General features: G+C 62.7%; 51 protein-coding genes, 1 tRNA gene, 1 other RNA gene and 1 riboswitch (1 of these 54 running past the window's edge). Of the genes, 28 read left to right on the top strand and 25 right to left on the bottom strand.

From position 1 onward, the window contains the following. The 8 genes from I5R65_RS08795 to pstS form a co-directional block, all read right to left on the bottom strand. Positions 1–134 carry the 5' portion of a methyl-accepting chemotaxis protein gene (locus I5R65_RS08795; protein WP_180670058.1) on the bottom strand. Its footprint begins 1,492 nt before the window's first position, so the window shows 134 of its 1,626 coding nt (coding positions 1–134); the start codon lies at positions 132–134; its stop codon lies beyond the left edge, outside the window. A gap of 345 nt (positions 135–479) precedes the next feature. Continuing rightward, a complete protein-coding gene (gene phoR, locus I5R65_RS08790) occupies positions 480–1,790 on the bottom strand; it encodes a phosphate regulon sensor histidine kinase PhoR (protein ID WP_180670056.1) in 1,311 nt (436 codons plus the stop codon). A 76-nt stretch (positions 1,791–1,866) separates the two neighbouring features. After that, positions 1,867–2,544 carry a response regulator gene (locus tag I5R65_RS08785; protein ID WP_180670054.1) on the bottom strand — a complete coding sequence of 226 codons (678 nt, stop codon included), beginning with the start codon at positions 2,542–2,544 and terminating at the stop codon, positions 1,867–1,869. A gap of 87 nt (positions 2,545–2,631) precedes the next feature. Then, on the bottom strand, positions 2,632–3,342 hold the full coding sequence (gene phoU / locus I5R65_RS08780; protein ID WP_180670052.1) for a phosphate signaling complex protein PhoU: 711 nt from the start codon (positions 3,340–3,342) through the stop codon (positions 2,632–2,634). A gap of 184 nt (positions 3,343–3,526) precedes the next feature. Beyond that, a complete protein-coding gene (gene pstB / locus I5R65_RS08775; protein ID WP_180670050.1) occupies positions 3,527–4,327 on the bottom strand; it encodes a phosphate ABC transporter ATP-binding protein PstB in 801 nt (266 codons plus the stop codon). A 35-nt stretch (positions 4,328–4,362) separates the two neighbouring features. Continuing rightward, positions 4,363–5,259 (bottom strand): phosphate ABC transporter permease PstA, encoded by an 897-nt coding sequence (gene pstA, locus I5R65_RS08770; protein WP_180670048.1) that lies wholly within the window; start codon positions 5,257–5,259, stop codon positions 4,363–4,365. Beyond that, a complete protein-coding gene (pstC, locus tag I5R65_RS08765) occupies positions 5,259–6,269 on the bottom strand; it encodes a phosphate ABC transporter permease subunit PstC (RefSeq protein WP_180670250.1) in 1,011 nt (336 codons plus the stop codon). Before pstC ends, pstA begins: the two co-directional genes overlap by 1 nt. Before the next feature lie 172 nt (positions 6,270–6,441). Beyond that, positions 6,442–7,491, bottom strand: a complete 1,050-nt coding sequence (gene pstS / locus I5R65_RS08760) for a phosphate ABC transporter substrate-binding protein PstS (protein WP_180670046.1) — start codon at positions 7,489–7,491, stop codon at positions 6,442–6,444. Positions 7,492–7,886: 395 nt separating this feature from the next. Between pstS and ppk1 the strand changes: the two genes are divergently transcribed. Next, positions 7,887–10,001, top strand: coding sequence for a polyphosphate kinase 1 (gene ppk1 / locus I5R65_RS08755; protein ID WP_180670044.1), 2,115 nt, complete (start codon positions 7,887–7,889; stop codon positions 9,999–10,001). A 58-nt stretch (positions 10,002–10,059) separates the two neighbouring features. Next, positions 10,060–10,539, top strand: a complete 480-nt coding sequence (locus tag I5R65_RS08750; RefSeq protein WP_180670042.1) for a histidine phosphatase family protein — start codon at positions 10,060–10,062, stop codon at positions 10,537–10,539. 157 nt (positions 10,540–10,696) lie between these two features. Here the strand turns inward: I5R65_RS08750 and I5R65_RS08745 are convergent, their stop codons facing one another. From I5R65_RS08745 to I5R65_RS08720, 6 genes are all read right to left on the bottom strand, one after another. Then, complete coding sequence (locus tag I5R65_RS08745) at positions 10,697–12,457, bottom strand: methyl-accepting chemotaxis protein (protein WP_180670040.1); 1,761 nt, start codon at positions 12,455–12,457, stop codon at positions 10,697–10,699. Between the two features lie 348 nt (positions 12,458–12,805). Then, entirely contained in the window at positions 12,806–14,545 is a 1,740-nt protein-coding gene (locus I5R65_RS08740; protein WP_180670038.1) for a methyl-accepting chemotaxis protein, read from the bottom strand. Between the two features lie 382 nt (positions 14,546–14,927). Next, positions 14,928–16,946 (bottom strand): methyl-accepting chemotaxis protein, encoded by a 2,019-nt coding sequence (locus I5R65_RS08735; protein ID WP_231395121.1) that lies wholly within the window; start codon positions 16,944–16,946, stop codon positions 14,928–14,930. A 255-nt stretch (positions 16,947–17,201) separates the two neighbouring features. Next, positions 17,202–18,251 carry a glycosyltransferase family 1 protein gene (locus I5R65_RS08730; RefSeq protein ID WP_180670036.1) on the bottom strand — a complete coding sequence of 350 codons (1,050 nt, stop codon included), beginning with the start codon at positions 18,249–18,251 and terminating at the stop codon, positions 17,202–17,204. Between the two features lie 44 nt (positions 18,252–18,295). Further along, on the bottom strand, positions 18,296–19,186 hold the full coding sequence (locus I5R65_RS08725) for a UDP-2,3-diacylglucosamine diphosphatase (RefSeq protein ID WP_180670034.1): 891 nt from the start codon (positions 19,184–19,186) through the stop codon (positions 18,296–18,298). Then, positions 19,183–19,950 (bottom strand): GNAT family N-acetyltransferase, encoded by a 768-nt coding sequence (locus I5R65_RS08720; protein WP_180670032.1) that lies wholly within the window; start codon positions 19,948–19,950, stop codon positions 19,183–19,185. Before I5R65_RS08720 ends, I5R65_RS08725 begins: the two co-directional genes overlap by 4 nt. Before the next feature lie 497 nt (positions 19,951–20,447). Between I5R65_RS08720 and I5R65_RS08715 the strand changes: the two genes are divergently transcribed. Next, positions 20,448–21,230, top strand: a complete 783-nt coding sequence (locus I5R65_RS08715) for a 3-hydroxybutyrate dehydrogenase (RefSeq protein WP_180670030.1) — start codon at positions 20,448–20,450, stop codon at positions 21,228–21,230. Between the two features lie 63 nt (positions 21,231–21,293). Then, a complete protein-coding gene (locus I5R65_RS08710) occupies positions 21,294–22,025 on the top strand; it encodes an AraC family transcriptional regulator (protein ID WP_231395120.1) in 732 nt (243 codons plus the stop codon). Here the strand turns inward: I5R65_RS08710 and I5R65_RS08705 are convergent. Both I5R65_RS08705 and katG read right to left on the bottom strand, forming a co-directional pair. Next, positions 22,013–22,591, bottom strand: a complete 579-nt coding sequence (locus I5R65_RS08705) for a phosphonate degradation HD-domain oxygenase (RefSeq protein ID WP_180670026.1) — start codon at positions 22,589–22,591, stop codon at positions 22,013–22,015. The two genes, I5R65_RS08710 and I5R65_RS08705, sit on opposite strands and share 13 nt — an antisense overlap. Positions 22,592–22,763: 172 nt before the next feature. After that, positions 22,764–25,013: a catalase/peroxidase HPI gene (katG, locus tag I5R65_RS08700; protein ID WP_180670024.1), complete on the bottom strand. Its 2,250-nt coding sequence runs from the start codon at positions 25,011–25,013 to the stop codon at positions 22,764–22,766. 580 nt (positions 25,014–25,593) lie between these two features. Here katG and I5R65_RS08695 point away from each other — a divergent pair. Next, positions 25,594–26,154 carry a DUF4337 domain-containing protein gene (locus I5R65_RS08695; RefSeq protein WP_180670022.1) on the top strand — a complete coding sequence of 187 codons (561 nt, stop codon included), beginning with the start codon at positions 25,594–25,596 and terminating at the stop codon, positions 26,152–26,154. 237 nt (positions 26,155–26,391) lie between these two features. Further along, entirely contained in the window at positions 26,392–27,342 is a 951-nt protein-coding gene (locus I5R65_RS08690; RefSeq protein ID WP_180670020.1) for a DMT family transporter, read from the top strand. An 18-nt stretch (positions 27,343–27,360) separates the two neighbouring features. Here the strand turns inward: I5R65_RS08690 and tcdA are convergent, their stop codons facing one another. From tcdA to I5R65_RS08665, 5 genes are all read right to left on the bottom strand, one after another. Then, entirely contained in the window at positions 27,361–28,227 is an 867-nt protein-coding gene (gene tcdA / locus I5R65_RS08685) for a tRNA cyclic N6-threonylcarbamoyladenosine(37) synthase TcdA (RefSeq protein ID WP_180670017.1), read from the bottom strand. 124 nt (positions 28,228–28,351) lie between these two features. Continuing rightward, positions 28,352–29,296, bottom strand: a complete 945-nt coding sequence (gene secF, locus I5R65_RS08680) for a protein translocase subunit SecF (RefSeq protein WP_180670015.1) — start codon at positions 29,294–29,296, stop codon at positions 28,352–28,354. A gap of 84 nt (positions 29,297–29,380) precedes the next feature. Continuing rightward, a complete protein-coding gene (gene secD / locus I5R65_RS08675; RefSeq protein WP_180670013.1) occupies positions 29,381–31,285 on the bottom strand; it encodes a protein translocase subunit SecD in 1,905 nt (634 codons plus the stop codon). Positions 31,286–31,440: 155 nt separating this feature from the next. After that, a complete protein-coding gene (gene yajC / locus I5R65_RS08670; RefSeq protein ID WP_180670011.1) occupies positions 31,441–31,773 on the bottom strand; it encodes a preprotein translocase subunit YajC in 333 nt (110 codons plus the stop codon). Positions 31,774–32,001: 228 nt separating this feature from the next. After that, complete coding sequence (locus I5R65_RS08665; RefSeq protein WP_180670010.1) at positions 32,002–32,298, bottom strand: hypothetical protein; 297 nt, start codon at positions 32,296–32,298, stop codon at positions 32,002–32,004. 386 nt (positions 32,299–32,684) lie between these two features. Between I5R65_RS08665 and I5R65_RS08660 the strand changes: the two genes are divergently transcribed. The 4 genes from I5R65_RS08660 to I5R65_RS08645 are packed head-to-tail and all read left to right on the top strand — an operon-like array spanning position 32,685 to position 38,329. Then, complete coding sequence (locus I5R65_RS08660; RefSeq protein WP_370460991.1) at positions 32,685–34,853, top strand: ATP-binding protein; 2,169 nt, start codon at positions 32,685–32,687, stop codon at positions 34,851–34,853. Further along, positions 34,850–35,887: an HD domain-containing phosphohydrolase gene (locus I5R65_RS08655; RefSeq protein ID WP_180670008.1), complete on the top strand. Its 1,038-nt coding sequence runs from the start codon at positions 34,850–34,852 to the stop codon at positions 35,885–35,887. The genes I5R65_RS08660 and I5R65_RS08655 overlap by 4 nt, the downstream gene beginning before the upstream one ends. Then, a complete protein-coding gene (locus I5R65_RS08650; protein WP_180670006.1) occupies positions 35,884–36,852 on the top strand; it encodes an HDOD domain-containing protein in 969 nt (322 codons plus the stop codon). The genes I5R65_RS08655 and I5R65_RS08650 overlap by 4 nt, the downstream gene beginning before the upstream one ends. Further along, positions 36,839–38,329: a PAS domain-containing sensor histidine kinase gene (locus I5R65_RS08645; RefSeq protein WP_180670004.1), complete on the top strand. Its 1,491-nt coding sequence runs from the start codon at positions 36,839–36,841 to the stop codon at positions 38,327–38,329. The genes I5R65_RS08650 and I5R65_RS08645 overlap by 14 nt, the downstream gene beginning before the upstream one ends. A 107-nt stretch (positions 38,330–38,436) precedes the next feature. Here the strand turns inward: I5R65_RS08645 and tgt are convergent, their stop codons facing one another. Both tgt and queA read right to left on the bottom strand, forming a co-directional pair. Further along, entirely contained in the window at positions 38,437–39,567 is a 1,131-nt protein-coding gene (gene tgt / locus I5R65_RS08640; RefSeq protein ID WP_006464750.1) for a tRNA guanosine(34) transglycosylase Tgt, read from the bottom strand. 25 nt (positions 39,568–39,592) lie between these two features. Further along, complete coding sequence (queA, locus tag I5R65_RS08635; protein WP_180670002.1) at positions 39,593–40,609, bottom strand: tRNA preQ1(34) S-adenosylmethionine ribosyltransferase-isomerase QueA; 1,017 nt, start codon at positions 40,607–40,609, stop codon at positions 39,593–39,595. Between the two features lie 252 nt (positions 40,610–40,861). Between queA and recG the strand changes: the two genes are divergently transcribed. The 5 genes from recG to ssrS all read left to right on the top strand — a co-directional run bounded on the left by recG (position 40,862) and on the right by ssrS (position 45,100). Further along, the gene (gene recG, locus I5R65_RS08630) at positions 40,862–42,970 is read left to right on the top strand and encodes an ATP-dependent DNA helicase RecG (protein WP_180670000.1); all 2,109 of its coding nucleotides are present in this window, start codon (positions 40,862–40,864) and stop codon (positions 42,968–42,970) included. Between the two features lie 281 nt (positions 42,971–43,251). Then, positions 43,252–43,938, top strand: coding sequence for a tRNA-uridine aminocarboxypropyltransferase (locus I5R65_RS08625; RefSeq protein WP_180669998.1), 687 nt, complete (start codon positions 43,252–43,254; stop codon positions 43,936–43,938). A 171-nt stretch (positions 43,939–44,109) separates the two neighbouring features. Then, a complete protein-coding gene (locus I5R65_RS08620) occupies positions 44,110–44,418 on the top strand; it encodes a DUF904 domain-containing protein (RefSeq protein WP_231395119.1) in 309 nt (102 codons plus the stop codon). After that, a complete protein-coding gene (locus tag I5R65_RS08615) occupies positions 44,415–44,732 on the top strand; it encodes a cell division protein ZapA (protein WP_180669996.1) in 318 nt (105 codons plus the stop codon). The genes I5R65_RS08620 and I5R65_RS08615 overlap by 4 nt, the downstream gene beginning before the upstream one ends. A 191-nt stretch (positions 44,733–44,923) precedes the next feature. Continuing rightward, positions 44,924–45,100, top strand: a non-coding RNA gene (ssrS, locus tag I5R65_RS08610) — 6S RNA. Between the two features lie 70 nt (positions 45,101–45,170). Here ssrS and nrdR read toward each other — a convergent pair. Continuing rightward, positions 45,171–45,650, bottom strand: coding sequence for a transcriptional regulator NrdR (gene nrdR / locus I5R65_RS08605; RefSeq protein ID WP_180669994.1), 480 nt, complete (start codon positions 45,648–45,650; stop codon positions 45,171–45,173). A gap of 249 nt (positions 45,651–45,899) precedes the next feature. After that, a complete protein-coding gene (gene glyA, locus I5R65_RS08600; RefSeq protein ID WP_180669992.1) occupies positions 45,900–47,144 on the bottom strand; it encodes a serine hydroxymethyltransferase in 1,245 nt (414 codons plus the stop codon). A gap of 145 nt (positions 47,145–47,289) precedes the next feature. Continuing rightward, a riboswitch (ZMP/ZTP riboswitch) is annotated at positions 47,290–47,389 on the bottom strand. 239 nt (positions 47,390–47,628) lie between these two features. On the opposite strand from glyA, the gene I5R65_RS08595 reads away from it, so the two are divergent. The 13 genes from I5R65_RS08595 to I5R65_RS08535 all read left to right on the top strand — a co-directional run bounded on the left by I5R65_RS08595 (position 47,629) and on the right by I5R65_RS08535 (position 57,652). After that, on the top strand, positions 47,629–48,381 hold the full coding sequence (locus I5R65_RS08595) for an SDR family oxidoreductase (protein WP_180669990.1): 753 nt from the start codon (positions 47,629–47,631) through the stop codon (positions 48,379–48,381). 210 nt (positions 48,382–48,591) lie between these two features. Beyond that, the gene (gene ybgC / locus I5R65_RS08590) at positions 48,592–49,044 is read left to right on the top strand and encodes a tol-pal system-associated acyl-CoA thioesterase (RefSeq protein ID WP_180669988.1); all 453 of its coding nucleotides are present in this window, start codon (positions 48,592–48,594) and stop codon (positions 49,042–49,044) included. Between the two features lie 208 nt (positions 49,045–49,252). Continuing rightward, on the top strand, positions 49,253–49,954 hold the full coding sequence (gene tolQ, locus I5R65_RS08585; protein ID WP_180669986.1) for a protein TolQ: 702 nt from the start codon (positions 49,253–49,255) through the stop codon (positions 49,952–49,954). Then, on the top strand, positions 49,954–50,388 hold the full coding sequence (locus I5R65_RS08580; RefSeq protein ID WP_180669985.1) for a biopolymer transporter ExbD: 435 nt from the start codon (positions 49,954–49,956) through the stop codon (positions 50,386–50,388). Before tolQ ends, I5R65_RS08580 begins: the two co-directional genes overlap by 1 nt. Before the next feature lie 17 nt (positions 50,389–50,405). After that, positions 50,406–51,380, top strand: a complete 975-nt coding sequence (gene tolA, locus I5R65_RS08575; RefSeq protein WP_180669983.1) for a cell envelope integrity protein TolA — start codon at positions 50,406–50,408, stop codon at positions 51,378–51,380. Between the two features lie 3 nt (positions 51,381–51,383). Continuing rightward, positions 51,384–52,670, top strand: a complete 1,287-nt coding sequence (gene tolB / locus I5R65_RS08570) for a Tol-Pal system beta propeller repeat protein TolB (RefSeq protein ID WP_102664745.1) — start codon at positions 51,384–51,386, stop codon at positions 52,668–52,670. A gap of 43 nt (positions 52,671–52,713) precedes the next feature. Next, positions 52,714–53,232, top strand: a complete 519-nt coding sequence (gene pal, locus I5R65_RS08565; RefSeq protein ID WP_180669981.1) for a peptidoglycan-associated lipoprotein Pal — start codon at positions 52,714–52,716, stop codon at positions 53,230–53,232. 5 nt (positions 53,233–53,237) lie between these two features. Further along, complete coding sequence (gene ybgF / locus I5R65_RS08560) at positions 53,238–53,993, top strand: tol-pal system protein YbgF (RefSeq protein WP_180669979.1); 756 nt, start codon at positions 53,238–53,240, stop codon at positions 53,991–53,993. A 109-nt stretch (positions 53,994–54,102) separates the two neighbouring features. Then, a tRNA-Lys gene (locus tag I5R65_RS08555) sits at positions 54,103–54,178 on the top strand. Positions 54,179–54,388: 210 nt separating this feature from the next. Beyond that, a complete protein-coding gene (locus I5R65_RS08550; protein WP_180669977.1) occupies positions 54,389–55,072 on the top strand; it encodes a GntR family transcriptional regulator in 684 nt (227 codons plus the stop codon). A gap of 243 nt (positions 55,073–55,315) precedes the next feature. Beyond that, on the top strand, positions 55,316–56,398 hold the full coding sequence (locus I5R65_RS08545) for a BMP family ABC transporter substrate-binding protein (protein ID WP_180669975.1): 1,083 nt from the start codon (positions 55,316–55,318) through the stop codon (positions 56,396–56,398). Positions 56,399–56,528: 130 nt separating this feature from the next. Then, positions 56,529–57,158, top strand: coding sequence for a flavin reductase family protein (locus tag I5R65_RS08540; RefSeq protein WP_180669973.1), 630 nt, complete (start codon positions 56,529–56,531; stop codon positions 57,156–57,158). Positions 57,159–57,166: 8 nt separating this feature from the next. After that, positions 57,167–57,652 (top strand): nucleoside deaminase, encoded by a 486-nt coding sequence (locus I5R65_RS08535; protein ID WP_180669971.1) that lies wholly within the window; start codon positions 57,167–57,169, stop codon positions 57,650–57,652. Positions 57,653–57,671 lie beyond the last annotated feature (19 nt).

Raw genomic sequence — 57,671 nt, 5'->3', positions numbered from 1 at the left:
ATCTCGTCGGTAGCGGCGGCAATGCCATGCAGACGCCAGATCGACAATGCCACCACCACGCTGGCAGCTGCCAGGATGACAGCAAAACCCAGGGCCAGGCGGCGGCCTATCTTCATGTGGGAAAAATAGCTCATCTGTCTCTCTTCTTGCGCAAGGGTGGAGGGTCAACCGGCGCCAAGGACGGCGCACGGGCCGATGATGCAAGCAAACACGGACAGGCGCGATCAGGGTTTTCCTGAACGCCGGACCACGACAACCGTACGGGCCAGCCCGGCTGGTGGCGGGGCGAGTGCCGCGAGTGGCGCTATTGTTGCCAACAACTCTTGCCGACAGGCATTCGTATTTGTACGTAGAGACGGAGCGCTCATGCTGAGCTATTGCGCACATGGTACGCCCGCCCTGGCGATTCAAACATCAAAAAAGGATGCCGAAGCATCCTTTCCAATTGCCTTTCACGCTTGTTTCCTGCTCGCATCTGCTCAATGCTGTTCGGCGTAGTCCTCGATGGTCTGGGAAGCCGGGAAATGCACGGTGAAGGTGCTGCCGTGATCCGGCACCGACGCGATGTCCAGCGTTGCATGGTGGCGCAGCAGGACATGGCGCACGATGGCCAGGCCCAGGCCGGTGCCCTGGGTCTCGCGGGAGCGGCTCTTGTCCACCCGGTAGAAGCGCTCGGTGAGGCGCGAGATGTGTTCGGGGCTGATGCCGATGCCGGTATCCTGCACCGCAAAATGCGCGCCCTGCTCATCGCTTTGCCAGTGCAAGGTGATGGTGCCGCCCTCCGGCGTATAGCGCACGGCATTGGTGACCAGGTTGGTGAAGGCGCTGCGCAGCTCGTCGGAGTTGCCCTTGAGATCGGGTCCGTCGACCACGAGGCGGATGTCGTGCTTGCCCGCCGACAACGCCCGCCCCTCTTCGGCGATACGTTCCAGCAACGGGCGTACCTTCAGCACTTCCGAGCGCAGCGGGTAGTCGATCGATTCCAGTCGGGTCAGCGTGAGCATGTCGTCGATCAGGTTCTGCATGCGCTGCCCCTGCTCGGTCATCAGCTTCAGATGGGCGGTACGGATCGATTCGTCCAGGTTGGGCTGGGCCAGGGCGATTTCCAGGAAACCGTTGATGACCGTCAAGGGCGTGCGCAGCTCGTGCGAGGCATTGGCCACGAAATCGCGTCGCATCATGTCGATACGCTGCGACTCGGTAACATCGTGGGTGACCAGAATCTGGCGCCGGTTTTCAAAGGGGATGATCTGGATGATCAGCTTGCGCTCGTGCAACGCCATGGTGAGCGGCTGTTCGTAGCGACCCAGGATGATGTAGTCGATGAAGGCCGGATTACGGATCAGGTTGGTCACGCGCATGCCCTTGTCGCGATCCAGCTTCAGCCCCAGGTGCTGTTGCGCGGCCGGGTTGCACCACTCCAGGAACAGCACGTCGTCCATGATGACCACGCCATCGGGCAGCAGGCTCATGGCCTGGCGGAAACGCGCCAGCCACTCGGCCAGCTCGGCCTGGTTCTTTTCGTCATCGCGGCGCATGCGATACAGGCGCGCATAGACATCGGTCCAGGCGCCCCAGCCGTCGGGCAGGCGTGACTGGCCGGAATCATCCAGCCAGGTCGACAGGCGCAGCAGGTAATGCAGGTGGGTGATCATCATCACGCCCACCGCCAGCACCGCCGTGACCAGCCCGACGATGGGACCGAAAAAGAAACCGACGACTCCTGCTCCGGCCAGGCACAACACCAGGCGCAATACAGCAGGAATCCAGAACAGAAGTTGTGGACTCATTGATTTGGCAGATAGATCTTGGAGGCGCCCGCGCGCCCGGATTTGTTATTGTCGCCTGAATAGGGCGGCGGCGGGCTTATTTGGTGGAGAGCATGTAGCCGACGCTGCGCACCGTCTTGATCAGGTACTCGGCATCGCGCAGGGCCTTGCGCAGGCGCAGCACGTGGACATCCACGGTGCGCTCCTCGATCACCACGTGATCGCCCCAGACCCGGTCCAGCAGCTGGCTGCGCGAAAACACGCGGTCGGGATGGGCCAGAAAGAACTTCAGCAACTTGTACTCGGCGTGGCCGATATCGATACGCGCACCGGACAGGCTCACCGTGCAGCTGGCAGGATCGAGCGTGATGGGACCAGCCGACATCACTTCCTGCGCATGCTCCGGGCTCTTGCGACGCAACAGCGCCTTGATGCGCGCAGTGAGCTCGCGCGGCGAGAAAGGCTTGGTGATGTAGTCGTCGGCACCGTTATCGAGGCCGGCGATCTTGTCTTCTTCCATGCTCTTGGCGGTGAGCATGATGACCGACAGCTGCTGCAACTGGCGATCGGCACGGATACGCGAGAGCAGATGCAGGCCGCTGCGGTCCGGCAGCATCCAGTCCAGCAGCACCAGTTGCGGGGCGCGATGCTGGACAAAGTCCCAGGCCGCGGCCGCATTGGAGACGACGAAACTGGACCAGCCTGCCTCCTTGAGGGTGAAGGCAATCAGTTCGGCAATGGAGGGTTCGTCTTCGACGATGAGGATAGTAGTCATGGTATTGGTTGAGCAGTATCGCGGGTCTCCCCTCCGCAACCCGGTGGTGGCCGGCTCTTCCCGACCGTCACCACCGGCGCCGTGCTATCAGTCTTCGTCTGCCTCGATCGATTTGGCCGAACCGAAGTCGGTATGGCGGATATCCTTGCCACCGACGACGTAGACGACGTACTCGGCGATGTTCTTCGCGTGGTCGCCGATACGTTCGATGGCCTTGGCCACCCACAGGGTATCGATGGAGCCGGAGATGGTCCGCGGGTCTTCCATCATGAAGGTGATCAGGCTGCGGGTGATGGAGCGGAAGCCGTGGTCGATGCGTTCATCCTGCTTGATCAGTTCGGCGGCCTGCTTGTCGTCCAGGCGGGCGAACGCATCCAGGGCGCTACGCAGCTGGTCCATCGCCTGCTCGGCGATCAGGCTCACGGTCTCGTAGTGCGACACCAGACCGATCCCGCGCTTGTGCAGGTGGATGGAGGTACGGGCAATCTTGGTCGCCTCATCGCCCACGCGTTCCAGGTCGGTGATGATCTTGATGGTCGCCATGACGGTACGCAGGTCATTGGCGGTCGGCTGGCGACGCACGATGAGGTGGCTGCAGGCATCATCGAGTTCGACTTCCAGCCGATTGACGGCCTCGTCGTCCTTCATCACGCGGTGAGCCACATCCAGGTTACCGTTACGGAAAGCCGCAATAGCATCCTGGAATTGATGCTCCACCATGCCGCCCATGGCAAGCACCTTGGAGCGGATCTGCTCCAGATCCTGGTCATACTGTTTGGAGGAATGATCGCCGGTCATGTGACGTCCTAACAAAAATATTTAAAGAATTTGCGCCTTGAAGTCAAAGCGCTCTGACTACGGTTCGGGGTGCGGCATGGGCGTAGCGAGCAATCCCGAGGTCTGCGGGAGAAGCGCAGCCGTACTGGGGTACGGCGAGCATCGCAGCGCGGAGATCGGGATGCGCAGTAGCCCAGGCCGTGCCCTAGCCGAATCGGCCGGTGATGTAGTCTTGGGTTTCCTTGCGCACCGGATTCATGAATATCTGGTCCGTCTCGCCAAACTCCACCAGCTCACCCAGGTACATATAGGCCGTGTAATCCGAGCAACGGGCCGCCTGTTGCATGTTGTGGGTGACGATGGCGATGGTGTAGTCGTTCTTCAGCTCGCCGATCAGCTCTTCCACCTTGGCGGTCGAAATGGGGTCCAGCGCCGAGGTCGGCTCGTCCAGCAGCAGCACTTCCGGCTTGACCGCCACGCCGCGCGCGATACACAGGCGCTGTTGCTGACCACCGGAGAGCGACAGGCCGCTCTTGTGCAGCTTGTCCTTGACCTCACCCCACAGTGCCGCCTTGTTCAGCGCCCATTCGACACGCTCGTCCATCTCGCCCTTGGGCAGGTTTTCATACAGACGGATGCCGAAGGCGATGTTGTCGTAGACCGACATCGGGAACGGGGTCGGCTTCTGGAACACCATGCCCACCTTGGCGCGCAGCATGTTCAGATCCTGGCCCGGTTCGAGGATGTTGTTGCCGGCATAGATGATCTTGCCCTCGGCGCGCTGGCCGGGGTACAGGTCATACATGCGGTTGAAGGTGCGCAGCAGGGTCGACTTGCCGCAGCCCGAGGGACCGATGAAGGCGGTGACCTTGCCTTCCCAGATGTTCAGATTGATGTTCTTGAGGCCCTGGAATCCGCCGTAGTAGAAATTCAGTTGCGAAACTTCGATTGTGGCCTGCTTGTCCGCAGCAGCGTTGACGGATGCGGAAGGAGCGTGGCTTGCCATTTGATGAGCAGTAGTCATGTCGGTCACTTGGAGAATTAGCCGGGGATTTGTTGCTTGAACAGGGTGCGCGAGAGGATGTTGAGCAGCAGCACGCTGAAGGTGATCAGCAAGGCGCCGCCCCATGCCAGCGAGACCCAGTTGTCATACGGGCTCATGGCGAACTGGTTGATCACTACCGGCAGGTTGGCGATCGGACGGTTCATGTTGGTGCTGAAGAACTGGTTGTTCAGTGCGGTGAACAGCAGCGGCGCGGTCTCGCCCGAGATGCGGGCCACCGCCAGCAGCACGCCGGTCACCACGCCGGCCTTGACGGCACGCAAACGCACGATGATGGCCACCTTCCAGCGCGGGGCACCCAGTGCGAAGGCCGCTTCGCGCAGGCCGCTGGGCACCAGCTTCAACATGTTGTCGGTGGTACGCACCACCACCGGAATGGCGATCAGCGAGATGGCGAAGGTACCGGCCCAGCCCGAGAAGTGGTTCACGTTGGCCACGTAGATGGCGTAGATGAACAGGCCGATCACGATCGACGGTGCCGACAGCATGATGTCGGTCACGAAACGGGTGACCTGGGCCAGCTTGCTCTCCTCGCCATACTCGGCCAGGTAGACGCCGGCCAGGATGCCGATGGGGGTGCTGATCAGGGTGCTGATGCCGACCATCATCAGCGAGCCGACGATGGGGTTCAACAGGCCACCGCCTGCATCGCCCGGGCCGGGGGTGTTTTCGGTCAGCAGGCCCAGGTTGAGCGCAGCCACACCCTTGAAGACCAGGGTCAGCAGGATCCAGGCCAGCACGAACAGGCCCAGGCCCATGGCCAGGAAGGAGAACAGCATGCCCATGCGATGCTGCAGCAGGCGCTTGCGGTAGACGGGATTCATGGATTGCGGCGCATTGCTCACGGCGGCACCGGCGATTGGGGTCTGGCTCATTATTTGGTTCCTTCCTTGCGGGTCATGCCCATCAACATGATCTTGGCGGCGGACAGGACGATGAAGGTGATGACGAACAGGATCAGGCCCAGCGCGAACAGCGAGGACACATGCAGCTTGCTGGAGGCTTCGGCGATTTCATTGGCCAGCGTCGAGGCAATCGAGTTACCGGCCGAGAACAACGACCAGGACAGGCGGTGCGAGTTGCCGATCACGAAGGTGACGGCCATGGTCTCACCCAGTGCACGGCCCAGGCCCAGCATCACGCCGCCGACCACGCCGGTCTTGGTGTAGGGCAGTACCACCTTGCGCACCACTTCCCAGCGGGTGCAGCCGAGGCCGTAGGCCGATTCCTTCAGCACGGCCGGGACCACTTCGAAGACGTCGCGCATCACCGAGGAGATGAAGGGAATGATCATCACCGACAGGATCAGACCGGCGGTGAGGATGCCGATGCCCATGGTCGGGCCGGAGAACAACACGCCGAGACCGGGGATCTGGCCCAGCGTGGCCTTCAGGAAGGGCTGCCCGTATTCCGAGAACAGCGGCGCGAACACGAACAGGCCCCACATGCCATAGATGATGGACGGCACGCCGGCCAGCAGTTCCACGCAGGTGCCCAGCGGGCGGCGCAGCCTGGCGGGGCAGATTTCGGTGAGGAACAGGGCGATGCCGAAGCTGACCGGGAAGGCGATCAGCAAGGCGATGATCGAGGTCGACAGCGTGCCGACGATGGCGATCATGGCGCCGAATTCGTTATTGGTCGGGTCCCATTCGACGCGCGTGATGAAGCCCGGGCCGAAGGCCTGGAAAGCCGGCGCAGCGCCGATGATGAGGGAAATGATGATCCCGCCCAGCATCAACAGCACGGACAGGGCGAAGATCAGGGTGATCTTGTGGAAAAAGAAGTCCTGCAGTCGCTGGCGGCGCATGACGGCCATCAACTTCTCGCGCGCGACCTGCGCACTATCCGTCTCTGTCGGGGATTTTTTGACTTCGGTATTCGACATTGCCGTGGTGGAATAATTAGCGCTCATTTGAATTCACCATTAAAACGGGCCATCGCCGCGAATGCTCTGTGCTCCAGAGTTGCTCGTTCTCGCTGCGATGGCCCGAATACTCCGTAGAGGAGAGGCTTGCTTGGCCGGGCTTGCTCGAAGCCCGGCCGGACTTGACAGTGGCTTACCAGATGGCCTTGCCGCTGCTGTCCTTGACGTTGCTCTTCCAGGAATCTTCCACCAGCTTGGTGACCGAATCCGGCAGCGGCACGTAGTCCAGATCGGCGGCGACCTTGCCACCGTTCTTGTAGGCCCAGTCGAAGAACTTCAGGACTTCCTTACCCTTGGCGCCATCGCCAGCCTGTTCCTTGTGCAGCAGGATGAAGGTGGCGCTGGAGATCGGCCACGATTCCTTGCCGGCAGCGTCGGTGAAGTCGACGGCGAAGCCCGGGGTCTTGGCCCAGTCACCGTGGGCGGTGGCAGCCTTGAAGGAGGAATCATCCGGGGAGACGAAGTTGCCGTCCTTGTTCTTCAGCTGGGTGTAGTTCAGCTTGTTCTTCTTGACGTAGGCGTACTCGACGTAGCCGATCGCGCCCTTGACCTTCTGCACGTTGGCGGCGACGCCTTCGTTACCCTTGCCACCCACGCCAGTGGGCCACTTGACGGCGGTACCGGCACCGATCTTGGCCTTGAAGTCGGCATTGGCCTTGGCCAGGTAGGAGGTGAACACGTAGGAAGTGCCCGATGCGTCCGAACGGTAGACGACGGTGATGTCTTCGGCCGGCAGCTTCACGCCCGGGTTCAGGGCAGTGATTTCAGGTGCATTCCACTTGGTGATCTTGCCAGCGTAGATGTCGCCCAGGACCTGGCCCGACAGCTTGATCTGGCCGGGGGTCACGCCTTCCAGGTTGACCACCGGGACCACACCACCGACCACGGCCGGGAACTGGGTCAGGCCGGCTTCGGCCAGTTCGCTCTGCGGCAGCGGTGCGTCGGAGGCGCCGAAGTCGACGGTCTTGGCCTTGATCTGCTTGATACCACCACCGGAGCCGATGGACTGGTAGTTCAGGCTGTTGCCGGTGGCGGTCTTGTACAGCTCAGCCCACTTGGCGTAGACCGGGTACGGGAAGGAGGCGCCGGCGCCGGTGATTTCTGCTGCATGAGCGGCACCGCTGAAGGCGAAAGCGCCGGCCACTGCGACTGCAACAGATTTGATCAGATGGTTAAACCCCATTTCAACTACTCCTATGATTTTGAGAGAGGAACGTCAGCAAGAAACATCACGATGGGAGGGATGAGTTCCGAGACAGGGCGAACTTTAACCAGCTAATGTGACGAGTTTATGACCCGAACTTGTCATCCAGCCCAGGCCCGGTAGCCCGCATCCCCGCGCCGGCGCGGCTCCCGGTCCCGGCTCGCAAACCCCCGTCGCCAGGCTGCGGGCGGATTTCCTGACAATTTCGTGTCATGTAGCCGGGTCCACATTGCATCGAAGCAAATATGTTTTTATCATCACATGTGCTTGCTCTTATACTGAAGCAACGTGACAAAGCGACATGAGTCTTGTCATAAACTCGTCATACCTCCTAAATACACTGCCCGCTCAAAGTGGATGGACAGGGATCATTGATGACCAGAAAAGCAAAGCCGGAAAGCAGCACAGCACCTGAACTTCCCGCCAATACGATTTACCTCAATCGCGAACTATCGCAACTGGCCTTCAACCGGCGCGTGCTGGCCCAGGCCGAAGACGACAGCGTGCCGCTGCTGGAACGCCTGCGTTACCTGTGCATCTGCAGCAGCAATCTGGATGAGTTCTTCGAAGTACGCATCGCCAGCCTGCTGGCCAATCGCATCGAAGGCGAGAACATCGATCCGCCCGAGCTGCGCGCCGCCCTGGAGCGCACCAGCGTCGAATGCCACCGCATCGTGACGCGCCAGTACGAACTGCTCAACGACGAAATCCTGCCGCAACTGGCAGCCAACGGCATTCACCTGCTGCGCCACGACGACCGCAACGAAGCGCAGCGCGCCTGGGTCAAGCAGTATTTCGAGCAGCATGTGCGGCCGCTGCTGACCCCTATCGGCCTGGACCCGGCCCACCCCTTTCCGCAGGTCCATAACAAGAGTCTCAATTTCATCATCGAGCTGTCGGGCAAGGATGCCTTTGGGCGCGGCACGGCCATCGTCATCGTCAAGGCGCCGCGGGTGCTGCCACGCGTGATCAAGCTGCCGGATCATCTCTCGGCCAAGGGCCAGTCCTCGTTCTGCCTGCTGTCTTCGGTGATCCATGCGCATATCGCAGACCTGTTCCCGGGGCGCGACATCACGGCCTATTCGCAATTCCGCGTCACCCGCAACAGCGACCTGTGGGTCGATGAAGAAGAGGTCAAGAACCTGCGCCAGGCGCTGGAGACCGAATTGCAGAGCCGCCAGTTCGGCGTGGCGGTGCGCCTGGAAGTGGCGGCCAACTGCCCCGAGCACCTGGCGCAGTTCCTGCTGAACCAGTTCAATATCGAGCGCAACCGCCTGTACGCGGTGCAGGGTCCGGTGAACATGGTGCGCCTGGGCGAGATCGTCAATCTGGTCAGCCAGCCGGAGTTGCGCTTCCCGCCCTTCTCCCCCACCCTGCCAGCACAACTGGCCAACGAAAACATCTTCGCTGCGCTGGACAAGAAGGACGTGCTGCTGCACCACCCGTTCCAGTCCTTCCAGCCGGTGGTGGATTTCATCCGCACCGCCGCTCACGACCCGCGCGTGCTGGCCATCAAGCAGACCATCTACCGCACCGGCATGAATTCGGACCTGATGGAGGCCTTGATCTACGCCGCCCAGCACGGCAAGGAAGTGACGGTGATCGTGGAACTGATGGCGCGCTTCGACGAAGAAGCCAACATCAACTGGGCGGTCAAGCTGGAACAGGCAGGCGCGCAGGTGGTCTATGGCGTGGTGGGATTGAAGACGCACGCCAAGCTGGCGCTGGTGATCCGCCGCGACGATGACCAGAACCTGCGTTTCTACGCCCACCTGGGCACCGGCAACTATCACCCCAACACCACCAAGTTCTATACCGACTTCGGCCTGCTGACCTCCAACCAGGAACTCACGGCCGAGGTCAACGAGGTCTTCATCCACCTCACCAGCCTGACCAAGCCGCGCCATCTCGCGCATCTGTGGCTGGCGCCGTTTTCGCTGCAGAAGGAGATCATCCGCGCCATCCGCAACGAAGGCCAGATCGCCCGCGAGGGTCGGCCGGCACGCATCATCGCCAAGATGAATGCACTGCTGGACGAATCGGTGATCCGCGCCCTGTATGCGGCCTCGGCCGATGGCGTCAAGATCGACCTGATCGTGCGCGGTGCCTGCGCGCTGCGCCCGGGCGTACCGGGACTGTCGGAAAACATCAAGGTGCGTTCCATCATCGGCCGCTACCTGGAACATTCGCGCATCTACTACTTCCGCAATGACCTGGCCCACGACGTCTATCTGGCCAGCGCGGACTGGATGAACCGCAACCTGTTCCGCCGCATCGAAGTGGCCTTCCCGGTCCTGGACAAGACCTTGAAGAAACGGGTGATCTCGGAAGGACTGAACCCCTACCTGAAGGACAACACCAATTCCTGGCAACTCGACGTCAATGGCGTCTACACGCTCAAGAAACCGCGCACCAAGCAGCAGTGCTTCAACGCCCAGCAACACCTGATGACCACGCTGGGCATTCCGGCCACGGTGCCGGAGGAGTAAGACAGGACGCCGCTGTGCCCCACCCCATGCCACCTGCCGATTTATCCGAGGAGCTGAAATGGACCTGATTCTATGGCGACATGCCGAGGCCGAACTGGGCGAACCCGACGAGGGCCGCGCCCTGACCCCCAAGGGTCACAAGCAGGCAGCCAAGATGGCCGAGTGGCTGGATCGCAATCTTCCGGAAAGCTGCCGCATCCTGGTCAGTCCCGCCACGCGCACCTTGCAGACGGTGGAAGCCCTCAAGCGCAGGCACAAGGTAGTGGCCGAACTGGCTCCCGACCGGAGCGCGGAAGACCTGCTGCGCGCGGCCAACTGGCCGGACAGCCGCGAACCGGTGCTCATCATCGGGCACCAACCGACTCTGGGCCAGGTCGCCGCGCAACTGATCTGCGGCCAGCCGCAGGAGTGGTCGCTGCGCAAGGCCAATATCTGGTGGATCAGCCAGCGCGAGCGCGGCGACGTCACCACCAACTACCTCAAGGCGGTGGTCGCCCCCGAATTGCTGGCGACTTCGGGCAAGCATCACCCGCGCTGATGGTGGGTGGACCCTGCACTGCCGGGTAACGCGCGACAGTTACCGGACCGGCACGCGAGGAGCATAAAAAAACGCTGCGACCAGTACCGACCGGTCGCAGCGTTTTTGCGTTTAGCGCTTGCAGCCGCGGGCTTTCAGGCCGGCGGAGCGGATGACATCAGAAGGTCTCCCAATCGCCATCATCGCCGGTGGCCGATACGCGGGGCGCCGAACGGGAAGGCGCGGCAGCGGCCGGCAAGGCCGGTCGCTTCAGGAGCGGGGCTGCTTTGGCGGCTGCTTTAGGGGCTGCCTTGGGAAGCGCTTGCGGAGCGACCATCTTGGGTGCGGGCATGCTGGCAGCCTGCGCAGCGCGTGCCGGAGTCGTCGCCATCACGGCGCCACCCACGCGGAAGATCGCCACTTCCTGCATCAGGGCCTGGGCCTGCTGCTCCAGCGACTTGGCGGCGGCGCTGGCCTGTTCCACCAGAGCCGCATTCTGCTGGGTCGCCTCGTCCATTTGCGTCACCGCACGCGAGACCTGGTCGATGCCCGCGCTCTGCTCATTGGAGGCGGCCGAGATTTCGCTCATGATGTCGGTCACGCGCTGCACCGCCTGGATCACGTCGTTCATGGTCTCGCCGGCCTGGCCCACCAGTTGCGAGCCGGCCTGCACCCGCTCTTCCGAATGCATGATCAGTTCCTTGATCTCCTTGGCTGCGCTGGAGGAACGTTGGGCCAGTGCGCGCACCTCGGTGGCGACCACCGCGAAGCCACGTCCCTGCTCGCCGGCACGGGCCGCTTCCACCGCGGCGTTCAGGGCCAGGATGTTGGTCTGGAAGGCGATGCCATCGATGATGCTGACGATGTCGGTGATGCGCGCAGAGCTCTCGCGGATCTCTTCCATGGTCTGCACGACCCGGCCCACCACCGCATTGCCATCGGCCGCGATGGTGGAGGCGTTGACGGCCAGCGTGGTGGCCTGGCGGGCATTGTCGGCGTTGTGCTTCACGGTGCTGGTCAGCTCTTCCATGCTGGAAGCGGTCTCTTCCAGCGAGGCCGCCTGCTGCTCGGTGCGGGACGACAGGTCGAGGTTGCCAGAGGCGATCTCGCGGGTAGCGGTGGCGATGGCATCGCTGCCACCGCGCACTGCATGCACGGTGCGCGAGAGGCTTTCCTGCATGCGCGAGAGGCCATTGAGCAACTGGCCCATTTCGTTCTTCGAATGCACGTGCACCGGCTGGGTCAGGTCCCCCGAGGCGATGGCATCGAAGTGACGCAAGGCGCGCTGCATCGGCTCGCCGATGGCACGGCGCAGCGACCACCAGCTGTAGAAGGCCAGCAGCAGGCCGGCGATGATGGCCGCCACGGAGAACATGCGCGAGGCTTCGTAACGCGCCATGGAGGTCTCGGCGCTATGGGTCGCCAGCTCGGTTTCGTACTTGCTCAGGGCCTGGCCGTCCAGTTGCATGGCGGTATAGATGGTGCCGACCTTGCGTGCCTGGTCGGCGATGGCCTGGCGGTCTCCGCCCTTGATCACTTCGGCAAAACGCGTCAGCTCCTGCTCGGTCTTGTCGATGCCGTCCGAGACCTTCTTCACCAGTACTTTGCCCTCGTCGGTCTGCGGCAGCGCGGTGTACTTGCCCCACCATTGCAGGGCCTCCTTGCGGGCATTGGCATCCATGCCGTACATACGCTCGGCCCAGGCGGTGTCGCTGGTGAGCGCAGCCTGGTCCAGCGAGGTGCGCTGGCGTCCGATCCAGATCAGGGTATTGTCGGCGGCGACGGTCTTGGGCATGCGCTCTTCAGAAAGCTGGCGATTGACGCTGACTGCGGCCGACATACCCAGCAGACCCGACGCGCCGATAGCCAGCAGCAGGATGGACAGTACAAGGACGGCAATGGCGAGTTGCGCCTTGATGGAAAGGTTCTTGATGGACATTGATCTGGTTCCGATGGATGAAGAGAATGTGTGGCTGGTATTACCCCAGGTTCGCGTGATCCCGCGAGTTGGCCGCAATCATCGACACCCCCAACGCGGGCGGGCCTCGATGCCGTGCTCTTCCCCTGGCCGCACAGGCGATCGCCCTCCCCTTTTCCGGAACGAAGCGCTTGCTGCGATTGTTATAGCTTTACGGCAACTTGGGGATTATCTTAAATTCTCACGCATCCTGCTTGCGTCGGACAAAATAAAAGCGCCGCGACCCTGAAGGTGGCGGCGCTGACGCAACATCTTGATTTTTTGATACCAAAAATGACGTCCTTTTAATCCTGGACGTCATCATCACGCTCAGAACTCCTCGAACTCGTCATCCCGCGCCATGGCGGCCGGGTTGGCCTTGGTCTTGGCCGTGGATGATGCCGGCGGCAGGCTGGCAACCGGGCGCGGCACCGATGCCACGGCCGGCGGCGGGTTGACGGTGCGTGCCATAGTCGGGCGCGCCACCGGAACCACCGGCGCGGCAGCGCCGGTGGCACCCATCTGGGCGGTCCTGAGCCGGAACACCCCCACCGCCCGCGCCAGCACGTCGGACTGCTCCTGCAGGCTTTCGGCCGCCGCCGCCGCCTGCTCCACCAGCGCGGCATTCTGCTGGGTGATCTCGTCGATCTGCGAAATGGCGTTGTTGACCTCGGCGATGCCGGCGCTCTGCTCCTGGCTGGCGGCGGTGATCTCGCCCATGATGTCGGCCACGTGCTTGACCGAGGACACAATCTCGCTCATGGTGGCGCCAGCTTCATCGACCAGCTTGCCGCCGGTGTCGACCTTGTCCACGGAGTCGCTGATGAGCTGCTTGATTTCCTTGGCGGCAGCGGCGCTGCGCTGGGCCAGTGCCCGCACTTCGGAGGCCACCACCGCGAAGCCACGCCCCTGCTCGCCGGCACGGGCCGCTTCCACGGCCGCGTTCAGGGCCAGGATGTTGGTCTGGAAGGCAATACCATCGATCACGCCGATGATGTCGACGATCTTGCTGGAGCTTTCCTTGATCGAACCCATGGTGACCACCACGTCACCGACCACGCGACCGCCCTTGGTGGCGTAGTCCGAGGCCGACAGCACCAGCTGGTTGGCCTGGCGTGCATTTTCGGCATTCTGCTGCACGGTGGAAGTCAGTTGCTCCATGGAGCTGGCGGTTTCTTCCAGGCTGGAGGCCTGGGATTCGGTGCGGTTGGACAAGTCGACGTTGCCACGCGCGATCTCGTGCGAGGCCACGGCGATGACGGCGGCGCTTTCCTTGACTTCGTTGAGCGTGGCGGCCAGGTTGGTCTGCATGGCGTTCAGCGCGTTGACCAGATGGGCGGCTTCATCACGGCCATCGTCGTGGAAGTCCTGGGTCAGGTCGCCACTGGAGATGGTCTCGGCAATGCTGCCGGCGCGCTTGAGCGGGTTGACGATAGAGCGCGTGATGACGAAGGTGAAGAAAAAGCCCAGGCCCAGCGTCAGCACGCCCATCAGCAGCATGCCGATCTGCGCCTTGCGATAGCTGTCCTTGGCCTCGACATGGGCCTCTTTCATGTCGTCCTGCTGGAACGAGGCCAGCGCACCCACGCTGCTCATCCACTTTTCATGGGCCGGCAGGAAATCGCTTTTCAACAATTGCGCCGCATCGAAGTAATTGTTGCTGACGACCTGCTGGCGGATCTGTTCGACGATGGGGAACAGCTTCTTGCTCTCGCCACCGCTGGCGGCCAGCAATTCCTTGCCACGGCCGCTGGAGGTCAGTTCGGTGATCTGTTTCTCGAAGCCGGCATAGGCCTGCAGGATACGGCCCAGATGCGCATCCTCGGCCTTGCCCTCGGCCGCATCGGTGGGGGTGACCACCTTGCGCAAGGCCAAGGCCAGTTCGCTACCGGCTTCCCGCATGTTCATGGCAGTCGTCATGGCGGTGACCTTCTTTTCAATCACGTATTCGCTGCCGGCTTCCATCTCGGCCATGCGCCACAGGCCGATCAGCAGGATCGCCGTGGCCAGCAGCAGGATGAGGCAGAAACCGAACGCCAGGCGGCTACCGATCTTGAGTCGTTGAATCATGGATGATGTCTTCCTTGTAACGCGAACTTCGACGGTGGTGCAAATGAGACGGCCGCATGTGACCTGCCTTCCCTGCGGCAGCTTTACAGCATGATTCGTGCCTGCCCGGTTGCCCTGCGCCAGACACACGGGCAGACGGGCAAGCTGCCCCCCGGCGCAAGACAGAACCTGCGACCGCGACGCGTTGATATTGTTGGCTTGTTATTGTTGAACCGCGCAGCCGCCACACCTGGCGTGCCGCAAAGCTACAGGCAGCGCGGATTGGGCGTGGCGCATATTAGAAGAGGGCCATGCGGGCAAGCCAATGCTTTGTCGGCATGCCCGCATGTTTCTTTTGCATAGTTGAAAAAGCGACCAGTACCCAGGGATGGCAGGTCGGTGCTCACGATACCGGCAGCGCCGCCTGCGCCAGCCGGGTCGGTGATCCGGCGATGCGCAGCACCGCATCGCCCTGCGCATGGGCGCTATCGTCGCCGGTGCGAAAGACCGCCACCGCCTCACGCAACACCGAAGCCTGTTGCTGCAGGCTTTCGGAGGCTGCCGCGGCCTGCTCCACCAGTGCTGCATTCTGCTGGGTGATGGCCTCCATCTGGGTGATGGCGTCATTGACCTGGCCGATCCCGGTACTCTGTTCCTGGCTGGCCTGGGTGATGTCGCTCATGATGCCGGCCACCTGGCGTACCGCGCCGACGACTTCGTTCATGGTCACGCCGGCTTCGTCGACCAGCTTGCCGCCGGTATCGACCTTGTCCACCGAATCGCCGATGAGCTGCTTGATTTCCTTGGCGGCGCTGGCGCTGCGCTGCGCCAGCGACCGCACTTCCGAGGCCACCACGGCAAACCCGCGTCCCTGCTCGCCGGCGCGCGCGGCCTCCACGGCGGCATTGAGGGCGAGGATGTTGGTCTGGAAGGCAATGCCGTCGATGACGCTGATGATGTCGACGATGCGGCGCGAACTTTCCCGGATCTGCGCCATGGTCTGCACCACATCGCCCACCACCTGGCCACCGCGCTCGGCCAGGCGGGCGGCGGAACCGGCCAGCTGATCGGCCTGGCGGGCATTTTCGGCATTGTTCTGGACGGTGGAGGTCAGTTCTTCCATGGCGCTGGCGGTCTCCTCCAGGCTGGACGCCTGTGACTCGGTGCGGCGTGACAGATCGGCATTGCCGGTGGCGATCTCACCGCTGGCATGCTGCATGAGGTCGATGCTGCTGCGCACCTGGGTCACGATGCCGCTGAGGCTGCCGGTCATGCTGTTGAGCGAGCCCAGCAATTGCGCCGTCTCGTCGCGGCCACGCACCGCGCTGTGCACGGTCAGGTCGTAGGCGGCGACGCGCTTGGCCATGGCCACCGAAGCCAGCACCGGCTGCGTGACCGAACGGGTGATCATCACGCCCAGCCAGGCCGCCAGCACCGCCAGCAAGAGGATGGCCGCCAATACCGACATCTGTTGCTGGCGCAAGGCCGCATTCTGCGCATCGAGTTGCGTGGCCAGCACCGCAGTGGCCTCGCTGATGGCCTTGAACTGCTCGTCGATGGCCTGGGTGAATTGCTTGAAATAGGCCTCCGACGCATACGTCACCTCCTGCGGCAGCAGCACCTGCTCGCGGGCCAGCTTGAGGGCGTCCAGCCCCAGCCGGTTGGCATTGTCGAACACCGCTCCCAGCCGGGCGCCGATATCGGCATTGGCAGCCACACCCTTGGCAAAGGACTTGCGGGCCACCAGCAGCCGGTCTTGCGCCCGCTCCAGCATGGCCACCAGTTCCAACCGGTCTTCGCGCTTGATGTCTTTCTTGAGCAGCAGGCTGGCGCCACGGGCTCGGGCGCGCCCGAGGTCTTCGGTCAGCATCGGCATGGCGATGAAGGCCGCGTTGATGAGCTGGGTACTGTCGAAATCGGGATCAATGGTGTAGTGGAAATGGTCGAGCATGCGGTCACTCAGGTCGAACAGCGCGCCGATCACGGCACTGTGGGCCGCGAAACTCTCCGCAGCGGCAAGCTGCCGGGCGGCAACGGCATCCCTCACCTTGACCCAGGCCTGTACCTGCGTCTGCAGCAGCGCGCCGGCCTGGGCATCGCTCTTCTGCATGCCTTGCATGGCCTGCGCCAGCGCTTGCAGGGCCTGGTCGACTTCGGCTGCCTTGGCCTGTCGGGGGGCGACCATGTCGCTGGCGCCGTTGAGCATCACGGCCGACATGCCGCGGTGCTGTTGCATCAGTTGCACGCTGCGCAGCAGCCGCCGGACCGGCTCGACGCCTTCGATTTCCTGTTTCTTGAAACGGATGACGCGCTCGGTGCTCAGCACGTACAGTGTGGTCGGCACGCCGAACAACACCAGTCCCAGCAGGCCCAGCAATGCGAACTTCTGCCAGAGTTGCAGATTGGCAAGCAAAGTCTTCATCTCTCCCCTCCTCTTGTTGTCTTCCCATGTTGCCGTCGCTGACACCAGCGCTGGTCTCGGCGGCGGCGGACGTAACTGTAAGTCCAGTTGTGCTCTGGACTTTTGAGATTTAGCAAATTCCATTCCAAGAGCGCAGAAATGCCCGCGCAGCCGCAAAGCTTGCGCAAGCCGGCGCACAGGTCGGCGCAAATCGGAAGATGCAAAATCGGGAACAGGAAGGAAGATGCCACGCGGCCCTGCCGGCGTGGCAGCGGATCAGCGCGTCTCGCCCACCGGCTTGATGGCCGCAGCCTTGTCCGGGGCCGGGCGATGCGCCAGGTGCAGATGCTGCAGGAATTGCTGGGTGGCGGACTCCCACGACCGGCTGGCAGCATGGGCGCGCACAGCTTCATGGTCCAGCTTCAGTGCCTGCAGGCAGGCTTGCTTGAGATCCTGGCGCAGGATGCCGGAGACGCCGTTGTCGACCACGTCGATCGGGCCCTCGACAGGATAGGCGGCCACCGGGATGCCGCAGGCCATGGCTTCCAGCAACACCAGGCCAAAGGTATCGGTCTTGCTGGGGAAGACGAAGACGTCGGCGCAGTTGTAGTAAGCCGGCAATTCCGCATGGCCCTTGGCGCCGAGGAAGCGCACCTGCGGATAGCGGGCGCTCAGTTCTTCCAGCTGCGGGCCATCGCCCACCACCCACTTGGTGCCGGGCAGATCGAGCTTGAGGAAGGCTTCGATATTCTTTTCCACCGCCACCCGGCCCACGTAGAGGAACAGCGGGCGCTCGATGCAGGCGTGGTCCTCCACCGCCGGGCGGAAGTGTTCGGTATCCACGCCGCGTCCCCATAGCACCACGTTGCGGAAGCCCTGCTCCTGCAACGCGGTCTTCATCGCCGGGGTCGGTACCATGATGGCTTCGGAACGCCCATGGAACCAGCGCAAAAGACGATAGGTGATGGCCTTGGGCAAGAGCTTGCGGGCGGCCAGGTATTCCGGGAAACGGGTATGGTAGGCCGTAGTGAAATTGAGCTTGTGACGCAAGCAGTAGCGACGCGCCGCCAGCCCCATCGGCCCTTCGGTGGCGATGTGGATGCAGTCAGGCTGGAAACCCTCCAGGGCGGCGGCGATGCGGGTGTAGGGCTGGTAGGCCAGGCGGATTTCGGGATAGGTCGGGCAGGCGAAGGTGCGGAAGTCGCGCGGCGACAGCAGCAGCACTTCATGACCGGAGCTGCGCAGGCAGCGCACGGTGGAGCGCAGGGTATTGACGACCCCGTTGACCTGGGGTTCGCCGGCGTCGCTAATGATGGCAATGCGCATAAATCGTATAAATAATTTGATACTTCAGGAGCCGGCTCGATGCCTCAGGCCGTCGCCAGTTCGCGTGCGGCCATGCGGGCTTCCTTGCCGGCGCGCTTGAGCTGCATGATTTCCTGCCAGGTCACCAAGCGCAGCGCGCCGTCGGGGTCTTCCACCAGCGCCGAGAGACTCTCGACCCAGTCGCCGTCGTTGCAGTAGACGACACCACCGATGTCGCGAATCTCGGGCTTGTGGATGTGGCCGCAGATGACGCCGTCCAGACCCCGCTTCTTGGCCTCATCGGCCAGTGCATCCTCAAAGGAGGTGATGTAATTCACCGCGTTCTTGACCTTGGACTTGAGGTATTGCGACAGCGACCAGTAAGGCAGGCCGGCGCGGGCGCGCCAGCTGTTGAACCACTGGTTGAACTTGAGGATCATGGTGTAGAGCGAATCACCCACATAGGCCAGCCACTTGGCGCAGGCGATGACGCCATCAAAGCGGTCACCGTGCAGCACCAGCATGCGTTTGCCCTCGGCGGTGACGTGCACCAGTTCGTCACGGATCTTGATGCCGCCGAAATCGAGGTCGATGAACTGGCGGATCACTTCGTCATGGTTGCCGGGAACGAAGATGACGTTGGTGCCCTTCTTGGCTTTCTTGAGCACCGTCTGTACCACGTTGTTGTGGCTCTGGTCCCAGTACCAGCGACGTTTGAGCTGCCAGCCGTCGATGATGTCACCCACCAGGTAGAGGGTGTCGGACTCGGTGGCGCGCAGGAATTCCAGCAGGCGCTCGGCCTGGCAACCGGTGGTGCCCAGATGGATGTCGGAAATCCAGATGGTGCGAAAGCGCAGCGGATCGCGTCGTGCGTCGTCGTCGCCGGCATCGTGCTCAGGCCCCAGGTCGGCGAACAGCCCCTGGGCTTTTTCCATGAACTGTTCGCGTGGTTTCATGCGGCCCTCGAGTCTTTCAGATAGTGGCGGGCGTAGCGGCTGTCGAGCTTGGACAAGGGCAGCAGCAGGAAGAAATCAGCCGAGTGGAAATCAGGGTCCCAGGCCGGTTCACCGCAGACCCAGGCGCCGCTGCGCAGGTAGCCGCGCAACAGCGGCGGGATCTGCGGTTCGATGCCGGCTTCGCGGTCTTCCAGCGGGAAGGGCAGCAGCGGCGCGACGCGGTAGTCGGGCGGTGCCAGGTTCTTTTCACGGAAGGCGTGATACAGGGCGGCGGCATTGTGGCCACCATCGGCCAGGCTGACGCTGGCGCAGCCCATCAGGTATTCGCAGCGCTCCTTGCGCATGTAGGCGGCCAGGCCGGCCCACAGCATCATGATCACGCCGCCGCTGCGGTAGTCCGGGTGGATGCAGGCGCGGCCGGCTTCGGCGATGACGCCACGGATGTTGTCCAGGCGAGAGAGATCGAATTCCTGTTCCGAGTAGAACTTGCCCATGCGGCGGGCGCCGTGCGGGCTCAGTACGCGATAGGTGCCGACCACGGAGAGAGTCTTGCTGTCGCGCACGATCAGGTGGTCGCAGTAGTCGTCGAACTCATCCTTGTCCAGGCCGTCGGGGTTGGCCAGGGCCGACAGGTTCATCGCTTCGATGAAGACCTTGTAGCGCAGGCGCTGTACTTCGCGCACTTCTTCCGGAGTGGTCGCCAGGCTCAGGTTCAGCTTGGCAAAGCTCGGATTGGCATCGGCAGGAATGGTAAGCAGTCTCATGCATTGTCCTTTATGGTGATGGGTGAGGGGGCGTTGGGCGGTCAGGAGTAACCGGCAAAAATAAAGGGCCGCACCTGAATCCATTCCACTACCCACTCAAAAGAGCGGCTGTTCCAGAATGAAATCGAAACATCTATTGTCGAATTTCGAGAATCAGCCGATATCCCCGGGATAACGCTGCACAGACTAACCAGCGATTGTTTCACCCACATGACCTCTGCGGCGGTTTTGGCAGGGCAGCAACAAGAGTCGCGCCAGCGTTACAATGGCGTGACAAAGTGTCGCCGGGAGACCTCCGGGATCGGGGCAAGACACACGCGCGAGGGTAAGGAAACGGGGTACCACCCCGAGGAATCTTTCGATGAAACGTTCATCGAAACCATGGATTGATGACCGCCAGCGTTGATCGCGCGCAACAGGACAACCGGGCAACCGGCGCCGATGGCAACGGCGGTCAGGCTTTGCAAACTCCGTCAACTCGAAACATAAGGAAGATCATGCTACTCAAGGATAAAGTCGCTCTCATCACCGGTTCGGCCAGCGGCATCGGCAAGGAGATCGCGGTCGAATACGCCAAGCAGGGCGCCAAGGTGGTCATCGCCGATCTGGCCCTGGAAGCGGCCAAGGCGACGGCGGAAGAAATCGTCAAGAACGGCGGCACCGCCATGGCCGTAGCCATGAACGTGACCGACGAGACCCAGGTCGACAAGGGCGTGGCCGATGCGGTCAATACCTACGGCGGCCTGGACATCATGATCAGCAATGCCGGCATCCAGATCATCAGCCCGGTGGCCGAACTGTCGCTGGAGAACTGGCGCAAGATGCTGGCGATCCACCTGGACGGCGCCTTCCTGACCACGCGCGCGGCCATGAAGGCGATGATCAAGCAGGGTCGCGGCGGCGCCATCATCTACATGGGTTCGGTGCACTCGCACCTGGCTTCGCCGCTGAAGGCGCCCTACGTGACGGCCAAGCACGGCCTGCTGGGCCTGGCCAAGACGGTGGCCAAGGAAGGCGCCAAGGACAAGATCCGCACCAACGTCATCTGCCCCGGCTTCGTGCGCACGCCGCTGGTGGAAAAGCAGATTCCCGAGCAGGCCAAGGAATTGGGCATCAGCGAAGATGAGGTCATCAAGAAGGTCATGCTCAAGGACACCGTCGATGGTGAATTCACCACCACCCAGGACGTGGCCCAGACCGCAGTCTTCCTGGCGGCCTTCCCGACCAATGCGCTGACCGGCCAGTCGGTGGTGGTCAGCCACGGCTGGCACATGCAGTAAGCCTGACATGCGGTGTCGCCATCGATGGTGACACCGCCCGGCAGCGCCTCACTCTCCCCCATCTTGGACACCCAACTCCACCTGCGCAGCTACCGCGACGAGTCGCTGGCGCATCGCCATGATTTCCCGCAACTGGTGCTGCCGCTCGCCGGCCGATTGGAACTGGACATCGGCGGCCGCCAGGGCTGCGCCGACAGCGTCACGGCCGCCTTCGTGGAAGCCGGTGCCGCCCACGCGACCTGCGCCGGCGGCGCCAACCGGGCGCTGGTGCTGGATCTGGCACCCAGCACCATGAGCAACCTGCAGCTGGACAGCCTGGCGCGCACGCCCTTCGTGGCGCTGACGGCGGCGGCCGGCAAGCTGGTGGAATTCATGGCGCTGTCGCTAACCCACAGCCAGAGCCCCTCCGGCGCGCGCCTGCAGCACTGGGTGCCGCTGTTGCTGGACACGCTGGCGCAACATCCTCCGCAAGCGAAATCGCGCCTGCATCGCATGCTGGCCCGGGTCGAGGCGCAGGTCGCACACCCCTGGACGGTGGCTGACATGGCCGCGCTGGCTGCCATCAGCCCCAGTCGCCTGCATGAATGGTTCCAGCAGGAACTGGCTAGTTCTCCCCGCGCCTGGCTGGCCGAAGTACGCATGGCGCAGGCTTGCCATTTGCTGCGCACCAGTGCCCTGCCGCTGGCGCTCATTGCCCAGCGTTGCGGCTATGGCGACCAGAGTGCGATGACGCACGCCATGCGCAAGCTACGCGGCACTACACCCTCGGCTTACCGCAAGAGCTACCTGGCCTGAGCATCCTGCCCGGCACCGGGCGCGACCAGACATTGATCGAAGTAGCGTGCGAAATGCGCAAAATCGGGCGTGGCCATCCCGGCGCTCTTGGCGCGGTCATCCCAGCGCCGCAACCGCACCGCGTCGACCGCATGCGGGCGGTCGATGAAGGCGGCCGCCTGTTCCACATCGAAGACCCCGCCCTGCAGTTGCAGGCTACGCACGGAATCGGCCGACAGGGTCGAGAAATAGGTGGCATCAGTGGCGCACAGGTAGCGCTTGGCATCCACATGCAGCGCGATCGGTGCCAGCACGGCGTCGTTGAACACGCCCCGCAGGAAAGGCAGGATGCGGTACTGGTGCAGGTCATCGATGCCCGCCAGGGTCGGGGTCTGGCCCAGGTCTTCCAGCATGTGACCGAGATCGTGCAGCAGGCTGGCCACGATCAGGCTGTGGCCAGCGCCCTCCTGCTCGGCCAGCAGTGCGCATTGCAGCGCATGCTCCAGTTGCGTGACCGGCTCGCCGGTGTATTGGGTGTGCCCATGCCGTGCGAACAGCAGGGCGATGTCATCCAGGCTCAGGGCCATGGTGCGCCTCGTTCATGAAGGAAAATTCAGTCCGCCACTATAGTCCTCGCACATGGCGACGCCATGACATCGGCATCATCGTGTCAGCGGGCGGGCAAAAAAATGGCGGGCCCTGCGGCCCGCCAATCTTGCTACCTTGCGCTGCAGCTGCCGGCGAAGGCAGCCATCGGTCTTACTTCTTCAGGTCGTAGCGATCCAGTTCCATCACCTTGACCCAGGCCGCCACGAAGTCCTTGACGAACTTTTCCTTGGCATCGGCGCTGGCATAGACTTCGGCCAGGGCGCGCAGCACGGCGTTGGAACCGAACACCAGGTCGACGCGGCTGCCGGTCCACTTGACGGCGCCACTGGCGCGATCACGGCCTTCGAACTCTTCCTGCGCCGGCGAGGTGGACTTCCATTCGGTGCCCATATCCAGCAGGTTGACGAAGAAGTCGTTGGACAGCACGCCCACACGGCTGGTGAACACACCCTTGGTGCTGCCGCCGACAGTGTTGCCCAGCACGCGCAGGCCGCCGACCAGGACCGTCATTTCCGGCGCGGTCAGGGTGAGCTGTTGCGCCTTGTCGATCAGCATGTCTTCACCACGCACCGCATAACGCTGCTTCTGGAAGTTGCGGAAGCCATCGATGACCGGCTCCAGCGGTTCGAAGGAAGCGACGTCGGTCTGCTCCTGCGAGGCATCCACGCGACCGCCATGGAACGGCACGCTGACCGCCACGCCGGCATCCTGGGCGGCCTTCTCGACGGCGGCGCTACCGGCCAGCACGATCAGGTCGGCCAGCGAGACCTTCTTGCCACCCTGGTTGAAGGCGGACTGGATGCCTTCCAGCGTGGACAGCACCTTGGCCAGCTGGGCCGGCTGGTTGGCCGCCCAATCCTTTTGCGGGGCCAGGCGGATACGCGCACCGTTGGCACCACCGCGCTTGTCACCACCACGGAAGGTGGAAGCCGACGCCCAGGCGGTCGACACCAGTTCGGAGACCGTCAGTCCCGAGGCCAGTACCTTGGCCTTGAGCGCGCTGATGTCAGCGGCCTGCAGCGCCGGCGCATCGGCCTTGGGCAGCGGGTCTTGCCAGATCAGTTCTTCGGCTGGCACTTCCGGACCGAGGTAGCGTACACGCGGACCGAGGTCGCGGTGGGTCAGCTTGAACCAGGCGCGGGCAAAGACCTCGGCGAACTGGTCGGGGTTTTCCAGGAAGCGGCGCGAAATCTTTTCGTAGGCCGGATCGACGCGCAGCGACAGGTCGGTGGTCAGCATGGTCGGACGCAGCGGCGCGCCACCATGGGCGTGCGGGATCACCGCATCGGCGCCCTTGGCCACCCACTGGTGGGCGCCGGCCGGGCTCTTGGTCAGTTCCCATTCAAAATTGAACAGATTCTCGAAGAAGAAATTGCTCCACTGCGCCGGGGTCTGGGTCCAGGTCACTTCCAGGCCGGAGCTGATGGTGTCGCCGGCGGCACCGCTGCCGAAGCTGCTCTTCCAGCCCAGGCCCTGGCTTTCCAGGTCGCCACCTTCCGGTTCGCGGCCGACATGCTTGGCGTCTCCAGCACCGTGGGTCTTGCCGAAGGTGTGGCCACCGGCGATCAGGGCCACGGTTTCTTCGTCATCCATGGCCATGCGGGCGAAGGTTTCGCGGATGTCCTGGGCGGCGGCCAATGGGTCGGGATTGCCTTCCGGGCCTTCCGGGTTGACGTAGATCAGGCCCATCTGCACGGCGGCCAGCGGGTTTTCCAGGTTGCGGCCGGCCGGCGCGGTGCGCGCCTGTTCCTGGCCATGACGGTCGGCGTCGGCGGTGATTTCGCCGTGGGCGGCACCCGCCTTGCCCTTGCCGTAGCGGTCGTCGCCGCCCAGCCAGGTGGTCTCGGTCCCCCAGTAGACGTCCAGGTCCGGTTCCCATACGTCTTCACGGCCGCCAGCGTAGCCGAAGGTCTTGAAGCCCATGGTTTCCAGCGCCACGTTGCCGGTCAGGATCAGCAGGTCGGCCCAGGAAATCCTGTTGCCGTACTTTTGCTTGACCGGCCACAGCAGGCGGCGGGCCTTGTCCAGGTTGACGTTGTCGGGCCAGCTGTTGAGCGGCGCGAAGCGTTGCTGGCCGCGACCTGCACCGCCACGACCATCGCCGATGCGGTAGGTGCCGGCACTGTGCCAGGCCATGCGGATGAACAGCGGGCCATAGTGACCGAAGTCGGCCGGCCACCAGTCCTGGGAATCGGTCATGACCTTGGCCAGGTCAGCCTTGACGGCGGCCAGGTCCAGGCTCTTGAAGGCTTTTGCGTAGTTGAAATCCTCACCCATCGGGTTGGACTTGGAAGAATGCTGGGCCAGCAGGTCCAGGCGGAGCTGCTTGGGCCACCAGTCGCGGTTGCTGGTGCCGCCGCCGGCGGTATGGTTAAAGGGGCACTTGGCTTCATTCGACATTGCGTTCTCTCCTGTTGATCGACCCGATGGTCATGACGCCCGGACCGGGAAACGGGCATCTCTGTGGCCCCACCCGCGCGGCTGGGGTGAGGCGGCTTGGCATTGCGACATCAGGCTGACTGCGTTCTGCTACGGCGCGATGACGCCGTACTGCGGGGCCAGCTTCGCCTTGTCCCGGTCATGCTTGCGAAGAACCATTAATGTAATTCATCAAAAACAATCTGTTGATTGTCTTTTTGTATAACACCAGTCAATAAATCCAATCCCGCAAGTTCAGAATATGTGGATCAACAGTGTAGCCAAAGGCAAATCTTCCTGCAGGGTCTGGCCGTTTTTTCAATATGAGCCCGTGACCTCCATCCTTGTCCGGCAGGAGAGCTCCTGTCTGTGAGGAAGTGCGAATTTTGTCCTAATCACCTGTCCTTTCGGGCAGCTGACCCACACAGCGAGAACCGCCCCACCCGGCAAGAAAATACGAGTATCGCAATGATTCAGGTCAACCATTCCCGAGATGAATCGTTCTTGGAGCGCTGCCCCGTGTCGGGCGGTCCCCCATTTCCTCCACATTACAAGAACCATCATGACGGAAGCCACCGAAAACCTGGAACACGCCGAGCACGCCCATGCCTCCGGCAACAAGAAGCTGGCCCTGCTCATCGCCATCCTGGCGCTGGTGCTGGCGATCACCGAAACCATGTCCAAGTCCTACCAGACCGAGGTCATCCTGAAGCATCAGGAAGCGGCCAACCTGTGGTCCTTCTTCCAGGCCAAGTCGGTGCGTGGCAATGCGGCGCAACTGGCCAAGCAGCAGTTGACGCTGCTGGGCAACCCCAAGGATGAACGGGTAAATTCGGCCATCGCCAAGCTGGACGACGCCATCGCCCATTACGACAGCGACGAGAAGAGCGGCGAAGGCAAGAAGGAACTGGCGCACAAGGCGCGCGAGGCCGAACATGAGGCCCATGGCTACATGGAAAAATACGAGAAGATGGAAATGGCCGCCGGCATGCTGCAAGTGGCCATCGTGCTGGCCTCGGCCACCATCATCACCGGCGTGGCGGTGCTGGCCTACCTGTCCATGGGCATCGGCGTGGTGGCCCTGGCCTTTGTCGGGGCGGGACTGTTCGGCACGGTGATCTGAGCCTGCCCCCTGCCCCTGCAAGCGAACGCCGGCCGAGTGCCGGCGTTTGCATTTTCGCCCGCCCGTTCTAGCCCGTTCTAGCCCGTTCTAGCCCGTTCTTTCACGTTCGGCGCAAGGCGGATGCATGGGTCCGCAGTCCTGCACAATAAAACCGTAGCCCACAACAATTCAGCCCTGAGCGACTGCGGCATACTGCCAGCCTCTGCAAACCTGTCGTGGCACGACCACACCTGATTCATGCGTTCCAACACGATCCTGCAAGGTATTTTCTACGGCACGCTGGCCGGCGCCGCCTGGGGCCTGGTCTTCCTGGCGCCGGAACTGACCCGCGCCTTCTCGCCCTGGCAACTGACGGCCGGCCGCTATTTGGCCTATGGCCTGTTCGCCGCCGTGCTGATCGCACCGCGCCTGCGCAAGCTGCTACCCCATCTGGGTCGCGCCGAATGGCGGGCCCTGGTGTGGCTGAGCCTCTTGGGCAATGTGGTGTATTACGTGTTCCTGGCCAGCGCCGTGCAACTGGGCGGCATGGCGATGACCTCGCTGGTGATCGGCTTCCTGCCGGTGGCGGTGAGCATCATCGGCAGCCGTTGCCACGGTGCGCTGCCCCTGCGCAAGCTGGTGCCGTCCCTGGCGCTGGGCCTGGCAGGCATCGCCTGCGTGGCGTGGCAGTCGCTGGGGAGTGGCACCGTGGGTGCCAGCACTGGTGGGTTCGGGGATGGCCTGATCGGCTTCTTCTGCGCGCTGGCCGCGCTGGTCTCGTGGACCACCTACGCGGTCGGCAACAGCCGCTGGCTGGGGCGCCTGCAGGCGATCTCGGCGCATGACTGGAACCTGCTGATCGGTGTGGTCACCGGCCTGTTGTCGCTGTTCGTGGCAGTACCGGCCTTCACGATCATGCTGCAACCGCATCCACAAAGTGAATGGTGGCACTTCATCGGCGTGTCGGCGGGGGTGGCGATCTTTGCCTCGCTGTTCGGCAATGCCTGCTGGAACAAGGCCAGCCGGCTGCTGCCGCTGACCATGATCGGCCAGATGATCCTGTTCGAAACCCTGTTCGCGCTGCTGTATGGCTTCCTGTGGGAACAGCGCTGGCCGACCCTGCTGGAAATCGCGGCCATGGTACTGGTCACGGCCAGCGTCCTGCTATGCGTGTCCGCGCACCGGGTCGATGAGGGCGGCGGACACTGAGGGCTGACGGCCTGCAGTTCACCCGGCTGCGGCAGCGATATCGGCCTGTGCGGCCAGCTTCTTCAACACATGGGCGGCCGCCACCAGGCCAAAGGTAGCGGTCACCACCATGGCCGAGCCAAAGCCGGCGCAATTGAGGCCAGTAACACCGGCTTGCGTGCTGTCGGCGGCATCCTCGCCGACATCCATGTCTTCGGCCGGAGCGACCTCGCAAACCTCACCCTCGGTCAACTCGGGGAAGCGCAGGGGTTCGGTGGAGAACACGGCATCGATGTGGAACTTGTTCTTCGTCCCGCGCGGAAAGCCGTGCTGCGAGCGCAGGCGCTTGCGCACCTTGGCCAGCAGCGGTTCCTGCTCGGTGCGGCAAAGATCGCGGATTTCAATCTGCGTGGGATCGATCTGGCCGCCGGCACTGCCAATGGTGACCATGGGCATGCCGTTCTTGCGGCACCAGGCGATCATGGCGACCTTGGCCGGGACGTTGTCGATGGCATCGATGACATAGTCGAAACGGCCGCCGCCCAGCATCTGCTCCACATTCTCGGGATCGACGAAATCCTCCACCTCGGTCACCACGCAGGTCGGATTGATCTGCCGGATACGCTCATGCAGGGCCGTGACCTTGGCCTTGCCCAGGGTCTCGGTGAGGGCGTGGATCTGGCGGTTGACGTTGGATTCGGCCAGGTTGTCCAGGTCGATCAGGGTGAGATGGCCGATGGCGCTGCGCGCCAGTGCCTCGACGATCCACGATCCCACGCCCCCTACCCCGACCACGCACACCCGCGCCCGGCCAAAGCGTTGCAGGGCGGCGGCGCCATACAGGCGGGCCACGCCGCCGAAGCGGCGTTCATAGTCGATATCGTGCAGGTCGGTGGATGTGCTCATGATCAAAAAAACGTCATTCGGTGATGCGATAGGGTGAAATAAAGCATTATCCCGGCTTTATGGGATTCTCATGAAAAAGGGCCGCAGCGCGAACGCTGCGGCCCTTATTTTCGGAGGCGCGGGATCAGACCACGGCGCCGCCGTTCTCGTCCTTGACCTTGACCGGCTTGATCAGGTCTTCGCGCTTGACGCCCAGCCACATGGCCAGGGCGGCGGCGACGAACACCGACGAATAGATACCGAACAGGATGCCGATGGTCAGCGCCAGGGCGAAGTAGTGCAGCGTCGGGCCACCGAAGAAGAACATCGCCAGCACCATCATTTCGGTGCTGCCGTGGGTGATGACGGTACGCGACATGGTGCTGGTGATGGCGTGGTTCAACACTTCCGGCGCGGACAGCTTGCCGAAGCGGCGATCACGGAAGGCTTCACGCACCCGGTCGAAGACCACCACCGATTCGTTGACCGAATACCCCAGCACGGCCAGGATGGCGGCCAGCACGGTGAGCGAGAATTCCCACTGGAAGAAGGCGAAGAAGCCCAGGATGATGATGATGTCGTGCAGGTTGGCGATCACCGCCGCCACCGCGAACTTCCATTCGAAGCGGAAGGCCAGGTAGATCACGATGCCCAGCACCACCATGCCCAGCGCCAGCAGGCCGTCATGGGCCAGCTCGTCACCCACCTGCGGACCGACGAATTCCACCCGTTGCAGGCGCACGTCCGGGTCTTCCGCCTTGAGCGCGGTATTGACCTTCTCGCTCTGCTGGCTGGCATTCACGCCGGCCTGCGCGGGCAGGCGGATCATCACGTCCTGGGCGGTGCCAAAGCTTTGTACCAGGGTGTCGCGATAACCCAGTCCTTCAATGGACTTGCGGATCTTTTCCAGGTCCGCCGGCTTGTTGTAGGCCACTTCCATGACCGTGCCGCCAGTGAATTCGATGGAGAAGTGCAATCCCTTGGAGAACAGGAAGAACACCGCGGCCACGAAGGTCAGCGCCGAGATCGCATTGAAGATCAGGGCGTGACGCATGAAGGGAATATCTTTTTTGATGCGGAAAAATTCCATCACTATCCTTTCGGTGCCGGTCGCGTCACGATGGTGGCGACCGGCTCAAATCTGGCTGGGCTGCTGTTTCGGGTGAGCAGGCGCTTACTTGACGTCGCGCTTGGCGGAAGCCTTGCCGGAGGTGGAGAGCACCTCACCTTCCGGCTTCCAGATCTGGCCGATGGCCAGGCCCGTCAGGCGCTTCTTGCGGCCATACCAGAGGTTGACCACACCGCGCGAGAAGAACACGGCCGAGAACATCGAGGTCAGGATGCCCAGGCAGTGCACCACGGCAAAGCCGCGAATGGCGCCGGAACCGAAGATCAGCAGCGCCAGGCCGGCGATCAGGGTGGTCACGTTGGAGTCGAGGATGGTCGCCCAGGCGCGGTCGAAACCGGCGGCGATGGCAGCCTGGGGTGAATTGCCGGCGCGCAGTTCTTCACGGATGCGTTCGTTGATCAGCACGTTGGAGTCGATCGCCATGCCCAGTGCCAGCGCGATGGCGGCGATACCCGGCAGGGTCAGCGTCACCTGCAGCGTCGACAGCAGCGCCACCAGCAGCAGCACGTTCACCGACAGCGCCAGGGCGCTGAAGAAACCGAACAGCTGGTAGTAGATCATCATGAAGATGGCCATCGCCAGGAAGCCGTAGAGCACCGAGTCGAAGCCCTTCTTGATGTTGTCGGCGCCCAGTTGCGGGCCGATGGTGCGTTCCTCGATGATGTCCATCGGTGCGGCCAGGGAGCCGGCGCGCAGCAGCAGGGCCAGGTCGCTCGCGCCCTCGGGCGAACCCATGCCGGTGATCTGGAAGCGCGAACCGAGTTCGGAACGGATGGTGGCTACGGTCAGGACTTCGCCCTTGCCCTTTTCGAACAGGACGATGGCCATGGCCTTGCCCACCTTGTCGCGGGTGGCTTCGCGCATCTTGCGGCCGCCGTCGCCGTTCAAGTCGATACTGACCGCCGGCTGGTGGTTTTCATCGAAGCTGGCCGAGGCGTTGGAGATGTAGTCGCCGGTCAGCACCGGTTCCTTGTTCAACACCACCGGGGCGCCCTTGCCGATCTTGAACAGTTCGGAGCCGAAGGGGATGGCCGAGGTTTCTTCGGTGCCACGGACCACGCTCTCGTCGACCATGCGCACTTCCAGGGTGGCGGTGCGGCCGATGATGTCCTTGGCGCGCGAGACGTCCTGCACGCCCGGCAGCTCGACCACGATGCGGTCGGCGCCCTGGCGCTGGATCAGCGGCTCGGCCACACCCAGCTCGTTGACGCGCTTGGACAGGGTGCTGATGTTCTGCTTGACGCCGTCTTCCTGGGTCTGCTTGATGGCTTCCGGACGCAAGGTGCCGACCAGCTTGAGGTCGTCGCCGGTACCGGCGTCGGTCAGCAGCATTTCCTGCAACTCGCCCAGCGCAGCGCGGGCCTTGCTGCGGGTATCGGCGTCACGGAAGGAAATCTCGATGCTGTCGCCGTTGCGGTTGATGCCGCTGTGGCGGATGTTCTTGTCGCGCAGCAGGCCGCGCACGCTGGCTTGCAGACCTTGCAGACGCTTGTTGACGATGGCCTTGACATCGACCTGCATCAGGAAGTGCACGCCGCCGCGCAAGTCCAGGCCCAGGTACATCGGGAAGGCGTGCAGGCTCTGCAACCACTGCGGAGTATTGGGCAGCAGGTTGAAGGCGACGATGTAGGTCGGGTCGCTGGGGTCGGTATTGAGTTCCTTTTCCAGCAGGGCCTTGGCCTTGAACTGGATGTCGGTGGAGGCGAAACGCGCGCGCACCGAGGGCTGCGAACCGGTGTTGTCGAACGCCACACTCTCTGCGCCGAGATTGCCTTGTTTCAGGATCTGATCCACCCGGCCGGCTACGGCGGGTTCGACCTTCAGGGTCGACTTGGCGCTGCTGATCTGCACCGCGGGGGACTCACCGAAGAAGTTCGGGACGGTATAGATCACGCCGAACAGCAGGGCCAGGACGATCAGTGCGTATTTCCAGAGAGAGTAACGATTCATGGTCTTGTGCTTCGTGCTTGCGGGAGAGGACGGCAGGGACCTGCCGCCCTGTTCAGAACCCGGGTGGAAAAACCGCAGGGTTCTAACAAGATGGGCGCATCAGCGATGCGCCCATGGGTTCGACGGCATGCGGGCCGACAGAACCGGTCAGGCCATTACAGGCCCTTGATGGTGCCCTTCGGCAGCAGGGTGGTGACTGCGCCCTTTTGCACGACCACTTCGGTACCTTCAGCCACTTCGATGGTGATGTAGCCATCGGCCACCTTGGTGATGCGACCCAGCATGCCACCGGAAGTGACCACTTCGTCGCCCTTACCCAGGGCATCCATCATGGATTTCTGTTCTTTCTGACGCTTCATCTGCGGGCGGATCATCAGGAAGTACAACACCACGAACATCAGGATGATCGGCAGGAAGCTGGCCAGGTTGCCCATCGCGCCACCAGGGGCTGCTGCGGCCGTTTGCGCGTATGCGTCGGAAATAAACACGTAAGGCTCCAAAGGTTGATTAAAAATAGCCCTGCATTCTAGCACTGCACCAGCGCTATGACGCCAAATCGGGACGTCTTGCAGCAGATCAAGGGAGAAATGGCTATTTTCATGGCCGGCGCCGTGGATGGGCGCGCAGCAGGAGCCGCCGTGGCGGGCGGGATCAGGACCGGTCGGGAATCAGGTCGAGAATCAGGTCGGAAATCAGGTCAGGAATGCGGTCGGCGATCAGTACACCACCAGCACCGAGCGTTCGCGCTGGTTCACCAGCAGCAGTGCCCGTCCATCCGGGCTGCCGGCCATCACCCCGCCGCAGGTATTGGAGACGGCAGCGGTGCCGTTGACGATCTGCACCACCACATTGCAGCGCGTGGGCACGACGGCCGAGACAGCCAGACGCGCCGTGGTGGCGGCCTGCAACTGCTGGCGAGACCAACTGCACAGCACCAGTGCCACGATCAGCAGCATGGCGCTCCAGCGCAGCAGATGCGGACGGGCCAGCGCCTTCGAGGAGGGATTGTTCATATCGCAGGTTCCTTGCCTTTGGATGGGCTACTGCATTTTTCGACGATGAATCAATTTTAAATAAATTTACCGATTAAATCAATTAAATTAATTTGACAACACAAATCAATGTAGTTGATTTTTTTACCATCGATTGTCGTTCCATTGGCAGCAGAGCGGCTTCTCCAAAGGCCTCTCGGCTTACAGCCATCAAATCTGACAACTTCTTCCTGCTGATTCCTGACGACAGTCCGTGGCTAGAATGCGAACGAATAAAGCAATTTTCACAATTTGTTAATTCAATTCGTTATAATTGATTTCAATATCCTGGACCAGGGGCGGGCGATTCCGCACCCCCTCACCCCTCCCAGCCACCATCGGAGTCAAAGAACCATGGAGAACATTTCGTGAGACCAGCGGCAGCCCATCCATCCGCCCCGCGCGACGGGCGCGCCCTGCTGCTGCTGTCGGAAGCCTGCTTTGCGGGATTGGCCGTGGTCGCGCTATGGCAGACCGACCTGCCACCCTGGCTCACGCTGGGGCTGCTGGCGCTGTGGGCGGTACGGGCGCTGATCCTGCTGCGCTTCATGCGAGAGAATCGACGTGCAGCCCGCCACCTGGTACTGGCCAAGGAGGCCGCCGACCACGCCATGCTGACCCGGGGTGCATTCCTCTCGACCATGAGTCACGAAATCCGTACGCCCATGAATGCCGTGCTGGGCATGGCCGGACTATTGCGCAGCACGCGCCTGGACACCCAGCAGAGCGAGTTCGCCAAGGCCATCGAGGATTCGGCCAACGCGCTGCTGGGCATCGTCAACGACGTGCTGGATTTTTCCAAGATCGATGTCGGCAAGATGGATATCGCGGTGGTCGAGTTCGACCTCCTGGAAACAGTGGAAGCCAGTGCGGAGGCCCTTTCCTTCAAGGCGCGGGAAAAGCAGGTGCGCCTGCTGGCGCACGTGGACCCGCGCCTGCCGCCCAGGCTGCTGGGCGACCCCGGCCGCATCCGCCAGATCCTGCTCAACCTGCTGGGCAATGCGCTCAAATTCACCCAGGTGGGCGAGGTGGTGCTGCGGGTGCAGGCGCTGCACGTGGCGGGTGACCACTGCCGACTGCGCTTCGAAGTGCGCGACAGCGGCATCGGCATGGACCAGGACACGCTGCGTCGCCTGTTCTCCCCCTTTTCGCAGGCAGACAGTTCGGTGACCAGACAATATGGCGGCACCGGTCTGGGCCTGTCGATCTGCAAGCGGCTGGTGGAGCTGATGGGAGGCAATATCGGCGTCGACAGCAGTCCCGGCGCCGGTTCCTGCTTCTGGTTCGAACTGGGCATTCCGGTGGCGCAGTCGTCGGTCTTGCCGGGCAGAACGGCTGCGACCAAAAAGCGACAGGTGGCCCTCATCGAAACCCACGACGCCAGCGCCGCCATGCTGCACGAGTACCTGCGCGCTGCCGGACTGGAGACGGTGCGCTACGGTAGTGCCAGCGACGCGCTGGCGGCCCTGACCGGACCGTTGGCCACGACCCTGGGGATCGATGCCGTCATCATCAGTTCGGAGGTACGCGACATGGCGGCTCCACTGGTGCTGGCGCAGCTACAGTCCACTCGACCGACGATGACGTGCGTCTTGCTTGACCACGGCGTACACGGCCTTAATATAGACGGATCATCAACACCGCCCCCACCCACGGTATTGCAGTTGCCGCTGCGCAAGCAGCAGCTGCTACGCGCGGTGATGGGCGAGATCGATGCCAGGGAGCCGCTGGTCGATGCAACGCCAGCAATGCTGGCGCGCTCGACCGGGCTGCAGGGGCCGCAGGAGGGATTGGGCCTGCTGCTGGTGGAAGACAACGTCATGAACCAGAAGGTGGCGGTGTACCAGCTCAATGCCATGGGCTACGCGGTCGAGATCGCCTCCAATGGTGCGGAGGCGCTGGAAAAGCTGGCGCAGCGCAACTATGCGCTGATCCTGATGGATTGCCAGATGCCGGTCCTGGATGGCTACGAAACCACGCGCCGCATCCGGCGCATGCAGGGTGAGCTGATGCATACCCCGATCGTCGCGATGACCGCCAATGCCATGGCCGGTGATCGCGAACAATGCCTGGAGGCGGGTATGGACGATTATCTGACCAAGCCCTTGCTGCGCTCGCAACTGGCGGCGATGCTGGAGTATTACCTGCCCCCGGCGGCGCAGGAGGGCAACGACGCGCAACAGACCTTGCCGATGATCGACGCGGCCCGGTTGCAGGAACTCTTCGGTGAGGACACCGGGCTGGCTGGCGACATGCTGGACCTGTTCGTCGAACACACCGGCCCGGTGATGGAAGAGCTGGCGCGCCACTGCGCCGCCACCGAACCCTTGCTGGGCGAGATCCAGGCCTTGGGTCATCGCCTGGCCGGCAGTTGCCTGAACCTGGGGATACAGGCGCTGGGTCAGTTGGGACGTCAGATGGAAATCGCTGCCCGCCAGGGGGAACTGGCGCAGGTACGCGCGCTGGCCGGGGAATGCGCCATTGCGTTCTCCGCCCTGCGTGATCACATACAACAGAGGGGCCGGGGGAGCACATGAAAATACTGATCGTCGACGACGACAAGACCAATCTTTCACTTTTCACGCACATGCTGGCGCAGTTGCCCGATACCAGCATCAGCACCTGTCCCGATGCCTATGAGGCGCTGGACTGGTGCGGCTCGCACGAGCCCGACCTGATCCTGCTGGACTACATGATGCCGGGCATGGATGGTCTGGGCTTCCTGTCGCGCTTTCGCGCCATGCCGGGCCAGGAAATGACACCGGTCATCATGATCACCGCCGACATGGGCCTGCAGGTACGCCACCAGGCGCTGCAGATGACGGCCAACGATTTCCTCTCCAAACCGGTGAACCGGGTGGAACTCCTGGCGCGGGTCAAGAACATGCTGGCCATGCGCAAGTCGCAGCTGGCCATGAGCCAGAAGATCGAACACCTGGCCGAGGAAGTGGAACAGAAGTCGCACCAGAGCAATACCCTGGCGCTGAATTCCATGGACCTGCTGGCGCGCGCGGCCGGCTATCGCGACCCGGAGACCGGCGAGCACCTGCTGCGCATGTCCAACTACACCCGCATCATCGCCGCGCAGATGGGTCTGCCCCAGGAAGAACAGGACCTGCTGTTCAGTGCGGCGCCGATGCACGACATCGGCAAGATGGGCATTCCCGACCATATCCTGCTCAAACCCGGACGGCTGGATGAGGAAGAGCTCAAGGTCATGCGCCTGCATGCCCAGATCGGCGCCGACATTCTGCGCGACAGCCCTTCCCCGCTGCTGCAGACGGCCTCGCAGATCGCCCGCACCCATCATGAGAAGTGGGATGGCAGCGGCTACCCGAACGGTCTCAAGGGCGAGGACATCCCGCTCTACGGCCGCATCGTGGCCGTGGCCGACGTGTTCGATGCGCTGACCTCGACGCGCCCCTACAAAAAAGGCTGGAACCTGGAAGACGCCTCGCGCTATCTGCGCGACAATGCCGGCACCCACTTCGACCCGCGCTGCGTAGACGCCTTCTTCGCCGGCTGGGACGATGTGCTTGATATCCACAACCGCTACCAGGAAAGCAAATGATGCTGACCTTCATTGAACCGACCCTGTTCGAGAAGCTCAGGAGCGCCCAGGCCCTGCCTTCGCCGGGCGGGGTGCGCCTGACCATCATGCGCCTGTGCGCGCAGGACGATCCCGACATGGCCGAACTGATCCACCTGGTGCAGGCCGATCCGGCCCTGTCCGGGCGCATCATCCGCATCGTCAACGTGCTCAATGCGCACCGGGTACGACCGATCGCCTCGGTCAGCATGGACAGCATGCTGCTGGTGGGCCTGCAGGCGGTACGCCAGCTGGCCCTGGCGCTGTCGCTGGCCGAGACCACGGCGCCGGCCTCCTGCACCAACTTCAAGCTGCCGGCCTTCTGGGCCTACAGCTTTGCCATGGCCTGCAGCGCCCAGGCCATCAGCGGACATACCCGGGTGGCGCCGCTGGGCGAGATGTTTACCACGGGGCTGCTGGCCAACATCGGCAAGCTGACCCTGGCCTCGGCGCATCCGACCGGATATTCCTCGCTGCTGCCACGCGCGCTGGAGCCATCGGCCCAGCTGGCGATGGAGCAATCGCTGTTCGGCTTCAACCACCTCAACATCGCTGCAGCCCTGATGCAGGACTGGAAGATTCCGGAACTGTTCTGCGACGCCGTCCTACACTACGAGGCGCCGAGCCTGCCCGAGGCCTTGCCGGCGCCGCGTCCGCTGGAAATCATCTGGACCCTCTACCTGTCGTCGGCGATGGCCGAACTGGGCTGCGGCGCACCGCAACTGGCCGAGGCCGCGCTGCAGAGAATCGCCACGGCGCTGCCGCAACTGCAGCTGGCACCGCACGATTTCCCCGAGCTCTACCAGCAGGCCGGCGAAGACTGGCAGGACTGGACCCAGACCATGCACATCGCCGGCAAGGCGCTCTGGCAAGGGCTGCCGGCGCAGGTCCACGACCGGCTGCTGCGCCTGCAACAAACCGGCAACGACGACGATGCTGCAGCTTGAACAACTGCTGCTCAGTGAGGCACCCGACGCCTATGTCCTGATGGACATGCAAGGCCGGGTGATCTACTGGAACCGCTGCGCTGAACAGATCTTCGGTTATGCCGCCCAGGAAGTGATGAGCCAGCATCTCTCGGACTTCATCGTTCCGCCCGAACGGCGGCTGGAGGAAGACCGCGTCTTTGCCGATACCATCAGCCTGGGGCGGGCCGAGTGCCAGTCCATCCGGCGTCGCAAGGATGGCTCGCTGCTGCACCTGTCGGTGTCCAACAAGCTGTTGCGCGACGAGCAGGGCCATCCGCAATACGTCCTGTCCTGCAAGCGCGATATCAGCCAGGCCACCGTGCTGCGCGACATCAGCCTGATCGCCGCCAGCGTGCACGGCCTCTACGATTCGCTGCCGGACGGCATCGTCGTAGTCAACGCGCTGGACCGCATCGTGCTGGCCAACCGCCGGGCCGGCGAATTGTTCGACTGGGAGGTGGCCGAGCTGACCGGCTGCGCCATCGATGTGCTCATTCCGCAGCGCTTTCTGGCCATGCACGCGCAGAACCTGGTGACCTACCTGAACCATGCCGCCGCCCCGGCCCACAACCCCACACCCGACCTGTGTGGATTGAAGCGCAATGGCAGCGAGTTCCCGGTCGACGTCAGCCTCAGTCCGCTGGTGGTGGAAGGCGAGACCTTCCTGCTGATCGCGGTGCGCGACATCAGCGACCGCAAGCGCATCGAAGAAGACCTGGCCGAAAAGAACCGCGCCCTGCAGGAAGCCATGGAGTCGCGCAACCGCTTCCTGGCCAATACCTCGCATGAACTGCGCACCCCGCTCAATGCCATCCTCGGCTTCACCGACATCCTGCTCACCCGCATGGGTGGCCCGCTGACGCTGGAACAGGAACAGCAGTTGCAGACCGTGCACGACAGCGCCGAGCACCTGCTGGGGCTGATCACCAGCCTGCTGGATGTCTCGCGCATGGAGACCGAGGACGCCGACCTGATTCCCGAAGCCCTGCTCTGTTCGCAACTGATCGATGAAACGGTGGCCGCGCTGCGGCCTGCCGCTGCGAAGAAGGGCTTGCTGCTGGAAGTGCAACCGGCGACAGGGGAAACCGTGATCCACACCAACCGTCGGGCGCTGGCGCAGATCCTGCTGAACCTGGTGGGCAATGCCATCAAGTTCACCGAGCACGGGCAGGTCCAGGTGCGATGGCACCAGCAGCCGCACGACGGCAGCACCATCACCTTCATCGAGGTGCAGGATAGCGGCTGCGGCATCAGCGAGCAGGATCAGCAGAAACTGTTTCGTGCCTTCACCCAGCTCGATGCCTCGGCCTCACGCAAGCACGATGGCATGGGCCAGGGCCTGTACCTGAGCCAGAAGCTGGCACACCTGATGGGAGGCGCCATCAGCGTGCAGAGCCAGGTAGGCCAGGGGAGTCGCTTCACGCTGTGCCTGAAGCAGAAAACGGCCGGAAACTGAGGTCCGGCGGGGATGGCTTGGTTGACGACCGGCATGGGATATGAACAATCCTTCCCAAACCTTGCACGATTGCGCTCGCCCTTTGCACCGGCCCGCGCCGGGTTGAATCAGTCCACGCCGCGGGCGCGGTCTTCCTTGAATTTCTTGACGAAGTCCTGGAAGGTGCCGGCGTCGATGGCGTCGCGCATCTCCTGCATCAGCTGCAGGTAGTAATGCAGGTTGTGCACGGTATTCATGCGCGCCCCGAGGATTTCGCCGGCGCGGTGCAGGTGATGCAGGTAGGCGCGCGAGAAGTTCTTGCAGGCGTAGCAGTCGCAGGTCTCGTCGAAGGGACGGTCGTCGTTCTTGTACTTGGCGTTCTTGATCTTGACGTCGCCGTAGCGGGTGAAGATCCAGCCGTTGCGCGCATTGCGGGTGGGCATGACGCAGTCGAACATGTCCACGCCATTGGCCACGCCTTCGACCAGATCCTCGGGCGTGCCCACCCCCATCAGGTAGTGCGGCTTGTCAGCCGGCAGGCGCGGGCCGACGTGTTCCAGCACGCGCATCATGTCTTCCTTGGGCTCGCCCACCGACAGGCCGCCGATGGCGAAGCCGTCGAAACCCAGTTCTTCCAGCCCGGCCAGGGATTCGTCGCGCAAGCCTTCGAACATGCCACCCTGGACGATGCCGAAGAGCGCATTGGGATTCTCGCCGCGATCGAATTCATCCTTGGAACGCTTGGCCCAGCGCAGCGACATGCGCATGGACTTGCCGGCCTCTTCACGGGTGGCCGGACGGCCATCGATCTCGTAGGGCGTGCATTCGTCGAACTGCATGACGATGTCCGAATTGAGCACGCGCTGGATCTGCATCGAAATCTCCGGCGACAGGAACAGGCGGTCGCCGTTGATGGGCGAGGCGAAATGCACGCCCTCTTCGGTGATCTTGCGCATCTCCCCCAGCGAAAACACCTGGAAGCCGCCGGAGTCGGTCAGGATGGGCTTGTCCCAGCCGATGAACTTGTGCAGGCCGCCGAACTTGCTGACCACTTCCAGGCCGGGACGCAGCCACAGGTGGAAGGTATTGCCGAGGATGATCTGGGCGTTGATTTCCTTCAGTTCCAGCGGCGACATGGCCTTGACCGAACCATAGGTGCCGACCGGCATGAAGATGGGGGTCTCGACGGTGCCGTGGTTCAGTTTGACGCGACCGCGACGGGCACGGCCGTCGGTCTTCAGGAGGGTGAATTCCAGCATGGGGTTCTCTGTTTCTCTCGATGATTCAGGTACGGGTCAGCAACATGGCGTCGCCATAGCTGAAGAAACGGTATTGCTGCGCGATCGCATGGGCGTAGGCGGCGCGGATGTGCGCATAGCCGGCGAAGGCCGAGACCAGCATCAGCAAGGTCGACTTGGGCAGGTGGAAGTTGGTCACCAGCAGGTCGACGGTCTTGAAGGTATAGCCGGGCGTGATGAAGAGTTGCGTGTCGTCGCTGCCGGCCTTGAGTTCGCCGCTCTGCGAACCCGACTCCAGCGCCCGCATGCTGGTGGTGCCCACGGCGACGACGCGCCCGCCGGCGGCCTGGGTGGCGCGCACGGCGGCCACCGTCTCGGGCGAGATGGTGTACCACTCGCTGTGCATCTTGTGCTGGGACAGGTCTTCCACCCGCACCGGCTGGAAGGTACCGGCGCCTACGTGCAGGGTCACGAAGGCCTGGCTGACGCCGCGCGCGGTCAGTTGCGCCAGCAGCGCCTGGTCGAAGTGCAGGCCGGCGGTGGGCGCGGCGACCGCGCCGGGCTCCTTGGCATAGACCGTCTGATAGCGGGTTTCGTCGTAGGCGTCGGCTTCGTGATCAATGTAGGGCGGCAAGGGCAGGCTGCCGTATTGCTCCAGCAGTTCGAAGGCGTCAGCCGGGAAGTGCAGCGTATAGAACTCGCCGAAACGTTCACCTACCGTGACATCGAAGGCATCGGCCAGGCGGATGCGGCTGCCCGGTGGCGGCGATTTGGAAGCACGTACCTGGGCGTGCACGGTACGCGGATCGAGGATGCGCTCAACCAGGGCCTCGATCTTGCCGCCGGTTTCCTTCACGCCGAACAGGCGCGCCTTGATCACGCGGGTGTCGTTGAAGACCAGCAGGTCGCCGGGCTGCAGCAGGTCGACGATGTCGGAAAAACGGCGGTCGGTCAGTTGCGCGCCTTGCACCTGCAACAGGCGCGAGGCACTGCGCTCGGCCAGCGGAGTCTGGGCGATCAGCTCGGGAGGGAGATCGAAATCGAAGTCGGAAAGAGAGTACATGCTTGCAAAATAATGATGGCGGCGGCCTCGGGGGCGACCAGTGCAAAAACGCAATCGCGGGCAACAACGAAAGCGAGAACGCGGTCGGGTCCGGCAGCCGTCCCCGGCAAGAAGTGTTGCCGGCGGGATTGATACTGTAAATATTCACAGTAAAATAGCGTAACCCGCTATTTTACGCTGTCTGCGCGTTTTTCCCATCTCCGCGTGCGACTAGTGTACCTATGGCAATCCGACTATCCGACCGCTGACCGCATGCCCGCTACCGCGAAGAAAACCAGCTCGCCGGCTTCGAAGAAAAAAGCCGCGCCCGCCGCCAAGCCTGCCGCCAAGCCCGAAAACAAGCTGGCCAAGCTGGGCCTGCACAATGACATGGACCTGGTGCTGCACCTGCCGCTGCGCTACGAGGACGAGACCACCCTCTTGAGCATCGGCGAGGCCTCCCTGCGTGGCCTGCAGACGGTGCAGGTCGAAGGCGTGGTAACGGCCTGCGAAGTGCAGTTCCGGCCGCGCCGGCAATTGATCGTGACGGTGGGCGACGACAGCGGCCAGTTGACCCTGCGCTTCATCAACTTCTATGGCAGCCAGACCAAGCAGTTGGCCGAAGGCACCCGGGTGCGGGTGCGCGGCGAGTTGCGGCATGGCTTCTTCGGGCCCGAGATGGTCCATCCTTCCTACAAGGTGGTCAACGAAGGAGCGCCATTGCCGGACGTGCTTACGCCGGTCTACCCTGCCGGCGAAGGCCTGTCACAGGCCTATCTGCGCAAGGCCATTGCCAATGCCATGAGCCGCCTGGACTGGAGCGATACGCTGCCCCCCTCGATGTTGCAGACCCTGGACCTGGCCGCCTTCGAGCCGTCGGTGCGACTGCTGCACAACCCGCCCCCGGACGTGGACGAACACGCTCTGATCGAGAAATCCCACCCGGCCTGGCTGCGCATGAAGTTCGATGAACTGCTGGCGCAGCAGCTCTCGCTCAAGCGCGCCCAGGCAGCGCGGCGCGCCAAGACCTCGCGGGCCTTGCCGGTGACCGGACGCATCACTACGGAATTGACCAAGGTCCTGCCCTTCCAGCTGACCGGGGCACAGCAGCGCGTGCTGGAGGAAATCCGCGCCGACCTGCGCCAGTCCTTCCCCATGCAGCGCCTGCTGCAGGGCGATGTGGGCAGCGGCAAGACCGTGGTGGCGGCGCTGGCAGCGGCCCAGGCCATCGACAGCGGTTGCCAGGCCGTGCTGATGGCGCCTACCGAAATCCTGGCCGAGCAGCACTTCCGCAAGATCGCGGCCTGGCTGGAGCCGCTGGAAGTGGGCGTGGCCTGGCTTTCCGGCAGCCAGAAGAAAAAGGAAAAGACCGAGGCCCTGGCCCATATCGAGTCCGGTGCGGCGCGCCTGGTCATCGGTACCCATGCACTGATCCAGGACACGGTGCAGTTCGAGAACCTGGGGCTGGTGATCGTGGACGAGCAGCATCGTTTCGGCGTGGGCCAACGCCTGGCGCTGCGCAACAAGAGCTTCAATCCGGAGGACCGCGATGCAGCCGCCGTGCCGCATCAGTTGATGATGTCGGCCACGCCCATTCCACGCACGCTGGCCATGACCTATTACGCCGACCTGGAAGTGTCGGTGATCGACGAGCTGCCGCCGGGCCGCTCGCCGATCGTCACCCGCGTGATCGATCAGAACCGCCGGGACGAAGTGATCGAACGGGTGCATGCGGCGGCGCTGGAAGGCAAGCAGATCTACTGGGTCTGCCCCTTGATCGAGGAGTCGGAGGCGCTGCAGCTGCAGACCGCCACCGATACCCATGCGGCGCTGTCGGCGGCCTTGCCGGACCTCACCATCGGACTGGTCCACGGGCGCATGAAACCGGTGGAAAAACAGATCGTCATGGAAGGTTTCACGCGCGGCGCCATTCATCTGCTGGTGGCGACCACCGTCATCGAGGTGGGTGTGGATGTGCCCAATGCGTCTCTGATGGTGATCGAGCATGCGGAGCGTTTCGGACTGTCGCAATTGCACCAGTTGCGCGGACGGGTCGGGCGCGGTTCGGCCGCCAGCGCCTGCCTGCTGCTGTACCAGGGACCGCTGGGCGGCACCGCCAAGCAACGCCTGGCCACCATGCGCGAAACCACGGATGGCTTCGAGATCGCCCGCCGCGATCTCGATATCCGCGGCCCGGGCGAATTCCTGGGCGCGCGCCAGTCGGGCGAGGCCATGCTGCGCTTCGCCGATCTCGGTACCGATCAATGGCTGGTCGAGAAGGCCCGCGATACCGCACAGGCGCTGCTGCAACATGCACCCGACATCGTCGACCGCCATCTGGCGCGCTGGCTGGGCGGACGCGAGGATTACCTGAAAGTGTAAAGGCAGGATGGGGTGAGTCGCCGCCAGCGCGGCCAAAACCCTTTATGGAACAGGGAAGAGAGCGTCGGGTAAACGGGAATCAGCAAAATGCCAATCCAATTTCCGAAAAAATCGAGAATATCTTCGCTTTATGTCGATTGACGCCTATCAACACTCAGTCCAATCTACGCCCCACAAACAATTGGTCCATCCGACGGTCTGGCAAGCGGGCAACAACGCATCGCCGCCGCGCCCACCGCTGCACTCGATGACCATTGCGCAACTAGAGAAGGCTGATAATTTTGGTTTCCAACCACGATCCACAAACCTCCCGCAGACTGCTTTGCCCGATCTGCCAGCGTGCCCTTTCGGCATGCATCTGCCATTGGACCTCGCCCATCGATCACGCCATCGATGTCCTGATCCTGCAACACCCGCTGGAAGTCAACAATGCCAAGAACAGCGTACGACTGCTGCACCTGAGCCTGCCGTACAGCAAGCTGGTGGTCGGTTCGGCGTTCGACCCGGATGAACTGCAGCAGATGCTGCATGCGCCATCGCGGGTACGCAACGTCCCCGACAGCGAACCGGTGCACCCGATCTTGCTCTACACCGATGACGCCGCCACGCCCGAGACGACCCATTTCGACGCCCGCACCATGACCGTGGACAAGCGCCAGGCGCTGCCGCGGATACGTCTGGTGATCCTCGATGGCACCTGGCGCAAGAGCCGCAAGATGCTCTTCGAAAACCCCATCCTGCAAACCCTGCCGCGCATGGTATTGGTCGACACCCCGACCTCGCGCTACACCATCCGCAAGTCGCACAAGCCGGAGCAACTTTCCACGCTGGAGGCGGCCGGTTATGCCTTGATGCAGCTGGAGCGCAATAGCGAGAAATACCATCCCCTGTTGACCGCCTTCGACAACTTCGTGCTGCAACAGGGCTATATGCGCATGCACGGGCAGGCCGCCCGTCGCAGCGAATAGCACCCGGTCGGACTTCCCGTACCGCAATGCAGTGCACAGCCGGCTGCGGGGAACCATTCGCTACCGCCACGGACCAAGCTCTTTCGGCTGTACCGTGCGGCCGTTCTTGTTCAGGGTGCGTCGCAATGCGCTTATAATTGTGCAGCTCGGTGCAGATCGACGTAAAGAAACTTGAACATTCCTGACACGTGCTGGCGCCCGCCAACGCAACCCCATCCTGCGAACAATCAACAAATGAGTTCAGAATTCCTGCAACTGGCTGAAAAAGTCACTCAGCTCGCCAAGCTGGCGCAAAGCCTGCGCGAAGAAAATGCCGAGCTGCGCCGGAAAGTCAAACTGCTCTCCGAAGAAAACACCACTCTCTCCAGCCGGGTGGACGATGCCTACCGGCGCGTCAGCGCTGTGCTGGCGCAGCTGCCGGTGGCTGAAGTTGCCGACGTCCCTGAAGCGGCGCTGTCGGCCAATGAGGAGACCGCATGAGTACCATCCAGATCCAGGCCATGATCATGGGCCAGTCCTACACCCTGGCATGCCAGGAGGGCGAACAGGCGGCGCTGCATCATGCGGTGGCCTATCTCGACCAGAGAATGCGCGCCATCCGCGACGCTGGTCGCATCAAGGGCACCGACCGCATCGCAGTGATGGCAGGCCTGGGCATCGCTGCCGAGTTGCTGACCATGCAACGTGCCGAAGGCCCCTTCGCCGGACTTACCATTGCCCAGTGGCAGCAACAGATCACCGCCATCACCGAGGTGGTGGACCAGGCCCTGGCGCCGCAGGAAAAACTGTTCTGAACTGTTCGGATATCCGGGCCAATCTGCACAGCGCAAGAAAAATGGCTGCCTCCGGGCAGCCATTTTTGTTTCACGCGCCGCCGCTAGCACGTGATGGCGCGGCGAAGCAGCCTGTCGAAACACTGGTTACAAAATCGCCCAGAAATTTTTCGTTCAGGTCTTGGAGAGCGGCGGTGAATGGGTTAGACTTCGTACTCCTGCCGTGTTCGCGATTGCCATATATTCCTTGAACCATTTACGAGCATAGGCTGTGGGATCGTTTGATGGGCGTGAGCGTCGCTAGCCCGATGAACCCGAAATTGAACTACTGCAGCCAACTTGAACCGTCAGGTTCAGGATGCCGGCACAGCGGCACAGGCGGGACTTGATTCAAGAAAAACGGCTGCATCTGCAGCCGTTTTTTTATGCCCGTCCGGTTTGCACCGGTTGCGGTGCACCTCAGCTGTCTCGCTTCTTCACGCCCTTGCGCTCCTGCCCCACTTCGTCGATGGCATCCTGGAATTCGGTCACGTCTTCGAAGCTCTTGTAGACCGAGGCAAAGCGGATATAGGCAATCTTGTCCAGACGCTTGAGCTCACGCATGACCAGCTCGCCAACCTGCCCCGACATCACTTCCCGTTCACCACTCTGCAGCAGCTTGTCCTGGATGCTCTGGATGGCCATGTCCACCGCCTCGGCCGACACCGGTCGCTTGCGCAGCGCCAACATCAGGCTGCCGCGCAGCTTGCTGGGGTCGAACTCGGTACGGCTGCCATTCTTCTTGACGATCACCGGCAGGGTCAGCTCAATGCGCTCATAGGTCGTGAAGCGCTTGTCGCAATTGCCGCAGCGGCGACGACGGCGGATCGAATGGCCGTCCTCGGACAGACGGGTGTCCAGCACCGGGGTATCTTCGTGATTGCAGAATGGGCACTTCATGGCAGCAGTGATTTGGTTGGACTGGACAAGGAGGGACCACCCTCCTGACTTCGTATTGCAGCGCGACTTCCCGACCTGGCGCAAAGGGCACAGTATTGCACCCGCGCACCGTGACAGCCATCGTATCGTAGTGCAGATAAACGACGGCGCCCGCGAAAACGGGCGCCGTCAGGTAAGACATCAAACCGGCAGAGCGATGACGTCAGCCCGCGTCGGGCCGACATCAGCGCATCACCGCGTCCGGGACACTCAGCCGTAGACCGGGAAAGCGTCGGTCAGCTTCTTGACCTCGACCTTGACGCGCTCGATGGTGGCCGCGTCATGCGGGTTGTCCAGCACGTCGGCGATCAGGTTACCGACCTTCTCGGCCTCGGCTTCCTTGAAACCACGGGTGGTCATGGCCGGGCTGCCCAGGCGGATGCCCGAGGTCACGAACGGCTTTTCCGGGTCGTTGGGGATGCCGTTCTTGTTGCAGGTCATGTGGGCCGAACCCAGGATGGCTTCGGCTTCCTTGCCGGTCAGGCCCTTGGGACGCAGGTCCACCAGCATCACGTGCGATTCGGTACCGCCGGAGACGATGCGCAGGCCGCGCTTGATCAGGGTCTTGGCCAGCACGTCCGCGTTCTTCACGACTTGCTGCTGGTAGGCCTTGAACTCGGGCGAGGCGGCTTCCTTGAAGGCCACTGCCTTGCCGGCGATCACGTGCATCAGCGGGCCACCCTGGATACCCGGGAAGATGGCCGAGTTGATGGCCTTCTCGTGCTCGGCCTTCATCAGGATCACGCCACCGCGCGGGCCGCGCAGGGACTTGTGGGTGGTCGAGGTGACGAAGTCGGCGAAGGGCACCGGGTTGGGATAGACACCCGCGGCGATCAGGCCGGCGTAGTGCGCCATGTCGACCATGAAGTAGGCACCGACTTCCTTGGCGATCTTGGCAAAGCGTTCGAAGTCGATGCGCAGCGAGTAGGCCGAGGCACCGGCGATGATCAGCTTGGGCTTCTTCTCGCGGGCCAGGGTCTCCATGGCCTCGTAGTCGATTTCTTCCTTTTCGTTCAGGCCATAGGAGACCACGTTGAACCACTTGCCGGACATGTTCAGCGCCATGCCGTGGGTCAGGTGGCCGCCTTCTGCCAGCGACATGCCCATGATGGTGTCGCCCGGCTTCAGCATGGCGAAGAACACGCCCTGGTTGGCCTGGGAACCGGAGTTGGGTTGCACGTTGGCAGCTTCGGCGCCGAACAGGGCCTTCAGACGGTCGATGGCCAGTTGCTCGGCCACGTCGACGAATTCGCAGCCACCGTAGTAACGCTTGCCCGGATAGCCTTCGGCGTACTTGTTGGTCAGTTGCGAACCTTGCGCTTCCATCACGGCCGGCGAGGTGTAGTTTTCAGAAGCGATCAGCTCGATGTGATCCTGCTGGCGTGCGTTTTCCTTCTGGATGGCAGACCACAGGTCGGGATCGACTTTCGCGAGAGTCTGGTTCTTGTCAAACATGGTGTTTCTCCAAATTGATGAGGTGCGGCCGAAGATCGGGTCACCAGATGCGATGCGCGAGGGCATGCCTGATGCTCGACTTCCAAAATCGAATGAGGGCCAGAAAATACGGGGGAATTGCGGGCAGCCTCAGTCGTACTGTCCATTCGGCTGCCCAGGCGCACGGCTGTTGAAATCTCACGCTTCCCGATGGATCCCCATCTTGGTCGGTTTTACCCGACGTTTCGCCAGTCACGTGAGACGAAATGGTGAGCGCATTGTAGTGAAATGGGGCGATTTCGGCAAGAACCATGGCGCAGGCGCAACATGCGCACCTGCGCACTGCGCCCGTCCCGAAAGCGAGCCGCCCTTCGTGATAGCCGGCTTTGGGCTACAATTTCGTTTTCTTCCGGGACCGCCGGGGTGAAGCTTGGGGCAAGCCCGTCCACCCTTCGACCTGACCGCCGGCGCCGGTTCTTACGCCACACAACAGGAGAATCAAGAGATGGTCGTGTTGATTACGGGAGCTACTGCAGGCTTCGGCGCCGCCATGGCGCGCAAATTTGCCGGCAACGGTCACAAGGTGATCGCCGCCGGTCGCCGCAAGGAGCGCCTGGATGACCTGGTCAAGGAGCTGGGCGCCGACAAGGTACTGCCGCTGGTGCTGGACGTGACCAGCAAGTCCTCCATCGACGCCGGCCTGGCCAGCCTGACCGGTGACTGGAAGCAGGTCGACATTCTGATCAACAACGCCGGTCTGGCCCTGGGTCTGGGTCCGGCCCACGAAGTCGCACTGTCGGACTGGGAAACCATGATCGACACCAACGTCAAGGGCCTGGTCACCATCACCCACGCCCTGCTGCCCGAGATGGTCAAGCGCGGCAGCGGCACCATCATCAACCTGGGTTCGGTGGCCGGCGCCTACCCCTATCCGGGCGGCAACGTCTACGGCGCCACCAAGGCCTTCGTCGACCAGTTCACGCTGAACCTGCGCGCCGATCTGGTGGGCACTGGCGTGCGCGCCACCAACCTGGCGCCCGGCCTGTGCGGCGGCACCGAGTTTTCCAGCGTGCGCTTCAAGGGCGATGATGGCGCGGCCGCCAAGGTCTATGAAGGCACCACCCCGCTGACAGCCGACGACATCGCCGAAGCCGCCTTCTGGGTCGCCACCATGCCGGCACACGTCAACATCAACTACATGGAACTGATGCCGACCTGCCAGGGCTTCAGCCCCTTCAACATCAAGCGCAAACAGTAAGGGATGAGGTAGAATGGCGGTCTTGCCGGGTGTCCAGCCAAAAGCGCCCGGCACCCAGGAACGCCATTTTCGCCCCGTTCCGCAAGGCAAGATCCGTGGCCATCACGGATCATTGTCTTCGAGACAACACCATGTCCGAATGATGTGCTTTCCCCGTTTCCTTGATTCTTTTTCCGCTGCCAGAGCAGATTTTCCAATAACAAGAAGCATATGAGTGCCGCCAGTAGTCCATTCGACTGGAACATCCGGGTCTACTATGAAGATACCGACACCGGAGGCGTGGTCTTCTACGCCAACTACCTGAAGTTCTTCGAGCGCGCCCGCACGGAATGGCTGCGCTCCTTCGGTTTCCAGCAGCAACACCTGGCCGAGACCACCGGCGCCATCTTCGTCGTCAGGAACACCAACGTCGACTATCTCTCGCCAGCGCGCCTGGACGATGAACTCCGCCTGACCGTCGTGGTCGAAAAACTTCGAAATGCCTCCATGGAATTTTCCCAGGAGGCTTGGCGCCTGCCGTCGGGGGATGGCAATACCGCCTGCGACGGGGACGCTACCTTGCTGGCACGGGGCAGCATCACCGTGGTCTGCGTGGATGCAGCCACCTTCCGCCCGCGCCCCATTCCCGACGAATTGCTCACCTGCCTCAAGAAAGCCGCATGATGTCAACGGAAAAGCTCATCCGGACCTTTATAGCAGGTAGCACAACTGTCCGGACGGCCATCTTGCCGCTTGGGACGATATCCGAACCGGAAACCTTCTACCTACAATGACCGTCTTTTGCTTCATGTAACAGTTTCAAGACCTGAACAAAAGATACATACCGCCGACTTACCATCCATTCACCGCAGCCACGCCGCCCCACTTCCCCATGAACGTCACACAAGACCTGTCCTTCATTTCACTGATCGCAAACGCGTCCGTTTTGGTGCAACTGGTGATGCTGCTGCTGCTGTCGGCATCGATCATCAGCTGGACCTACATCTTCCGCAAGATGTTCACCATCCGCGCTGCACGCATACAGACCGAGGAATTCGAACGCGTCTTCTGGTCCGGCGGCAATCTGTCGGCGCTGTACCAGGAAGCCCTGTCCAATCGCCGTAAGGCCGGCAGCGGTGGCGCCATGGAACGCATCTTCCAGGCCGGCATGGGTGAATTCACCAAGGCCAAGGCCTCGGTCACGGCCCGTGGCGGCGCGGTGGAACCCGGCCTGCTGCTGGACGGTGCCCGTCGCGCCATGCGCGCCGCCTACCAGCGCGAAATGGACGCCCTCGAATCGCACCTGGCCTTCCTGGCCTCGGTTGGTTCGGTGTCCCCGTATGTGGGCCTGTTCGGTACCGTCTGGGGCATCATGAACGCCTTCCGCGGCCTGGCCAACGTGCAGCAGGCTACCCTGGCGGCCGTCGCCCCCGGCATCGCCGAGGCCCTGATCGCCACCGCCATCGGCCTGTTCGCCGCGATCCCGGCCGTGGTCGCCTACAACCGCTACTCACACGACATTGATCGCCTGGCGATCCGCTTCGAAAGCTTCATCGAAGAGTTCTCCAACATCTTGCAACGTCAGGCACGCTAATGGCCGGGTCATCGATGCGCGGGGGTCGTCCCCGCAAGTTCAAGTCCGAGATCAACGTCGTGCCCTACATCGACGTGATGCTGGTGCTGCTGATCATCTTCATGGTGGCCACGCCCATCACCAACCCGAGCGTGATCAACCTGCCCACGGCCGGCAAGTCCACCCAGCCGCCGTCGGATTACATCGAGATCGCCCTGAAGCCCAACACTCAGGCCACGATCCGCATCAACGGCCCCAAGAGCGACGGCAAGAAGGCCGAGACCGTGACCGGCAAGACCGACCTGTCGGAGCGTCTGCGCAAGCTGCATGAAGACAATCCCGAGCTGGCCGTGATGATTTCGGCCGACAAGGAAATCAAGTACGACGAAGTGGTCCAGGTGATCTCGGAAGCGAAGAAACAGGGCATCGCGCGGGTCGGCCTGGCCACCAAGTAAGCGCACGCCCCAGCGATATGAGCGATAACGCACACTACAACATCCCCAAGGCTCCGGGCCGCTGGCGCGCCATCACGCTGGCGCTGGTGATGCACGTGGCCTTGTTCCTGTTCTTCTGGATCGGGATCCGCTGGCAGAGCGAAACCCCGCTCACCGTAGAAGCCGAGATCTGGGACCCGCAGTACAAGGAAGCGGCCCCCCTGCCGACCCTGCCCCAGCCGGAGCCGGACCCGGTGGTGGAACCGCCCAAGCCGCAACCGCAGCCCCAGCCTGAACCCAAGCCTGTGCCGCCCAAGGTGATCGACGAACCCAAGGTCGAGAAGCCTGACATCGCCCTGGAAAAGGAAAAGAAGCGCAAGGAAGAGCTGGAAAAGCAAGAAAAGCAGGAGAAGGCCGACAAGCTCAAGGCCGAGAAGGAAAAGGCCGAGCGCGAGAAGAAGGAACAGGCTGAAAAGGACAAGGCCGACCGTGAAAAGAAGGAAAAGCTGGAAGCCGAGAAACAGAAGAAGCTGAAGGAAGAGAAACAGAAGGAAGACGAGGCCAAGAAGAAGGCCGATGCCGAGAAGCAGGCTGCCGACAAGAAGAAGCAGCAGCAGACCGCGGCTGACGCCAAGGCCGCCGAACAGCGCCGCCAGGAAGACCTGAAACGCATGATGGGCCAGGCCACCAGCGCCACCGGTGGTACCGGCAAGGCCGAGAAGTCGCAGGGTCCCAAGGGCAGCCCCGATTACGCCAACAAGCTGCGTGCCAAGATCCGCAGCAACACTTTGTTCGATAACAGCGGCGTGAGCGGAAACCCGGCCGGGGAGTACACTGTCGAATTGTTCCCGGATGGTAGCGTGCGCACGGTTCGTGTGAACAAACCTTCAGGCGTGCCGGGCTTCGACGAAGCCGTGCGTACGGCCATCATGAACTCGCAGCCCTTCCCGGCCGACAAGGATGGCAAGGTACCGTCCAGCTTCACTTTCACCCATTATCCGAAAGATCAGTAAACGATGATTAAAGCCCGTTACCTGACCAGCATCGCCGCCGCCACCGCCGTGGTGGCCGGCCTGTCCTTCGCCCCGGCCTCGCAGGCGCAGATCCGCTTCGAGATCACCGGCGTGGGTGCTTCGCAGATCCCGATCGCCATCACCGCCTTCCCTGGCGAGGAATCGGCACCGCAACAGATCACCTCGGTGGTCAAGGCCGATCTGGCCCGTAGTGGCATCTTCAAGCTCATCGACAATGGCGACGCCCTCTCCGACTCCTCCGCCATCAACTATGGCGATTGGCAGAAGCGCGGCGCCAATGCACTGGCCGTGGGCAGCGTCACGCGCCTGGCCGATGGCCGCTTCGATGTGCGCTACCGCCTCTTCGATACGGTCCAGTCGAGCCAGCTGTCGGCCCTGTCCATCGGCGCCCAGCCGCAGTTGCTGCGCCTGACCGCGCACAAGATCGCCGACGACATCTACCAGAAGCTGACCGGCATCCCGGGCATCTTCTCCACCCGCATCTCCTACGTGACCAAGTCCGGCAGCGAATATCGCCTGGAAGTGGCTGATGCCGACGGTGAAGGTACGCAGGTGGCGCTGCGCTCCAACGAGCCCATCATCTCGCCGTCCTGGTCGCCCGATGGCACCAAGGTCGCCTACGTCTCCTTCGAGATGAAGAAGCCGGTGGTCTACATCCAGAACCTGGTGACCCGCCAGCGCTCCATCGTGGCCAACTTCAAGGGCAGCAACTCGGCCCCGGCCTGGTCGCCGGATGGCTCGCGCCTGGCCGTGGCCCTGACCCGCGACGGCCTGACCCAGGTCTACGTGATCAATGCCGACGGCTCCGGTCTGCGTCGCCTGACCAACAGTGCCGGCATCGATACCGAACCGCAATTCTCGCCCGATGGCGGCAGCGTCTATTTCACCAGCGACCGCAGCGGCGGCCCGCAGGTGTACAAGGTCGGCCTGGATGGCGGCTCGCCACAGCGCGTCACCTTCAACGGCAGCTACAACATCAGCCCGCGCATTTCGCCTGACGGCAAGACGCTGGCCTTCATCTCGCGTCGCGACGGCCTGTTCCAGCTGTACGCACTGGACCTGACCAATGGCCAGGAGACCCGTCTCTCCGATGGCGGCCGCGACCAATCGCCCAGCTTTGCGCCCAACGGCAAATACATCATGTACGCGACGGAATCTGGTCGTCGCGGATCCCTGGCCGTCGTCTCCGTCGACGGTCGAATCAAACAGCGTCTCACGACGCAGGCCGGTGATATCAGGGAACCGACCTGGGGTCCGTTCATGAAATAAAGAAATCCAATATTGCTTTCATCACGACAAGGAGAAATCCAAAATGCGCACTATCAGTACCTTCGCCCTCATCGTCTCCAGCGCTGTTCTGCTGGCCGCCTGCTCGTCCACCAAGCTGGACGACAAGGCTAACGCTCCCGTGCAGAACGGCGCCAGCAACGGCGCTGACACCCGCTCGGTGGGCACTGTCAACGCCGGTTCGGTCGATCCGCTGAACGACCCGCAAGGCGTGCTGGCCAAGCGTAGCGTGTACTTCGACTACGACAGCTACACCGTCAAGCCGGAATTCCGCACCGTCATCGAAAACCACGCCAAGTACCTGGTGGCACACAAGGATCGCAAGGTCATCATCCAGGGCAATACCGATGATCGCGGTGGCGCCGAGTACAACCTGGCCCTGGGTCAGAAGCGTGCTGAAGCCGTCCGCAAGGCCCTGGTCCTGCTGGGCGTGTCGGATGCACAAGTGGAAGCGGTTTCCTTCGGCAAGGAAAAGCCCAAGGCACTGGGCCAGGATGAATCGTCCTACGCCGAGAACCGTCGCGCTGACATCGCTTATCAATAATCGATATGCATACCGCTTTCAAACTGAAATCGGTGACCGTGGCGGCCTTGCTGGCCGCCACGGCTTTCCTACCGCTTACCGCCCGTGCCGGCATGTTTGACGATGACGAAGCACGCAAGGCCATCCTGGATATCCGTTCCAAGATCGAAGCCCTGCAGCGCGACGTCTCCAACAAGGCCGACAAGAACAGTGTCCTGACCCTCTCGGACCGCAACGACAACCTGCAGTCGCAGATTGCCGCGCTACGTGGCCAGATCGAGGTCTTGACCAACGAGATTACCAACGCCCAGCAACGTCAGAAGGACTTCTACGTCGACCTCGACGCGCGCCTGCGCAAGCTGGAGCCGCAGCAGGTCAGCGTGGACGGCCAGACCGTGGCTGTGGGCGTGTCTGAGCAGCAGGCCTACGATGCGGCGCTGTCGCAATTCAAGGGTGGCGACTACAAGGGAGCGGGCAATGCCTTCGCCGATTTCCTGAAGCGCTATCCGCAATCCGGCTATGCCCCCTCGGCGCAATACTGGCAAGGCAATTCCCTCTACGCCCAGCGCGACTACAAGGGTGCCATCGCCGCGCAGCAAGTGGTGGTGAAGAATTATCCGGACAACCCCAAGGCGGCCGACGCCCTGCTCAACATCGCCAGCTCGCAAGCGGAATTGAAGGACAAGGCAGCGGCCAAGAAGACCCTGGAGCAGTTGATCGCCAAGTACCCGAACACCCCTGCCGCGCAGACCGGCAAGGAACGGATGGCATCGCTGAAGTAAGCACCGGCGCGGTGTCGGCGCATGACGGGATGCGCAATGATCGAAAATCGATACGCAGCCCCGGAGTGTTGACAGTGCCGATAGAGTTTGCCTATAATAGCGGTCTTTCGGGTCGTTAGCTCAGCTGGTAGAGCAGCGGACTTTTAATCCGTTGGTCGCAGGTTCGAATCCCGCACGGCCTACCAGAAATTCAGTAGTAGTCTCAAGGAAAAAGCCCACGTCAACGTGGGCTTTTTTCCTTTCATCTCCGTCGCTCGTTCCCCCTTCCTCAAAAAACCCCCGACACGCATTGGCTTATCAAGACGAGCCAGCCCGGCCGAGCCCGTAGCGCGTTATGATACCGACCGACCGCACATGCTCATGCGCGGCCAGCCACCTGCAGCCCACTGTATCCAATGAAATCGCACCACGCCGCCGACACTCCGGAAACCCTCGATCAGACCGTCTACGAGGCCATCTTCAACGCCGTCATGCATGGTCGGTTGAAGCCGGGCACGCGCCTGCAGGAAGCCAGCCTGTGCGAGCAGTTCGGCGTCAGCCGCACGGTGGTGCGGCAAGCCCTGCGGCGACTGTCGGAATTGCGCATCGTCAACGTGGTGCCCAACAAGGGCGCAGCGGTGGCGACGCCGGGACCGAAGGAGACACGCGACGTGTTCGCTGCCCGGCGCGCGATCGAGGGCGCCATCGTGCGCGAAGTAGCGCGCCAGATTGACCACGGTGACGTCGCCAAACTGCGGCAGCGCCTGCAGGCCGAGCACGCCGCGCTGCATGACGGCGACCACCCGCGCTGGGTCGCCCTGGCCGGCGGCTTTCACCTGGCGCTGGCGGAGTTGTCCGGCAACCAGGTACTGCAACGCATGCTGACCGAACTGATGACCCGTTGCTCCCTCATCGTCGCGCTCTACGAAGCCCCCGGCGAGGCCAGTTGTGAGCATGACGAACACAGCCGCCTGGTGGACCTTCTGGCGTTGCGCGACGGCAATGGCGCCAGCGCCGAGATGGAGCGCCACCTGCTGGCACTGGAGGGGCGCCTGCGCCTGCCGGAAGAAAAGCCCGACGCATTGCGCCGCATCTTCTGAGCTTCATCCGATCCCACTCTTTCAACATCCACCCGCCCATGTCTGGTGCAAGACGCGCGTCCAAGGCGTGCAAAGCGCCCAATTTTTGTTCGCATAAAAATGTATACAATATAATATTATTTATTAAACCTTTTAAAATCATATAGATAATATAATTTTTAGACTGGCATCCAAATTGCATGTATACGATCAACGGCGAATTTTCGCCACCGATCGATCCATTCAACAAGGAGTCCCGCCGTGATGAACCGCCGTCAATTCCTGCTTGCATCCAGCGCCGCTGCCATGGCCGCGTTGTCGCAACCGTTCGCCGCCCTGGCGGCTGCCCCGAAGCTGAAGATAGGCTTCATCTATCCGGGCCCGGTCGCCGACATCGGCTGGTCTTTCCAGCATGATCTCGGACGGCGCATGCTGGAGAAGGAGTTCGGCGCCCGCATCGAAACGGTATTCGTCGAGCGCGTGCCGGAAACGCCGGAGGCCGAGCGTGTCATGCGCCAGCTGATTGACGACGGCTGCAAGATGATCTTCGCCACCTCGTTCGGCTTCATGAACCCGGTGCTGCGGGTGGCCAAGGAAAACCCGGACGTGATCTTCGAGCACTGCTCGGGCTACACGATGGCGCGCAATGTCGGCCTGTACCAGACGCGCTTCTATGAAGGCGCCTATGTGCTGGGCACCATCGCCGGACGCATGACGAAGACCAACACGCTGGGCTACGTCGCGCCGATCCCGATTCCCGAGGTCATCCGCAACCTGGATGCCTTCGTGCTGGGCGCGCGCAGCGTGAACCCCAAGGTCAATGCCAAGGTGGTGTGGATCAACGCCTGGTACGACCCCAGCCTGGAGCGCGATGCCGCACAAACACTGGCCGCACAGGGCGCCGACGTGTTCTACCAGAACACCGATTCGCCAGCGCCGGTGCAGGTGGCGGAGAGCAAGGGCCTGTACGCCTTCGGCCAGGACTCCGACATGAGCCGCTTCGGCCCCAAGGCGCATCTGACCGGCAACACGCTGAACTGGGGCGTGTACTACGTCCACAAGGTGCGCCAGGTCCTGGAAGGAAAATGGAAGGCGGAGGACACCAAGTGGGGCATGAAGGAAGGCATCGTCCAGCTCGCTCCCTACAACGCCGGGCTGCCCAAGGACGTGGTGGCGCAAGCGGAAGAACGCCGCAAGGCCATCGTCGCCGGCACCTTGCAGCCCTTTGCCGGCCCCATCAACAACCAGGCCGGGCAGTTGCAGGTCGCCGCCGGCCGCACCGTTCCCGAGTCCGAAATATGGACCATGAAGTGGTATGTGGAAGGCATCCAGGGCAAGCAGCCATAACCCTGCCTACCGGCATACCGGCTTGCCTTGCCCGGGATAGCGGACAGGGCAAACCACAAACCACAAACGGCCCATCATCACGCATCACCGTGCAGTAGCAAAAAGTACCAAAGAACATCTCGAGAACGCCATGACAGAAATCGACTTCGCCGAACTCAGCGTCTACCAGCGCTACAAGCTGATGGCCAGCCTGATCGTGCCACGCCCGATCGCGCTCATCACCACCCTGGGTGAAGACGGCACGGTCAACGCCGCGCCGTTCTCCATGTTCAACATGCTGGGCGAGGATCCCCCTATCGTGATGGTCAGCATCAACCGCCTGCAGGACGGTGCGCTCAAGGACACCGCTGCCAACATCCTGCGTACCGGCGAGTTTGTCGTGCACCTGACCGACGAAGCGATGTGCGCACAAATGGATGCCTGCGGCGCCACGCTGCCGCCGCACCAGAGCGAGCTGGAACACGCCGGCCTGCACGCCGTGCCGGCGCAGACGATCAAGCCGCCGCGCATCGCCGAGGCACCGGTCGCCTTTGAATGCGTGCTGCATGAAAAACTGGAAACGGCCAGCCGCTACATCTTCATCGGTCGCGTGCAATGGCTGGCCGCGCGCGACGGCCTGGTGGACACCGAACAATGGCGCGTGCGCCTGCAGGACTATCATCCGGTAGGCCGCTTCGGCGCCAGCTTCTACCTCAACACCAGCGGCCGCTTCACGCTCGACAAAGCGCAAGCCGCCACCACCCCGATCGACGAAATGTGAGGCCGACCATGCGTACCCCCACCCTCCTCCCCTTCAACGAACAGGACCACGCCGCCATGCGCCTGGCCATCGACGCCTCCGCGCAAGCGCTCAAGCGCGGCGATATGCCCTTCGGCGCCACCCTGGTCGCGCGCGACGGCACGGTGCTGATGACGGCATTGAACAACCAGAACACCGCCGCCGACTGCACCGGCCACGCCGAGATGGTGCTGGTGCGTCGCGCGCAGAAAGAGCTGGGCCTGGAAGCGATGCGCGACACCACCGTCTACGCCAGTGGCGAACCCTGCGCAATGTGCTGCGGCGCGATGTTCTGGGGCGGCATCGGCCGCGTGGTCTATGCCGCCTCCACCGCGCAGATCGGCGACGCGCTGGGCGGGCCGCAACTTCCCCTGCGCGCAGCTGACGTGGTGCAAGATTCTGCACCTGCGGTCAGCGTGGAAGGCCCCTTGCTGGGCACCGAGGCAGTGGTGGTATTGCAGCGCTTCGCTGCTTGAAGGCGCAGTCCCGCCCCTG

The organism is Herbaspirillum sp. AP02, assembly GCF_015767275.1.
GTDB lineage: Bacteria > Pseudomonadota > Gammaproteobacteria > Burkholderiales > Burkholderiaceae_D > Herbaspirillum.
This window is presented reverse-complemented; position numbering and strand designations above follow the sequence as displayed.

Bases quoted from the DNA above. Each gene is read 5' to 3' on its own strand.
- phoR (WP_180670056.1), bottom strand. From the start codon at position 1,790: ATGAGTCCACAACTTCTGTTCTGGATTCCTGCTGTATTGCGCCTGGTG.
- I5R65_RS08785 (WP_180670054.1), bottom strand. From the start codon at position 2,544: ATGACTACTATCCTCATCGTCGAAGACGAACCCTCCATTGCCGAACTG.
- phoU (WP_180670052.1), bottom strand. From the start codon at position 3,342: ATGACCGGCGATCATTCCTCCAAACAGTATGACCAGGATCTGGAGCAG.
- pstB (WP_180670050.1), bottom strand. From the start codon at position 4,327: ATGGCAAGCCACGCTCCTTCCGCATCCGTCAACGCTGCTGCGGACAAG.
- pstA (WP_180670048.1), bottom strand. From the start codon at position 5,259: ATGAGCCAGACCCCAATCGCCGGTGCCGCCGTGAGCAATGCGCCGCAA.
- pstC (WP_180670250.1), bottom strand. From the start codon at position 6,269: ATGTCGAATACCGAAGTCAAAAAATCCCCGACAGAGACGGATAGTGCG.
- pstS (WP_180670046.1), bottom strand. From the start codon at position 7,491: ATGGGGTTTAACCATCTGATCAAATCTGTTGCAGTCGCAGTGGCCGGC.
- ppk1 (WP_180670044.1), top strand. From the start codon at position 7,887: ATGACCAGAAAAGCAAAGCCGGAAAGCAGCACAGCACCTGAACTTCCC.
- I5R65_RS08750 (WP_180670042.1), top strand. From the start codon at position 10,060: ATGGACCTGATTCTATGGCGACATGCCGAGGCCGAACTGGGCGAACCC.
- I5R65_RS08745 (WP_180670040.1), bottom strand. From the start codon at position 12,457: ATGTCCATCAAGAACCTTTCCATCAAGGCGCAACTCGCCATTGCCGTC.
- I5R65_RS08740 (WP_180670038.1), bottom strand. From the start codon at position 14,545: ATGATTCAACGACTCAAGATCGGTAGCCGCCTGGCGTTCGGTTTCTGC.
- I5R65_RS08735 (WP_231395121.1), bottom strand. From the start codon at position 16,946: ATGAAGACTTTGCTTGCCAATCTGCAACTCTGGCAGAAGTTCGCATTG.
- I5R65_RS08730 (WP_180670036.1), bottom strand. From the start codon at position 18,251: ATGCGCATTGCCATCATTAGCGACGCCGGCGAACCCCAGGTCAACGGG.
- I5R65_RS08725 (WP_180670034.1), bottom strand. From the start codon at position 19,186: ATGAAACCACGCGAACAGTTCATGGAAAAAGCCCAGGGGCTGTTCGCC.
- I5R65_RS08720 (WP_180670032.1), bottom strand. From the start codon at position 19,950: ATGAGACTGCTTACCATTCCTGCCGATGCCAATCCGAGCTTTGCCAAG.
- I5R65_RS08715 (WP_180670030.1), top strand. From the start codon at position 20,448: ATGCTACTCAAGGATAAAGTCGCTCTCATCACCGGTTCGGCCAGCGGC.
- I5R65_RS08705 (WP_180670026.1), bottom strand. From the start codon at position 22,591: ATGGCCCTGAGCCTGGATGACATCGCCCTGCTGTTCGCACGGCATGGG.
- katG (WP_180670024.1), bottom strand. From the start codon at position 25,013: ATGTCGAATGAAGCCAAGTGCCCCTTTAACCATACCGCCGGCGGCGGC.
- I5R65_RS08695 (WP_180670022.1), top strand. From the start codon at position 25,594: ATGACGGAAGCCACCGAAAACCTGGAACACGCCGAGCACGCCCATGCC.
- I5R65_RS08690 (WP_180670020.1), top strand. From the start codon at position 26,392: ATGCGTTCCAACACGATCCTGCAAGGTATTTTCTACGGCACGCTGGCC.
- tcdA (WP_180670017.1), bottom strand. From the start codon at position 28,227: ATGAGCACATCCACCGACCTGCACGATATCGACTATGAACGCCGCTTC.
- secF (WP_180670015.1), bottom strand. From the start codon at position 29,296: ATGGAATTTTTCCGCATCAAAAAAGATATTCCCTTCATGCGTCACGCC.
- secD (WP_180670013.1), bottom strand. From the start codon at position 31,285: ATGAATCGTTACTCTCTCTGGAAATACGCACTGATCGTCCTGGCCCTG.
- I5R65_RS08665 (WP_180670010.1), bottom strand. From the start codon at position 32,298: ATGAACAATCCCTCCTCGAAGGCGCTGGCCCGTCCGCATCTGCTGCGC.
- I5R65_RS08655 (WP_180670008.1), top strand. From the start codon at position 34,850: ATGAAAATACTGATCGTCGACGACGACAAGACCAATCTTTCACTTTTC.
- I5R65_RS08650 (WP_180670006.1), top strand. From the start codon at position 35,884: ATGATGCTGACCTTCATTGAACCGACCCTGTTCGAGAAGCTCAGGAGC.
- I5R65_RS08645 (WP_180670004.1), top strand. From the start codon at position 36,839: ATGCTGCAGCTTGAACAACTGCTGCTCAGTGAGGCACCCGACGCCTAT.
- tgt (WP_006464750.1), bottom strand. From the start codon at position 39,567: ATGCTGGAATTCACCCTCCTGAAGACCGACGGCCGTGCCCGTCGCGGT.
- queA (WP_180670002.1), bottom strand. From the start codon at position 40,609: ATGTACTCTCTTTCCGACTTCGATTTCGATCTCCCTCCCGAGCTGATC.
- recG (WP_180670000.1), top strand. From the start codon at position 40,862: ATGCCCGCTACCGCGAAGAAAACCAGCTCGCCGGCTTCGAAGAAAAAA.
- I5R65_RS08615 (WP_180669996.1), top strand. From the start codon at position 44,415: ATGAGTACCATCCAGATCCAGGCCATGATCATGGGCCAGTCCTACACC.
- nrdR (WP_180669994.1), bottom strand. From the start codon at position 45,650: ATGAAGTGCCCATTCTGCAATCACGAAGATACCCCGGTGCTGGACACC.
- glyA (WP_180669992.1), bottom strand. From the start codon at position 47,144: ATGTTTGACAAGAACCAGACTCTCGCGAAAGTCGATCCCGACCTGTGG.
- I5R65_RS08595 (WP_180669990.1), top strand. From the start codon at position 47,629: ATGGTCGTGTTGATTACGGGAGCTACTGCAGGCTTCGGCGCCGCCATG.
- ybgC (WP_180669988.1), top strand. From the start codon at position 48,592: ATGAGTGCCGCCAGTAGTCCATTCGACTGGAACATCCGGGTCTACTAT.
- tolQ (WP_180669986.1), top strand. From the start codon at position 49,253: ATGAACGTCACACAAGACCTGTCCTTCATTTCACTGATCGCAAACGCG.
- I5R65_RS08580 (WP_180669985.1), top strand. From the start codon at position 49,954: ATGGCCGGGTCATCGATGCGCGGGGGTCGTCCCCGCAAGTTCAAGTCC.
- tolA (WP_180669983.1), top strand. From the start codon at position 50,406: ATGAGCGATAACGCACACTACAACATCCCCAAGGCTCCGGGCCGCTGG.
- tolB (WP_102664745.1), top strand. From the start codon at position 51,384: ATGATTAAAGCCCGTTACCTGACCAGCATCGCCGCCGCCACCGCCGTG.
- pal (WP_180669981.1), top strand. From the start codon at position 52,714: ATGCGCACTATCAGTACCTTCGCCCTCATCGTCTCCAGCGCTGTTCTG.
- ybgF (WP_180669979.1), top strand. From the start codon at position 53,238: ATGCATACCGCTTTCAAACTGAAATCGGTGACCGTGGCGGCCTTGCTG.
- I5R65_RS08550 (WP_180669977.1), top strand. From the start codon at position 54,389: ATGAAATCGCACCACGCCGCCGACACTCCGGAAACCCTCGATCAGACC.
- I5R65_RS08545 (WP_180669975.1), top strand. From the start codon at position 55,316: ATGAACCGCCGTCAATTCCTGCTTGCATCCAGCGCCGCTGCCATGGCC.
- I5R65_RS08540 (WP_180669973.1), top strand. From the start codon at position 56,529: ATGACAGAAATCGACTTCGCCGAACTCAGCGTCTACCAGCGCTACAAG.
- I5R65_RS08535 (WP_180669971.1), top strand. From the start codon at position 57,167: ATGCGTACCCCCACCCTCCTCCCCTTCAACGAACAGGACCACGCCGCC.